Source organism: Pseudomonas asturiensis (assembly GCF_900143095.1).
In the GTDB taxonomy this organism is placed as follows: domain Bacteria; phylum Pseudomonadota; class Gammaproteobacteria; order Pseudomonadales; family Pseudomonadaceae; genus Aquipseudomonas; species Aquipseudomonas asturiensis.
Genome location: NZ_FRDA01000014.1, coordinates 55741 through 113411 on the forward strand (window position 1 = coordinate 55741; position 57671 = coordinate 113411).

Consider the following 57671-nt stretch of genomic DNA (forward strand, 5'->3'; position numbering starts at 1 on the left):
CCGTCATGCCAGCGTGCAGTGAAGGTCACGAAAGCGTGCTCGGGTTTGCCGCCGAACACCTCGGCGCTTTCCACTTCAAGCCCCAGCCACGTGCTTTGTGCACTCCATTGAGCAATGGCTTCCCGGTCCAGCCCGTCCTGCTGCGCAGGCAGCGTGGTCTGCACCAGGTAATCGGTCAGCCCCAGTACATAGGCGCTGTAACGCGAGCGCATCAGTTTTTCTGCGCACGGCGCAGGCTGGCCCGCGTGGTAACGCCCGCAGCAGGCCAGCAACAGGTCGCCGCTGCCACAGGGGCAAATGGCACTACTCATGATTCACCACCAATACTTTCCAAAATTTTCCGGGTTGGCCCAGAACTTCGCGTTCAGCCAGTCAGGCACTTGCTTGTATTCGCGCAGGTCGTAGGTGAACAGCGTCAGAACCTGTTCGTCGCGTGTGAACCGTTCGCTGGCCTGCAAGGCCAGTGAGAAAAAGTCGGTTTCCTGCCAGCCGCAGGCATTCAGGTCGGCCAGTACGGCGATGCGGCTGGCGTTGAGATTGCGGATGCCGCCCAGCAGTTCCAGCCCGCTGCGCTTGGGCATGTGTTCAAGGCAATCGACGACCAATGCCAGGTCAAACCGCTGCGCCGCGAGGTGCGCAGGCAACAGGCCGGGCCCGGCTTGCGCCACTTCGGTCTGCGGATGCGCGTCCTGAAAGGCCTGCAAGGCAGGAAACGCCTGCGCCCCGATCAACAGCAGCCGTGCTGGTGCGTAGCGGTCGAGCAGGGCGGCCAGTGCTTGTTGGGGCGTGCGGGTGGAAAAACCGACAGTCATCGAAAGTCCTCTGAGTGACTGACAAGACTAGCCTGCCAGACGAGTGCTGAAAAGCGCGGTCCCGGTTGCGTGAAAAGCGCCAGGGGTGACAAATGTCCGGTGCCCTTGAGGCTGTTTCGAGCTATATCTACCGATGGTGCATGTTTTTTCACACACCGCTGGCATATTCGGTGGGCAGCACGTCTACTGTGCGGCGACGAAAAGCGTGCGAAGAATTCGCTTTCGTAAAAGGATCATGACCAGGGGGCATGCGATGAAGTGGGTTTGGGGATTGGGAAAGGTGCTGATGCTGGGTTTCTGGCTGGTGGTGCTGGTCAATGCGGTCGTTGAAGCACCGAGCCCGTTCGGCGTGATGATCGATATGGCGGGCAGCCTGTTGCTGCTGACTCATCTGCTTGAGTTGATTCTGTTCAACGCCAGCCTGCGCGGTCGCAAGCACCCTTGGCGTGACAGAGGCAAAATCGTTCTGTTCGGCATCTTTCATGTCCAATCCATCAGCCGTTCGGCTTCGGGGCACTCTCATGCGTAATCTCGTTTTACTGGCTGCTCTGTTCAGTCCGCTGGCCATGGCCCAGGCCATCATCGTTGCGCCACACTCCCTGATGCGCCTCCCCGGCAACAGCAGCGTTCTTCAGGTTGAGCGCCTGGAAGTGGCCGATTACGGGACCCTCCTGATTCCGGCTGGGATCGATGACGTCAAGATCGGCCAGTTGGTGCTCGGTCACGAAGCACGGATCGCCATTGTCCCCGGCGTGCAGACCTTCAAGCTGGTCGTGGATCGCGGCGAGTTCGGCACGGGCAGCCAGATCACGGCACGCGGCGCACCCGGCACGTTCGAAAAGCCTGCCTTGCCAGGCCGAAACCTCACCTTGCGCGTGAATAACCTGAACGCCGAGCAGCTGTCGATCGATGCACGCGGCGGTGCCGGTGGTCCTGGGTATGTCGGTCTTGATGGCGGCACGGGCGAAGAGCCTGGCTGCACCTGGGGTCAGGCCGGGCGTGGTTACAACGGTGACAATGGCGGCAATGGTCATGACGGCGCAGCCGGCGCGCAGGTTCGCCTCGAGTTGCCGTACAGCTTTGCGGCCGAGCGGATCAAGGTCAATGTCGAAGGGGGTGCGCCGGGCAAAGGCGGCGAGGGCGGCAAGGCGGGCAAGGGGGGCGCGTCCAAGGGCTGCATCGTCTATCGCGCCGATGGCGGCAAGTCAGGAAAGCCGGGTGAGCCCGGCCAGCCAGGTGTCGCAGGACCTGCCGGTGCGCTGATTCTGCAACGCTTGTAAACAGCGCGTGACAGACTGCGGGCTTGAACAGCCCGCAGTGCTGTCAGCATCCCGCGCTTATTGCGGCACGCCGTTTTCCCAGTTTTTCCAGTCCTTGATGATCGCCTGTACGAGAGGATTGCCGGTGCGGTACAGGTTTTCCAGCGCGGGCACGAATGCGCCCTGATCGGCGTACTTCAACAGATTGTCCACTTCGCTGTAGCCCGGATAAGGGCGGTCGAAGTCCGAGCCTGCACGGACCACGGCGAGGCGACTGACGTCAACCTTACCCGCCTTGCTCGCCCGCAGCAGCGCCTCGTACGTCGAGTTATCTTCCTGCTGGGTCGTGCAGTACACACCCTTGTTGTCCGTCAGCAGGCGCGTCCAGACTTCCGCTCGCTCGCTCAAACGCGTGCCCGAGAACCAGGTATTGCCTGCCAGCGTGTCGCACTGCGTGACCTGCGGCGGCTGGTTGGCGGGGGCGTAGGGGTATTTCACCCGCCACGCCGCAGATTCCTTGCTCTCGCTGAGCGCGACTTTCTGCGACAGCGCGAAGGCCTTGGCTTGCAGTTTCGGGTTGAGCTCGAAGACTTCGGTCTTGTAGTCCAGTGGCGGCTTTTCGTTCGGGCCTTTGGTATTGATGCCCAGATAGCCGGTCGGCCAGTCCTTGGGCACATCGCGTGAATCGATTTCCCATTGAGTACCGAACTCCACCAGATAGTGAGCCCAGGCCGTGGTGCCGAGCGTGCCGTGATGCGGGTTGATCCCCGCGATGCCGGCGACGATGAAATAGGTCTTGCGCAGGTCGAACTGCGGCGACAACGCCAGCGCCAGGGTGGAGGCCGCCGCATTGGTCTGGCCCATGCCCGTGACCATCAGGCAGGTGTCCTGATCGTTACAGCGGATGGTCGGGTATTCGGCGGCAAGGCCCGGCACCTCGATCTCTTTGGTCAGGTGCAGGCGGTCGATCCAGTTCTGCGCTTCGGGGGCGAACATGGCGATCAGCATGACCTTGGGCGTGACGGGTGCGGCGGAGGCCCAGATGCCGGGGCTGAGCAGTGCAAGCGAGGCGAAGAGGGTGTTACGAGTGAGGCTTTTCATGAGAACTCCTGTCGTCAAAATCATGGTCAGAACTGATAACCGACACCGGCGTAGTAACCCCAGCCGTCCGATCGGGCGCGGAAGTTGCCTTCGCCGAAATTCAGCTCACTGCCGTCCTGCCAGTTGCCGCCGTTGTGGAAATAACGACCGACCAGGGTGAAGCGCAGATGGGTGAAGGCGTACAGCAATACGTTGGTGGCCACCGTCGAGTTGGCGGTACGTGCCGGATCGTCCTTGAGGTCCGAGCCGAAATCGAAGTTGGTAAAGCCGATGTAGGTCAGCGATGCGCCGTTGTCGAATGTGGTGATCGGCACGATGTACTTGAGCTGGGCGCGATAGCCGTCCCACGAGTATTCATTGCTGGCGCCGTAGTTTTCCCACTGGTAGCGGCCATAGAAGTTGGCTGACAGATTGACCCGCGACCGGGTGTCGATGTCGGTGCCGATACCGCTGTACAGCGTGTTGGCGCGATTGGCCGAGTTGCTGCCGTGGTCGTAGATCCAGTCGAAGGCCACGTACCACTCCTTGAACGGCCCCACGGCCAGGCTGCGACCTGCCAGATAATCGATTGAAATGCGCGGCTCATGCTCCATAAACACGGGCGAGCCATGGTCCCAGACGCCCTTGTCGTTGCGGTTGCCGATGTCGAGGATCTTCGGCACGTCGATATAGCCGTACAGCTCGAACGGGCCTTTGCGGCCGAAGTACTCATATTCCAGGTACACGTCATCGACCGGTTGCGGGCCGAAGCTGATGTCCTTGCTGCCTATAAGTGTGAGGTCTTGATTGAACCAGTCCGACAGGTACGTGCCTTTGCCTTCCTTGGGTGAGGCGGGCGGGCTCAGGGTCTCACCCTGTGCGGAGTCTTCGGCGGGTCTGGTCTGCGCCTGCACGGCTGCGCAGGGCAGTAGGGCGGCGGCAAACACAAGAGGGATCAGATATCTGGGCGGGGCGATGAACGGCGTGGAGGACTGCATCGGTATTGAAACTCCTTTTAATGGCACGCACAGCGTGATCCGCAAACGATTGCACATGGCGTGCCAAAGGAATTCAAACTACTGAAAGTAAAGGATATTAATTAAATAAAGTGACCGATCGGGCAGGATTTTGCCCGTCTGCTGTGCGCGGTGACACGCCTGGTGCCCCGTGATGTTTCGTTTCGCACAGCAGACGTGTTCAGTCGATCAGAAGCCTGGGCGTGCGGCGGCGATCACCACCACGGCGAGCCCGATGATCAGGTTGACGCCAACCAGTCGTCGGATTCTACCCAGCGCTGCTGCGCCTTCGGCCCACTGTTCGGCGTCCACCGCACGGCGCAGTTCCGGCAGTTGCAATGAATGGATACGAAGAAACAGAGCGACCATGACCACGTACAGACCCATCATGATCTGGACGTAGCGCGGGGCGGTTTCGAAGCCGGTGAAGCTCAATTGAATCATGCCGATACCCGTGACCGGCAGCACGATCACTGCGGCCCAGACCCAGACGAAGAACCTCGGAAACACCTGGACCCACAGTTTCAAGCGAGACGGCCCTTCAAGTGCTGCAATGATTGCCGGACGCAACACCATCCAGGCGAAGAACATCCCGCCGACCCAGACCAGAGCAGCCAGCAGATGCAACGTATAAACAGGGGAAAATGCGCTCATCAGGTACTCCGTTCTGCGCGGATGGATTTAGCGCGCTATGATAGCGCCCACTCAGAACCACTGAAAATTTATCCAGCCTTTTTTGCCGTGCCCCCGAACCGAAGCCAATGATCAGTACCGAACTCAAATCCCAGATCCAGGGCGCTTACTCGCGTTTCCTCGAAGCCAAGAGCCTCAAGCCACGGTATGGCCAGCGATTGATGATCGCTGAAGTCGCCAAGGTGCTGGGGGACATCGATACCGATGAAGAGGGGCGCCGCTCCGGCGATCCGGCCGTGGTCGCCGTTGAAGCGGGCACCGGTACGGGCAAGACCGTGGCATACGCCATCGCGTCGATTCCGACCGCCAAGGCGGCGGGCAAGCGTCTGGTGATCGCTACGGCAACCGTCGCGCTGCAGGAGCAGATCGTCTACAAGGACCTGCCGGACCTGATGCGCAACAGCGGCCTGAATTTCACCTTTGCCCTGGCCAAGGGACGTGGTCGTTACATGTGCCTGTCCAAGCTCGACATGCTGTTGCAGGAAAGCGATGCCACCAACGCGACCGCGCAGCTGTTCGAGGAAGAGGGCTTCAAGATCGAAGTCGACGAAGCCAGCCAGAAGCTGTTTACCAGCATGCTGCAGAAACTGGCCGGCAACAAATGGGACGGCGACCGCGACAGTTGGCCCCAGGAACTGGCCGATCAGGACTGGGCGCGCCTCACTACCGATCACAGCCAGTGCACCAACCGGCACTGTCCCAACTTCCAGCAATGCGCCTTCTATAAGGCACGTGAAGGCATGGGCAAGGTCGATGTGATCGTCACCAACCACGACATGGTGCTGGCCGACCTCGCACTGGGTGGCGGCGCCGTGCTGCCGGACCCGCGTGACACGCTTTACGTATTCGACGAAGGCCATCACCTGCCGGACAAGGCCATCGGCCATTTCGCGCATTACACCCGTCTGCGCTCCACGGCCGACTGGCTGGAACAGACCGCCAAGAACCTCGCCAAACTGCTCGCCCAGCATCCACTGCCCGGCGATCTGGGCAAGTTGATCGAGCAAGTGCCGGAACTGGCGCGCGAGATCAAGGGGCATCAGCAGTTCATGTTCGGTGCCTGCGAGCAACTGGCCGATTTCCGCGCAGGTGAAGACATGCAGGGCCGCGAACGCCCGCGTCATCGCTTCGTCGGCGGCGTCATTCCCGAGCACATCCGTGAGATGGGCATCGAACTCAAGAAAGGTTTCGCGCGCCTTGACGACCTGTTCACGCGCCTGACCGATCTGCTCAAGGAAGGCATGGACGGCGAGGTCAACATCGGCATCGCCAGTCATCAGGCAGAAGAATGGTATCCACTGTTCGGCAGTCTGCTGGCCCGTGCTCATGGCAATTGGGAGCTGTGGACCGCCTTCACCGCCGAAGACCCGGAAGACAGCCCGCCCATGGCCCGCTGGCTGACATTGGCCGACAGCGGTGCGCTGTTCGACATCGAGGTCAACGCCAGTCCGATCCTGGCTGCCGAGATGCTGCGGCGCAACCTGTGGAACGTCGCCTATGGCGCGCTGGTCACGTCGGCAACCCTGACTGCGCTGGGCAAGTTCGACCGTTATCGCATGCGTGCCGGTCTGCCGAAGGGCGCCGTCACGGCCGTCGTGCCCAGCCCGTTCCATCACGCCGATGCCGGTGTGTTACGTGTGCCGGACCTCAAGGCCGACCCGCGTGACGCGGTCGCTCATACGGCGGCGATCATTCGCGACCTGCCAGGTCTGGTCGAAGGCTCGCGCGGCACGCTGGTGTTGTTCTCCTCGCGCAAACAGATGCAGGACGTGTTCGACGGGCTGGACCGCGACTGGCGCAAACAAGTATTCATTCAGGGCAACCTGTCCAAGCAGGAAACCCTGAACAAGCACAAGGCGCGCGTCGACAGCGGCGAGTCCAGCGTGCTGTTCGGGCTGGCCAGCTTCGCTGAAGGTGTGGATTTGCCCGGGGCTTATTGCGAGCACGTGGTGATCGCCAAGATTCCGTTCGCGGTGCCGGACGATCCGGTCGAGGCGGCGCTGGCCGAGTGGATCGAGGCTCGCGGTGGCAACCCGTTCATGGAAATTGCGGTGCCGGATGCTTCCCTTCGTCTGGTTCAGGCCTGCGGCCGCCTGCTGCGCACCGAGGAAGACCGAGGCACCATCACGCTGCTGGATCGCCGCGTGGTGACCCAGCGTTATGGCAAGGCGATTCTCAACGCGCTGCCGCCGTTTCATCGAGAAATTTCCTGAACGCAGGCTGACAGGCAGGTGGCGACTGTTCCCAAAGCGTCCAATCGCTGGAACAATATGCGCCCATTCAGTTGGCCCTAATCAGGGCCTTCAACGCGATATTCAGGAGTCAGCGGTTTGCAGATCCAGGGTCATTTCGAACTTGAATTCGAAGCAGTGCGTGAAGCCTTTGCGGCATTGTTCGACGATCCTCAGGAGCGCGGCGCTGCGTTGTGCATCCAGGTGGGCGGGCAGACGGTCGTTGACCTGTGGGCGGGCACCGCTGACAAGGACGGTGCCGAAGCCTGGCACACCGATACCATCGCCAATCTGTTCTCCTGCACCAAGACTTTTGCCAGCGTCGCCGTTTTGCAACTGGTCGAAGAGGGCAAGCTGAAACTGGACGATCCCGTGGCCCGACTCTGGCCCGAGTTTGCCGCTGCAGGCAAGGCTGCGATTACCTTGCGTCAGTTGCTGTGCCATCAGGCGGCACTGCCGGCCATCCGTGCGCAACTGCCCGCAGAAGCGCTTTACCAATGGGACACCATGACCGCAGCCCTGGCGGCCGAAGAGCCCTGGTGGATTCCTGGCCAGGGCCATGGCTACGCAGCCATCACGTACGGCTGGTTGATTGGCGAGATCCTGCGCCGCGCCGATGGTCGTGGTCCGGGCGACTCCATCGTTGCGCGGGTTGCACGTCCGTTGGGGCTGGATTTTCATGTCGGGCTGGCGGACGACCAGTTCCATCGCGTGGCACACATTGCACGCGGTAAAGGCAATGTCGGCGACGACGCAGCGCAGCGTGTGCTGCAGGCGACGATGCGCGAACCGACTTCGATCACGGCCAGGGCCTTTACCAACCCGCCGTCGATTCTGACCAGTACCAACAAGCCGGAGTGGCGTCGCATGCAACAACCTGCGGCCAATGGCCACGGTAATGCCCGCAGCCTTGCAGGCTTCTACAACGGTCTGCTGGATGGCAGCCTGCTGGAAGCCGAAATGCTCAATGAACTGACCCGTGAACACAGCGTCGGCCAGGACAAGACCCTGCTGACCTCGACCCGCTTCGGTCTGGGTTGCATGCTTGATCAACCAACCGTGGCCAACGCCACGTTCGGGCTGGGTCCGAAGGCATTCGGTCATCCGGGCGCTGGCGGTTCGGTCGGTTTTGCCGATCCTGACCGCGAGGTGGCGTTTGGCTTTGTGACCAACACGCTGGGGCCTTACATTCTCATGGATCCGCGCGCCCAGAAGCTGGTCAGGGTGCTTGGTGAGTGTTTGCAGTAACTATCGGCTATAAGTGCTTGTTTCATACCGACTGTCAGTTAATGGGCGCAACAGGAACCGTACGACGGTTTCTCTTTACACCTGTAACTTCATGCGTGTTATACGGACGTAACAACGTTCCCTCTGTCTGATCAAAAACTGTTGTGGGTCATCCATGTCGTCCAATAAAAGCCTCGTTCTCGCTCTGTGTATCGCCGTCACCGGCTGTGCTCAAACCCCTCAATCCGATTCTGCTGCGACTGAAGGCCATTGGTGGCAGTTTGGTTCGGGCAGTGCCGTCGACAATGCGTCTGCCAAGGCTCCGGCTTCCAGCCCAGCGCCTGCTGCGCCCGTAGCCAAGGCCGCTGACAAACCAGCGCCTGCTGCTGACGCACAGAGCAGCAGTCCTTGGTACTGGCCATTCAGCTCGGACGACAAGGCCGCGGCAAAACCTGACACAGTCGCCAGCAAGCCAGCGGACAAGCCGGCTGCCCCTGCGCTGGTCGCCAAGTCTGAAACGGACAGCAAGTGGTGGTGGCCATTCGGCAGTTCCGAGGCCAAGAAGGACGAGCCTAAAGCCCTGCCAATGCCTGATCCGAAAGTGACCAAAGCCTGGCTGGACGAATACGAGCCGCGTGTGCGCGCTGCCATCAAGGACACACCGTTTGAACTGGAGCGCCGTGAAGACCTGCTGGCGATAACTGCGCCGGTAGACAGCTCGTTTAACCCTGATCGCCCGGCGATGTTGCTGCCGGTCACGCTGGGTCCGATTACCCGTCTGGCCAAGGCTGTCGAGGGTGACAAGCGCACGGCCGTGCTGATTCTGGGCCACGCCGACACCTCGGGTCCCACCGAAGCCAATCAGAAAATCAGTCAGGAACGCGCACAATCGGTGGCCGCGATCTTCCGCCTCAGCGGCCTTGAGCGTCAGCGTTTGAGCCAGCGTGGCATGGGCGCGGTGATGCCGCGTGCAGCCAATGACAGTGCGCAGGGCCGTGCACTGAACCGTCGCGTCGAAATCCTGATGACGCCTCAGGACACCATGCTTGCACTGATGAGCCGCTATGCGCTGCCGCCGGTCGCCCCGACGCTCGTCGCCGTGCAGGACGTCAAGCCTGCGCCTGCTCCGGCGCCTGCCAAGAAAGCGGCCGCGACCAAGAAAGACACGGCCAAGAAAGCGGCACCGGCCAAGGCCAGCACCGCCAAGAAGGCTGCTCCGGCCAAGTCGACCACAGCAGCGAAGAAGCCTGCCGCGACCAAGACTCCGGCCAAGGATACTGCTGCCAAGAAGCCCGACGCCCAGGCCAGCAACTGATCGCCTGATCGCGCTCCTGGGGCCTGTTCGTTCCCATGCGTGGCGTGGGAACACCTCTTCGTACGCTCTGTGTCGCTGATATGACGCAGAGCGTCACGGCTGCATGCCCAGGCGCGTGGGCACGTTCAGGCTGGGGGTATAAGCTCACCAATCAGCCGTCGAAAAACCAGCCGCGCCAAAAGGAATGACACCATGACCCAGACCCTGGCTGACATGCGCCGTGACTACACCCGCGACGGACTGACCGAAGCGCAGTCACCGGACGAGCCGTTCGCATTGTTTCATCAGTGGTTCGCCGAGGCGGTCAAGACCGAGCAGGCACCGGTCGAGGCCAACGCCATGACCCTGGCGACGGTCGATGAAGAGGGGCGCCCGCACTGCCGAGTGCTGCTGCTCAAGGGCCTGGACACACAAGGTTTCACTTTTTTCACCAATTACGACAGCGCCAAAGGTCAGCAACTGGCCGCTCGTCCATTCGCCGCGATGACGTTTTTCTGGCCGACGCTCGAACGTCAGGTGCGCATCGAGGGGCGTGTGGTGAAGGTCACTGCACAGGAATCTGATGCTTACTATCAGGTTCGTCCGCTGGGCAGTCGGCTCGGTGCATGGGCGTCGCCACAGAGCCGGGTGATCGCCGACCGCGAAGCGCTTGAACAACTGATCAAACAGACCGAACAGCGCTTTCTCGACACCGCGCCCCATTGTCCCGAGCACTGGGGTGGCTATCGTCTGCTGCCTGAGCGAATCGAGTTCTGGCAGGGCCGTTCCAGTCGCCTCCATGACCGTTTGAACTATCGTTGGGTAGACGGCCAATGGACGCGTGAGCGCCTTGCACCCTGATTGAATTATTCGCGGGTCGCACCGTCTTAGCCTTACGTAAGCGGGCAGTCGCTGTATGACGCCTGAATGAATTTAATTTGCGGATCCGGGGCCGTGACAGCACCTGTGTCGGGTAGTCTAATGGCCACTGGTTCCTCTGGAGATACCTTTTATGCGCAAGTCTGCTCTTCTGGCTGCCTCGTTCACTGCCATGGCACTGACGTTGGGCGGCTGCACTTCCAATCTCACCGGTGACTCCTACTCCCGCGATGAGGCCCGGACTGTACAAACCGTTCGCCTGGGCACTGTTGAATCGTTGCGTCCGGTGAAAATCGAAGGCACCAAGACCCCGATTGGCGCAGGCGCCGGTGCGGTGGTGGGTGGTGTAGGCGGCAGCGCAATCGGTGGTGGTCGCGGCAGCGTCGTGGCAGCGGTGATCGGTGCAGTGGCGGGCGGTCTGTTGGGTTCTGCGACCGAGGAAGGTCTGACCCGCACTCAGGGCGTGGAAATTACCGTGCGTGAAGACGACGGCAGCATGCGCGCCTATGTGCAGCAGGTTCAGGAAAACGAGATTTTCCGGGTCGGCGAGCGCGTCCGCATCATGACGGTCAACGGCACGAGCCGCGTGACACACTGATCTGCCTGGCGGATCACTGAAGACCCCGAGCCTGATGCCTCGGGGTTTTTCGTTTCAGGCTGTCCGGTCAGCGTTTCAGCGATGCCCGGCAGGCCGCAACCATCACGCCATAGCCGATGATGGCCGACAGTATCGATCCGGTCAGGATGCCCATGCGATCTTCCCCGGCAAAGGCGCTGACACCGGGTTCGAACGCCAGCGAGCCGACAAACAGACTCATGGTGAAGCCGATGCCGCACAGGATCGAAACCCCCAGCACATGACCCCAGTTCGCGTCCTTTGGCAGCGAAGCCATGCGCGTCTTGACCGCCAGCCACGTCAGCCCGAATACCCCCAGCGTCTTACCCAGCAACAGGCCTGCAGCGATGCCCAGCGGCACCGGATGAGTGAAGCTGTCCATTGTTACGCCCGCCAGCGACACACCGGCGTTGGCGAACGCGAACAGCGGCAGGATGCCGTACGCGATCCAGGGATGCAGGCTGTGCTCCAGGGTCAGCAACGGTGACGTCCTGGCGCGGGTTCGAAGTGGAATGCAGAACGCCAGCACCACACCTGCCAGCGTCGCATGGACGCCGCTTTTCAGGACGCAGACCCACAACACCAGGCCGATCAGCAGATAAGGCGCAAGTTTACTTACGCCCAGACGGTTCAGCACAATCAGCGCGATGATCGATACCGCTGCCAGTATCAGCGAGAGTTGTGACAGCTCGCCGGAGTAGACCAGCGCAATCACGATGATCGCGCCCAGGTCATCAATGATTGCCAGTGTCATCAAAAACAGCTTGAGCGAGACGGGCACCCGCTTGCCGAGCAGCGCCAGCACGCCGAGGGCGAAGGCGATGTCGGTGGCCATTGGAATGGCCCAGCCGCTCAAGGCTTCTGGGTTACCGGTGTTCAGCGCAACGTAGATCAGCGCCGGAACCACCATACCGCCGATGGCGGCTGCACCCGGCAATACAATTTGCGAGGGCTTGGAGAGATGACCCTCGAGAACTTCGCGCTTGACCTCCAGACCAATAAGCAGAAAGAACAGCGCCATGAGGCCGTCGTTGATCCATAACAACAATGGCTTGGCGATTTGCACTGCGCCAATCTGCGTCACAACGGGTGTTTCAAGAAAAGCGTTATAAAGCCAGGAAAGTGGCGAGTTATTAACGAATAGGGCCAAAGCGGCAGCGGCGATCAACAACAGGCCGCCAGCCGCTTCAAGCTGGAAGAAGCGTGTAATGGTATTTCGCATGGGCGCGACCATTCTCCGTCTACGGTAAAAAAGGATCGATACCCTAACGTGTTGATTGGGAAGTTAAAACAAAAGTTATATTCGTTTTTGTTCTAAAAATGACAGGCTGTGTCTTGATTTAAATAGACTAATAATTGTGTAACTGCTTAAGTCGTAAACATATCTTTTTATAGTGTAGGACATTTCCTAAAAAGCATGTTTCTACTATTAATTTGTAACTTCATTAGTGTGTAAGACAGGACGTGTGGCATCGAACTGAAGGTGATCACCCTGAAACTCCACTACCACGGACGTCATTATGGCGTCCGCGGTAGCGGCATCAGGGTGTCAGCCTTCAATCCCCAGCATGTCACGCACCAGCGCTTCGGCAATGCGGATGCCGTCCACGCCTGCAGACAGGATACCGCCGGCATAGCCCGCGCCTTCACCGGCCGGATACAGGCCCTTGGTGTTGAGGCTCTGCATGTTCGGGCCGCGCGTAATGCGCAGGGGGGCAGAGGTGCGGGTTTCGATGCCGGTCAGCACTGCGTCGTGCAACGAAAAGCCTTTGATCTGCTTGTCGAAGGCGGGCAGTGCTTCACGAATGGCTTCGATGGCAAAGGCAGGCAATGCTTCAGCCAGATCGACCAGCTTCACGCCGGGCTTGTAGGAAGGCTCGACGCTGCCCAGCGCCGTGGACGCCTTGCCCGCGATGAAGTCGCCGACCAGTTGCGCAGGCGCTTCATAGGTACTGCCGCCCAGCAGGTAAGCGTGAGACTCCAGACGCTCCTGTAACTCGATGCCGGCCAGCGGGCTGCCCGGAAAGTCCTGCTCCGGCGTGATGCCCACCACGATGCCCGAGTTGGCGTTGCGTTCGTTGCGTGAGTACTGACTCATGCCGTTGGTCACAACGCGGTTCGGTTCGGACGTCGCGGCGACCACCGTACCGCCAGGGCACATGCAGAAGCTGTACACCGAACGGCCGTTGCTGGCGTGGTGGACCAGCTTATAGTCGGCAGCCCCCAGTTTCGGGTGACCGGCGTACTTGCCCAGCCGGGCACGGTCGATCAGCGACTGTGGATGTTCGATACGAAAGCCCACCGAAAACGGCTTGGCTTCCATGAATACACCACGGCCGTGGAGCATGCGGAACGTGTCACGGGCGCTGTGGCCCAAGGCGAGAATCACATGGCGCGACGCGATTTGCTCGCCGCCATCCAGCACGACGCCGTTCAGTTGGCCGTCTTCGATCATCAGGTCAGTGACGCGCTGCTCAAAGCGTACTTCGCCGCCCAGCGCCTCGATCTGATGACGCATGTGCTCAACGACGCCAGTCAGTCGGAAAGTGCCGATATGGGGCTTGCTGACGTAGAGAATTTCCTCCGGCGCGCCTGCCTTCACGAACTCATGCAGGACCTTGCGGCCATGAAAGTGTGGGTCCTTGATCTGGCTGTAAAGCTTGCCGTCAGAGAACGTGCCCGCGCCACCTTCGCCAAACTGGACGTTGGATTCCGGATTCAGGACGTTCTTGCGCCACAGGCCCCAGGTGTCCTTGGTGCGCTGACGCACTTCCTTGCCGCGTTCGAGGATGATCGGCTTGAAGCCCATCTGCGCCAGCAGCAGCCCGGCGAAGATCCCGCAGGGGCCGAAGCCGACGACGATCGGTCGCTCGCTCAGGCCTTCAGGCGCGTGGCCCACCACCTTGTAGCTGATGTCAGGCGCAGGGCCGACGTGGCGATCATTGGCCAGCTTGCGCAGCAATGCGTCTTCGTCACTGACCTGAAAGTCGATGGTGTAGATAAAGCACAGTTCGGAGGACTTCTTGCGCGCGTCGTAGCTGCGCTTGAACAGCGTGAAGTCCAGCAGTTCGCTGCTGTCGATGCCCAGACGCTGCAAGAGGGCAGGGCGCAGGTCTTCGTCCGGGTGGTCGATCGGCAGTTTGAGTTCGGTGATTCGTAACATTGAAGGGTCCAGTTTTCGGGCCGCAGGTTCAGCCCGACAGCACTACAAGAACCGGCGATTATAAGCGCTGAACCCCTTTGACGGCGAGTCGGGGTGTGCAGTCCTGGCGACGATGGGTGCCATCGGTCGCCAAAAACGGATAATGGCTCGGATCAATCGTCCCGCGAGCCACCGTAGTAGCCGCAGCCGCGCTGGGACTGACCATTCAGACGCAGTTCGGCGGTGAGGTGTTGTACCGAGCCGTTGACGCTGTCGACACAGCGCTGAGGCGCCACCCAGAGTTCGATGCGCTGGTTGTTGGCTTCGCTGCTGACACTGAAGCTGCCGTCCGGCAGTTGCTCTTCCAGGTAGGGTACAGCGAGCGGCGGCTGGCCTTCTCGTTCCAGCACCATGCCTTTGCCGCTGACGTTGACGTTCCAGGCGGGTTTGTTGCCATTGACGTGCAAGGTCAGACGTTTGAAATTCAGATCATCGCAGGACTGGCCGGGCCGCTCGACACGGTAAACCTGATGCAGGTCCAGCTGGCCGTCGCTGTTGGCAGCCTTGCTGGCGGCAAACGCACCCCGCAGGTCAGCAAAGACACGGCCCTTGCTGTCGGCAAGGCTCGCGGCTTCCTGCAGGATCCCGGTGTTGTTGCGGTCCTTGACCACATAGCGGCGCTGCTCGTTGCACGGTTTGAACATCAACTGCCCGTTCTCACCGGTCAGGTCGCCCTGCATGCGGATCATGCCGACCGTGGAGACTTTCGGTGTGTCGGTCTTGCTGCCAAGCATCTGGCAGCCGGCGAACAGTGGCAGAAGCGCGAATACGAGGACAGAACGAGCAGCAAACATGGGGCGGGTCTCCAGACAAGTGCCGCCACGTTACGCAGACTGTTGCCGCATCACAAGACCTGATACGTCTGTCCGGTGTGCAAGCCTTCTACGCTCTTGGCGTAGGCCAGTGCTACGTCTGCAGCCGGAACCGGTTTAAAGCCTCTGAAGTAAGTACCGTATCGCTCCATGGATTCGAGCAGCACAGTGGGGCTCACCGAGTTCACCCGCATCCCGTGCGGCAACTCTATAGCCGCTGCCCGCACGAAAGCGTCGATCGCACCGTTGACCAGACTGGCCGAGCTGCCCGACAGGATCGGCTCCTGACTCAGCACGCCCGAGGTCAACGTGAACGACGCACCCTGGTTGGCAAACGCCTTGCCGATCAGCAGCAGGTTGACCTGGCCCATCAGCTTGTCCTGCAGACCCAGTGCGAAATCGGCTTCGCTCATGTCTGCCAAAGGCACGAACTTCACACTGCCCGCTGCGCAGATCAGCGCATCGAAGCTGCCCACACGTTCAAACAGCGCACGAATCGATGCGCTGTCGCTGATATCGACGCGCTCGTCGCCACTGTTGCGGCCTATCCGCACGATCTCGTGCCGGGATCCCAGTTCGCGTTCAATCGCCGAGCCCACGGTTCCGCTTGCTCCAATCAACAGGATTTTCATTGCGTCGCTCCACAAGGATCAAATGAGCGGTCAGTGTAGAAAGTTGTATATCCATCGATAAAGATGCTAATTGGAAACCTTTGGTTCTTGACAGGAAACAATCCGTGAGCGAGATGGAGGATCTGGCAGCCTTTGCAGTCCTGATCGAGGCAGGCAGTTTTACTGCTGCCGCACAGCGTTTGAGCTGCAGCAAAGGGCGATTGTCGAAGCGGATTTCTCAGTTGGAGAAGACCTACGGCGTGCAGTTGCTGCACCGCACCACGCGCACGTTGAGCCTCACCTCGGCGGGAGCTGCGTTGTTGCCTCAGGCCCGGCAGTTGATATCCCACATGGAGCGGGCGCGCAGCATTGTGGCGCTGATGCGTGATGACGTGGTCGGAGAGGTGCGTATCACGACACCCGTCTCTTTGGGTGAAACCTTCTTTGACGGTTTGTTGATGGAGTTTTACGAGGCCTATCCGCAGGTGAAAATCGAGCTTGAGCTGAGCAACAGCTTCAGCGATTTGCGGCGTGAAGGGTTTGATCTGGCGATACGTTCACAGGTCGCAAGCGATGAGCGGCTGGTGGCCCGACCGCTGCTGGCGATGCAGGAACTGACCTGTGCCAGTGCGCAGTATCTGGATGAGCATGGCTGGCCGCAGACGCCTGATGATCTGACGCGGCATCGTTGCCTGATCAATAGCCACTACAGCGGCCGGTATGAGTGGCTTTACCATCAGCATCACGAGTTGAAGCGTGTGCAAATCGATGGGCCGTTTGCCAGCAATCACTACAGTCTGTTGAAAAAGGCGGCACTGGCCGGTGCGGGCATCGCGCGGCTACCGTTCTACATGGTGCACGAAGAACTCGACGACGCACGCCTGCACTGGCTGTTTCGCGAATACCAGACGGCAACGACGCCGATGTTCCTGGTACATCCCTATGAAAGCAAAGTGCCTCGAAGGGTGCAGGTGCTGGCAGATTATCTGGTGCGATGGTTCGAACGCAGCAGCTCTGCGCTGGGGCGGTTGGCGTGATGTTGAGCGGTGGCATGACCTTAGCCACGCAGGAGCGCTCGTCGTCATACACAAGTCCGGAAGACGCGTAAAACAGGACCAAAACAAACGTGGCTGACTGAATGCATAACCTGTGGGAGGCGGCTTGCCGGCGATGGCGTCCGTTCAGTGACGGATAGGTCGCTTCAGAAAAGCACCGCCGGCAAGCCCAAGCCGCCTCCCACAGTTCGTTGGTTGCAGCAAGACGTGTGGATAACGATGAGCGCTATAGCATGGGCGCGACCATCGCACCTCTCGCTAGCCGCCCAGGTAAGCGTCCCGCACTTTCGGATCGACCAACAGTTCCTCACCTGTACCCTGCATCACCACGCGGCCGTTTTCCAGGACATACGCGCGGTCGGCAACTTTCAGGGCCTGGTTGGCATTCTGCTCGACCAGGAATACGGTCACGCCATCACGCCGCAGTTGTTCGACGATCTCGAAAATCTGCTGAATGATGATGGGAGCCAGACCCAGCGACGGTTCGTCCAGCAGTAACAGCTTGGGCTTGCTCATCAGCGCGCGGCCGATGGCGAGCATCTGTTGTTCGCCGCCGGACATGGTGCCACCGCGCTGTGTGAAGCGTTCCTTGAGGCGCGGGAACAGGTGCAGGACTTTGTCCATCTGCTCCTGATAATCACCTTTCTCGGTGAAAAAGCCGCCCATGGCCAGGTTTTCTTCGACCGTCAGGCGGGCAAACACGCGGCGGCCTTCCGGCACCACTGCGATGCTCTTGCGCATGATCACCGACGAGTCCTGACCAACCAGTTCCTCACCCATGTAGCGGATGCTGCCGCTGTGAGCGCGTGGCGAGCCGCACAGGGTCATCAGCAGTGTGGATTTGCCGGCGCCGTTGGCACCGATCAGGGTGACGATCTCGCCCTGACGTACTTCCACGTTGACGCTGTGCAGCGCCTGGATCTTGCCGTAGAACGTGGAAACGTTTTCGAACTGCAGCATTTACGCTTCCCCCAGGTAGGCTTTGATCACTTCAGGATTGTCACGAATCTGTTCCGGCGTACCGTCGGCCAGTGGCGTGCCCTGATTGATCACTACGATGTGGTCGGAAATGCTCATCACCAGTTTCATGTCGTGCTCGATCAGCAGCACCGTGGCGTTATGCTCGTTGCGCAGCACGCCGATGAGCGCTTTCAGATCTTCGGTTTCCTTGGGATTCAGACCGGCTGCCGGTTCGTCCAGCATGAGGATGCGCGGGCGCGTCATCATGCAGCGGGCGATTTCCAGGCGGCGTTGCTGACCGTAGGCCAGTGTACCTGCGGGGCGATTGGCGAATTCCTTCAGGTTGACGGCGTCCAGCCAGTGCTCGGCGTAGTCCATGGCTTCGCGTTCGCTGCGGCGGAAGGCGGGCGTCTTGAACAGGCCGGACAGGAAGTTGGTGTTCAAGTGACGATGCTGGGCAACCAGCAGGTTCTCGACCGCGGTCATTTCCTTGAACAGACGTACGTTCTGGAAGGTACGCACCACACCCTTGCGGGCGATCTGGTGACCGGCCAGGCCTTGAATCGGCTCGCCGTCCAGCAGGATCGTGCCGCCGCTGGGCTTGTAGAAACCGGTCAGGCAGTTGAACACGGTGGTCTTGCCCGCACCGTTGGGGCCGATCATCGAGACGACCTGTTTTTCATGGACGGTGAGGCCCACGCCGTTGACGGCGAGCAGACCGCCGAAGCGCATGCTCAGGTTCGTGGCTTGCAGAAGAGGCTGGCTCATTTGGCCACCTCCGCTTTCAACTTCATGACAGGTCGTTGCATTGGCAGGAAACCTTGAGGACGCCAGATCATCATCAGCACCATCAGGGCACCGAACATCAACATGCGGTAATCGCTGAACTCACGCATCAGTTCAGGCAGCAGGATCATCACGATGGCCGCCAGAATCACGCCCAGTTGCGAGCCCATGCCGCCGAGTACCACGATGGCCAGAATGATCGCCGACTCGATGAAGGTGAAGGACTCAGGCGTCACCAGACCCTGGCGAGCGGCGAAGAAGCTGCCTGCAAAACCTGCGAATGCTGCGCCCAGGGTAAACGCCGACAGCTTGATCACCGTCGGATTGAGGCCCAGTGCGCGGCAGGCGATTTCGTCTTCGCGCAACGCTTCCCAGGCACGGCCGATCGGCATGCGCAGCAGGCGATTGATGACGAACAGCGCTGCCAGCGCCAGCAACAGGGCGATCAGGTAGAGGAAGATCACTTTGCTGATCGGGTTGTAGTCCAGGCCGAAATACTGATGGAACGTCTGCGCACCTTCGGCAGCACGGCGTTCGAAGCTCAGGCCGAACAGGGTCGGTTTCTCGATGTTGCTGATGCCGTTCGGGCCGCCGGTGACGCTGGTCAGGTTGCGCAGGAAGATGCGGATGATTTCACCGAAACCCAGGGTCACGATGGCCAGATAATCTCCGCGTAGCCTCAGAACCGGGAAGCCCAGCAGGAAGCCGAACAGCGCCGCCAGCAGACCGGCCAGCGGCAGGCACTCCCAGAAGCTCAGGCCGAAGTAGTGCGACAGCAGGGCGTAGCCATAGGCACCGACCGCGTAGAAACCCACATAGCCCAGGTCCAGCAGACCCGCCAGACCGACCACGATGTTCAGGCCCAGGCCCAGCATCACGTAGATCAGAATCAGCGTCGCGATATCCACCGCGCCGCGCGAGCCGAAGAACGGCCAGACGAACGCCAGCACGATCAGCGCTGCGAGACCCCAGCGCTGGGTGCTCGGCCGGGTCATGAGGTCGCTGGTTTTCTGCGAAATCAGCGGAGCGCGTTCACCACGGCGCAGGCCGCTGATCTTCTCGGCGAACAGCACGCGCAGAAACAGCAGGACTGAACAGATCGCGATGATGGTCAGGGTCATGGGGCTGGCGTTCTGCACTTGCAGGGTCACGCCGGAAAAGGCCAGTTTCAGGCCAAACACCGGATAGGCAACGGCCCACACCAGTGCAGCGCTGAACAGCGCCTGTTTGAAGGACTTGCTCATACTTTTTCAACCTCCGGACGACCCAGAATGCCGGTCGGGCGGAACAGCAGCACGAGAACCAGCAGGCCGAAGGCCACGACGTCCTTGTACTGATCGCCAAAGATGTCGGCACCGAAGGCTTCGGCGACGCCCAGCACCAGACCGCCCAGCACGGCGCCGGGGATCGACCCGATGCCGCCCAGTACCGCAGCCGTGAATGCCTTGAGGCCTACCAGGAAACCGGCGCTCGGGTTGATCACACCGTATTGCATGCTCAGCAACATGGCGGCAACGGCAGCCAGCGCGGCACCGACTACGAAGGTCAGGGCAATGATGGTATTGGTGTTGATCCCCAGCAGGTTGGCCATCTTCATGTCTTCGGCGCAGGCGCGGCAGGCGCGGCCCATACGCGAGCGGGAGATGAACAGGGTCAGCCCGGTCATGGCCAGCAGCGTGACGACGAACACCACGATTTGCATGTAGGAAATCAGCACTTCCTGTGCGCCGCCTGGACCGAAGGACAGGCTGCCGGGCAGCAGGTTGGGGATGGCAAAGTTGCCGGAACCCTGGGAAAGCTGAACCGAGTTCTGCAGAAAGATCGACATCCCGATCGCAGAAATCAGTGGAATAAGACGGTTGCTGTTGCGCAACGGACGGTAGGCGACGCGTTCGATGCTGTAACCGTAGGCACTGGTGACGATGATGGAGGCGGCGAAGCCTGCGATCATCAACAGCGGCAGGCTGTCGATGCCCATCATTGCAAGGCCGGCAAGCGCCATGAACGCAACGTAGGAACCGATCATGTACACCTCGCCGTGGGCGAAGTTGATCATTCCGATGATGCCGTAAACCATCGTGTAGCCGATGGCAATCAATGCATACGTGCTGCCAATGGTCAGGCCATTGACCAACTGTTGCATGTAGTGGAATAACTCGGGCATTTACCGCGCTCCTAAAAACCTGATCTGCATTTCTCCGGCCTGCGTCGGGTACGCATTCTGTCGATGCGTTGCCGGTGACGCTGCCAGCGAACCGCTGGTAACGGTTTTAAGATTTTCAGGGGGCCTCGTTACCGGATCTCGGCAAGCGGGCCATGATTCGTAAAACAAAGCCCACTGCGGTTGCAGTGGGCTTCGGTTGTCAACGCAAGCTGCTTATTTGGCGGCTTCGGTCTTCGGCTTGCCGAAGTGCCATTCGTAGACCACGAACTGGAAGTTCTTCAGGTCGCCCTTGGCGTCGTAGCTCAATTCGCCCATCGGGGTCTTGAAGGTACCGGCGTGGATGGCGGCTGCCACTTTGTCGGTGTCTTCGGACTTGGCGGCAGCGATGCCGTCAGCAATGACCTGAACGGCGGAGTAGGACGGGTACACGAACGGACCGCTCGGGTCCTGGTTCTTGTCCTTGAATGCCTTGGTCAGCGCCTGGTTGGCAGGGTCCTGGTCGAAGGACTTCGGCAGGGTGACCAGCAGGCCTTCAGAGGCTTCGCCAGCGATTTGCGAGATGGACTCGTTGCCCACGCCTTCAGGACCCATGAACCTGGCGTTCAGGCCTTTTTCCTTGGACTGGCGCAGGATCTGGCCCAGTTCAGGGTGGTAGCCGCCGTAGTAGACGAAGTCGACATTGGCTTGCTTGAGCTTGGCGATCAGCGAAGAGAAGTCCTTGTCGCCGGCGTTGATGCCTTCGAACAGGGCAACCTTGACGCCTTTGTCTTCCAGGGTTTTCTTCACAGCAGAGGCAATACCCTCACCGTACTGCTGTTTGTCATGAATGACCGCAACGATTTTAGGCTTGGCGACGTCGGCGATGTAGTTACCGGCTGCCGGGCCTTGCGCGCTGTCCAGACCGATGGTGCGGAACACCAGCTTGTAGCCACGGCTGGTGATGTCAGGGCTGGTGGCTGCTGGAGTCACCATGATGATGCCTTCGTCTTCATAGACGTCGGAAGCAGGTTGAGCGGAGCTGGAGCACAGGTGGCCGATGACGTATTTCACGCCGTCGTTGACGACCTTGTTGGCGACTGCAACGGCCTGTTTCGGATCGCAGGCATCATCGTATTCGACGGCTTCGAGTTTCTTGCCATCCACGCCGCCTTTGGCGTTGATCTGCTCGATGGCCATCTTGGCGCCGTTGAACTGCATGGTGCCGTACTCGGCTACAGGGCCGGTTTTCGGGCCGGCGATGCCGATCTTGATGGTGTCAGCTGCGAACGAATGGCTGGCAACCCCTGCCATAACCAATGCGGCAAACAGCTTGGAAAGCTTCTTGGTACCCTTAGTCATGATGCTCCACTCTTGCGTTGTAGTTTTTATAATCCTGCTGGCCAAGGCTACAGGACCGGCTTCGACACCGGTCTTTCCCCCGCTCCGCCAACTGTACCGGAACAGTTTAGAGTGCCGGTGAATCGCTTGGAAAGCGTGGGGCGGGGGAGTGGACCGGTGTGTGTCGCTTAATCGAAAGAAAGTTACATAATCCAACCACATAGGGTTTTGAAAAACCCGGCGCAGCGTGGTGGATGTGTGGACTCTCCTGCAATCAATCACTTGCTTCTGGGTTTGTCTGCGGGAAAGGCGGCGGTATCATTGCGCCGATTTTCTTTTTGGTGAAACCCATGACGCAAGAACCTAGCACCCTCTATGCCAAACTGCTTGGTGAGACCGCTTCTATTTCGTGGAAAGAATTGCAACCATTCTTTGCCAAGGGTGCCCTGTTGTGGGTCGAACTGCCGCTGGATTTGATCGAAGTGGCCGAGGCAGTGGCCGAAAATGACGCATCCAAAGTGTCTGCGTGGCTGGCCGACGGACAGGTCGGCAAGGTGTCTGAATCAAAGGCAATGGAGCTTGTGGAGCAGGATCCGGTGCTTTGGGCAGTGGTAGTGGCACCTTGGGTGTTGATTCAAAACAGGGCGGCCGAATAATTGGTGCTCATTTTTGGTGCGTCTGGTGGTGAATAATTGGGTGAGAACGTAACCCGGCTTTCGTTCTCGTATCCAAACGCCACAGGGTCCGGCTTCTTTCAGGCGCATTACGGAACCTCTCAATCGGTCGATCGCGAGCGTTGAGTGCGCTGTGGATTGCGTGCTGCGACAGCATGCTCTGCGCCAGGCAGGTCGTCGAACAGGTCCATTGATACCGGTGTGTCGCGTTCCGTCACTCTGGCTTCCAGCATGAGGGAGGCGGGCCACAGGCTAACAGGGTCGCGTTGATTCATTTGCCTGACCATGGGCAGTATCCGCTCCAGAGGCTGCGGCTTGCTGAACAGGTAGCCCTGCACGTAATCGCTGCCGAACTGGCTCAGGAACTCCAGTTGCGCGGGAGTCTCTACGCCTTCCGTCACGACCTTGAGATGCAGGGTGTGCGCCATGACGATGATTGCCTGGACGATCTCCATGTCCTGAGGTGATTTGGGGATATCGATAATGAAGGATCGGTCGATTTTCAGCGTGTCCAGCGGCAGGCGTTTGAGGTAGGCCAGTGACGAGTAGCCTGTGCCGAAGTCGTCGATGGACAGCGAGACCCCCAGGCTGCGGATGTGCTTGAGCATCAGGATGGTATTGCTGATGTTGCCCATCAGGGCGTTTTCGGTCACCTCAAGCTCCAGTCGACCGGGAGCCACGTTCGCCTCGCTCAAGGCGTGTTCGACTTCTTCGGCCAGCTCGTCGCGGTTCAGGTTCAGCGCGGAGCAATTCACCGTGATGATCAGTTTGTTCAGACCGTCGGCGCGCAAGGCGCCCAGGTCCTGGCACGCTCGACGTAATACCCAGTTGTCCAGTTCGGCAATCAGGCCGTTGGCCTCGGCGATACTGATGAAACGATCCGGCACCAGCAGCCCGTGTTGTGGATGGTTCCAGCGCACCAGGGCTTCGAGCTTTGCCACGTGCCCGGTGCGCAGGTCAACGATGGGCTGGTAGTAGACCTGCAAGCCGGTTTCTTCGCGCAGTGCGTTGCGCAGTTCTTCTTCCAGGTGCAATTCCAGACTGGCCTTGGTCTTCAAGGCCGGGCTGAAGAAGTTGACCCGATTACGGCCGTTGCCTTTTGATTGATAAAGCGCAAGGTCCGCATGTTTAAGCAGTTCGTCGCACGTGGCTCCGTCGCGCGGAAAGACCGCGATTCCAATACTGGTGGTCATGACCATGCGCCTGCCTGCCAGCGCAATGGGTTCCTTCATTTTCTGCATGACGCGGTGCGCCAGATGACGGGCCTCTTCGTAGTTGGGAATGCTCAGCAGAATGCAGAACTCATCGCCTCCGAAGCGCGACACCACATCCTGAACGCGTGTGGCGCTGCGAATACGCTCTGAAATTACCTTCAGCAGCTCATCCCCGGCATCATGGCCCAGGCTGTCATTGATGCGCTTGAAATGGTCGATGTCCAGAAACATGACCGCCAGCATGCCGTTGCCAATGGTGTGCTCCAGCAGCCTCTCGGCGAATATCTGGTTGAAACCACGACGGTTGATCAGGTTGGTGAGCGGGTCGTAATGCGCCACTTGCTGGAGCGAGACACGCGCCTGGTCCAACTGGCTGAGCAGAGCGTTGACGCGCTGCAGATCATGTTCCTTGCCCTGCAGCTTCTTGTCGGCCATCGCTGCGCTGATGCTCCCCGCGATGATCAGCAGGGTAATAGCGGCGATCGTCAGCCCCAATTGCTGACTGTTTGCCGTGTTGGGGATATGCAGTTCGGCCCCTGCTGGAATGACCAGCCGCAAGGCCCGCATGCCCATCAGGTGCATGGTCAAAAGGCCTGCGCCCAACAACAGGCTCACGCCATACCGAAACATTTGGTGGAACATGCCACTGTAGTGGCGCAGGTGTCGGGAGAGCGTCAGCAGGGCCACGCTCGCCAGAATGGCCACCAGAATCGACAGCGTGAAGGTGCGCGGCTCGTAATATTGCGCGGCATCCGAGTGCATCGCAGCCATGCCCATGTAGTGCATGGTGCTGATTCCGATACCCATGACGAGGGCGCTCAACAGGCACCGTTTGACGCTCAATGACTGGACGGTCAACGCCCTCATGGCGATCAGAGCTGTCATCAGCACAATCAGCAATGAGCCCAGCGTGATGCCCAGGTCATAGGTCACGGTCAGCGGCGCCTGAAAGGCCAGCATGCTGATGAAATGCATGGCCCACACACCACCCGCCAGACAAAGCGCACCCAGCGCCTTCCAGACTCGTCGGCTCCTTGTTGCGTCGACGTGAATGACCCGGTCAGCGATGTCCAGTGTGGCAAAACAGGCCGCACAGGCCACGCCATAGGCCAGTGCCACCAGAAACAGATTGTGACTGCAGTCGATCAGCAATTGCCCGTTTGCCGGCATGCCGACAAACATATTCAAACCCAGCCACTCCATAGCGAGCCCTATTTCTTCACTGCCAGGGCGCCGAGGCTTAAGGCCTGGGCGATTCGACCTGAGTATAGAAGCTGTTAGCAGCTTGCCACTATGGCGACTAACAAATTTGGAATGGGCTCAATAACCAATGGTTATAAAAAAGCATCACCGCGCGTGCGGTTTACGAATGTTTACAGACAGTCAGGCACGGGCCTTCTAGATTGATACGACTAATAAGAAGGGACGACTGCCTCATGAGCACGCTTCGTACGGAAACCCCCACTCAGGCCGCCAATGCATGGCGCGTCCTCTTTCTGCTGTTTCTGGCCAACCTGTTCAACTTCTTCGACCGTACCATTCCGGCCATTATCGTCGAGCCCATTCGAATGGAATGGCACCTGAGCGACTTTCAGCTCGGGCTCCTCGGGACCGCCTTTACGTTGGTGTACGCCATCGCGGGCTTGCCGCTGGGGCGCATGGCCGACAACGGGTCGCGCAAAAAACTGATGGGCTGCGGGCTGGCGGTGTGGAGTGGACTTACGGCAGTCAACGGCATGGTCAGTAGCTTCTGGACGTTTCTTCTGGTGCGTATGGGCGTCGGCATCGGCGAAGCCAGCTACGCGCCTGCAGCCAATTCGCTGATCGGTGATCTTTTCCCGGCCCATAAACGGTCCCGCGCCATGGGCATCTTCATGTTGGGGTTGCCGCTGGGCCTGTTGTTGGCGTTCTTCACCATTGGTGCGATGGTCAAGGCCTTCGACAGTTGGCGTGCGCCGTTCTTCATCGCTGCGGTGCCTGGGTTGCTGCTCGCGGTGTTCATCTTTTTTATCAAGGAACCCAAGCGCGGCGCGGCTGAAAGCGTGCGCATGTCGGAAGTCAAAATCGAGAAACCGATTCGCCGTGTGCTGTCGATTCCGACCTTTCGCTGGCTGGTACTGGGCGGCCTTACGTTTAACTTTGCCACCTATGCCTGCAACTCATTCATGGTGCCGATGCTGCAACGCTATTTCTTGCTGCCGTTGCAGGAGGCGGCTGTCGCAACGGGTGTGATTGTCGGTGTGACCGGGTTGGTCGGCCTGACAGTGGGCGGCTGGATCGCCGATAAGCTGCACCAGCGCTCACCGAACGGTCGCCTGTTGTTTGCGGCTTTCAGCATGTTGGTGGCGACGATTGCGACGGGTTATGCGTTGCACGCCGGGCGGATCGAAATCGGTGTGTTCGTGGCAGTGTTCAGCGTGGGCTGGCTGTTCGCCTACAACTTCTATACCTGCGTTTATACCGCGATCCAGGACGTGGTCGAGCCACGTTTGCGGGCCACAGCGATGGCATTGTTCTTTGCCGGGCTGTACCTGCTGGGCGGTGGGGCGGGGCCGGTGGTGGTGGGTCTGCTGTCCGATCACTTTGCCCACGCGGCCATGGCGGTCGCGGGTGTCGACGTGATGAGCGAAAGCTTCAAGGCCATCGGCTTGCACGACGCCATGTACCTGATTCCGGCAGCATTGCTTATGACGCTGGTGTTTCTGTTTCAGGCATCGCGGTGCTTCAGCAAGGACGCCGAACGCATGAAAGCAAGGATGGTGGCCGAGGAACCGGCAGAGGGTGTATCGGAGGGGGCGGTGGTTTGAGTGGGTCGGATCAAGGTCTGTTTGAGCGAGCAAGCTCGCTCCCCGGGATATGATCAGGGAGCAAGCTTGTATCAGCGAAAGCGGGCAGTCATCAGCCCGCCACGAGCACCCGAATCGCTTCCAGACGCAACGCGGCCTTTTCCAGCATGGCCAGACCTTGCTCACGCTGCGTACGCAGAGCGACCAGTTCGCTGTCACGCACCGTCGGGTTGACCGCTTGCAGCGCCGTCAGGCGTGCCAGTTCCTCTTCGGTATCGGCTGCCAGGCGACGCTGCGCTTCGGCGACGCGCTCGGCGTGTTTCGGCGTGATCTTCTCTTCGCCCGCGTTGATGCGAGGCGTGAGCACATCGCGTTGCGCCTGAATGAACTTGTTGGCGCTGGCACGCGGTACGCTTTCGAGTTGGTCGTTCAAGGTGTTGAACGACACGCGGCTCGACAGATCATTGCCGTTGGCATCGAGCAGGCAACGCAGCGCTGCCGGAGGCAGGTAGCGGCCCAGTTGCAACGAACGCGGCGCGACCACTTCGCTGACGTAGATCAGTTCCAGCAGCACAGTGCCAGGCTTGAGCGCCTTGTTCTTGATCAGTGCCACGGCGGTATTGCCCATGGAGCCAGACAGCACCAGGTCCATGCCGCCTTGCACCATCGGGTGTTCCCAGGTGATGAACTGCATGTCTTCGCGAGACAGCGCCTGATTACGGTCGTAGGTGATGGTCACGCCTTCGTCGTCGCCCAGCGGGAAGCTGGCGTCGAGCATCTTCTCGCTCGGCTTGAGGATCAGCGCGTTTTCCGAATGGTCTTCGCTGTCGATGCCGAACGCGTCGAACAGGGTTTCCATGTAGATCGGCAGACTGAACTGGTCATCCTGTTCCAGAATGTCTTCGACCAGCGCCTCGCCTTCACCTGCGCCACCGGAATTGAGTTCCAGCAGGCGGTCGCGACCGGTGTGCAGTTCGCTTTCCAGACGCTCACGTTCGGCGCGCGCCTCGTCGATCAGGCTTTGCCACTCATCGTCGTCACCGCTTTCCAGCAGCGGTAGCAGGCGCGGGCCGAACTGATGCTGCAGGGCGTTACCGGTCGGGCAGGTGTTGAGGAACGCGTTGAGCGCTTCGTGATACCACTGGAACAGCCGGGCCTGCGGGCTGGTTTCCAGGAACGGCACGTGCAGCTCGATGGTGTGTTTCTGGCCGATACGGTCCAGACGACCGATACGCTGCTCCAGCAGGTCCGGGTGGGACGGCAGGTCGAACAGCACCAGATGATGGGAGAACTGGAAGTTGCGGCCTTCGCTGCCGATTTCCGAGCAGATCAACACCTGGGCACCGAATTCCTCGTCCGCGAAGTAGGCGGCAGCGCGGTCGCGCTCAAGGATGTTCATGCCTTCGTGGAAAACCGTGGCCGGGATGCCGGAGCGCACGCGCAGGGCGTCTTCCAGGTCCATCGCGGTTTCGGCGTGGGCGCAGATGACCAGCACCTTCACACGCTTGAGCATCTTGAGGGTATCGATCAGCCAGTCGACGCGCGGATCGAAACGCCACCAGCGTTCTTCCTCGCTGACTTCCGAGTGGGCCTGAAAGCTGACTTCCGGGTACAGGTCGGGGTGTTCGCCGAGTGGCAGTTCCAGGTATTCGGCCGGGCAGGGCAGCGGGTAAGCATGCAGCTTGCGCTCAGGGAAGCCCTGTACGGCGGCGCGGGTGTTGCGAAACAACACACGGCCTGTGCCATGACGATCGAGCAATTCGCGGATCAGGCGAGCCTTGGCTTCATCGTCGCCTGCGTTGACGGCTGCCAGCAGCGTGTCGCCTTCAGCGCCGAGGAAGCCATGAATGGTCTTTTGCGCTTCTGCCGAGAGAACGCCCTTGTCGAGCAGTTCCTGCACCGCCTGAGCCACGGGACGATAGTTGTCGCTTTCGGCCCGGAAGGCCTTGAGGTCGTGGAAACGGTTCGGGTCCAACAGGCGCAGGCGCGCAAAGTGGCTGTCCTGGCCGAGTTGTTCGGGCGTGGCGGTCAGCAGCAGTACGCCGGGCATGACTTCGGCCAGTTGCTCGACCAGCGAGTACTCGGCGCTGGCCTTGTCTTCGTGCCAGACCAGGTGGTGCGCTTCGTCGACCACCATCAGGTCCCAGCCGGCCGCGAACAGGGCGTCCTGAGCCTTTTCATCCGAGACCAGCCACTCCAGCGCAACCAGTGCCAGTTGGGTGTCTTCGAACGGATTGCCGGCATCGCTCTCCATGAAGCGCTCGGCGTCGAACAGCGCAACCTGCAGGTTGAAGCGGCGGCGCATCTCGACCAGCCACTGGTGCTGCAGGTTCTCCGGCACCAGGATCAGTACCCGGCTGGCGCGCCCCGACAGCAGTTGGCGATGGATCACCAGACCGGCTTCGATGGTCTTGCCCAGGCCTACTTCGTCGGCCAGCAATACGCGTGGCGCAATGCGGTCTGCGACTTCGCGAGCGATGTGCAATTGGTGCGCGATAGGTTGCGCACGCACGCCACCCAGGCCCCAGAGGGAGGATTGCAATTGGCGGCTGGTGTGTTCCAGTGTGTTGTAGCGCAGGGAGAACCAGGAAAGCTGATCGATCTGGCCCGCGAACAGGCGGTCGGTTGCCAGACGGAACTGGATAAAGTTGGACAGCTGGGTTTCCGGCAGCGTGACCACTTCGTTCTGGGCGTTGAGGCCGTGATAGACCAGCAGCCCGTCGACATCGTCGACTTCGCGGACGGTCATTTTCCAGTTTTCGAAGTGAGTAATCACATCGCCCGGAGAGAAACGCACGCGGGTGAGCGGTGCATTACGCAGTGCGTACTGGCGCGTGTCGCCAGTGGCCGGGTAGAGCACGGTCAATAAGCGGCCGTCCTGTGCCAGAACGGTGCCTAAACCCAGCTCGGCTTCGCTGTCGCTAATCCAGCGTTGCCCCGGTTGATACTGCTGCGCCATGCTGCCTGTCTCCCGACTTGAAAAAGCCGACTATGTTAACGGAACGCGCCCTGAAGACCAAAGGCGGCGTTGAAAAACACCGCGGATTGACGGCTGATCAGTAAATTTTCCTGCCGCTGGCACTAATTTCATTAAACATAGTCAAAAAAAACCGTAGAAATTATTACAGCCTATTACAAAGCTGTTCAAGTTGACGAGCAGACGGCCGAAAGCCCGGTAAGAGGAGATAAACCATGCTGCAACCTATGCTTCCGCTGAGTGTGGTACCGGTCACGTCGCAGATGGACCCGGCCAAGCGTGTGCCGGACATTCCGCCTGTCGCACCCGTGCAGGAGAGTTCCAACGAGACCTCCATCGACCTGCGCAACGAAGACACCGAGCGAAGCGCCTTGCTGTTGCGTGAAGAGCAGCAGCGTCAGCAGCAACAACATCAAGGTCGCAGTGGGGAAGACGGCGAGGAGTATCAAGGCCTGGTGATTCCGGGTGACTCGCTCAATGCCGACAATACCGTGCCTGTCGTGCCATTGATCGACGATGAGCCGCGCCAGGGCTTGTGGGTCGATATCCAGATTTGAAGTCGAGCATCCCGTCAGAGGATGCCGCCTGGCGTGTTTTTGATGGTCTTGCACCTGCCTTCATGTTCCTGACTGGTCATCGCCGATGCTATTGAGCATTATTGGCGATGATTCCCAGTGTCCGAGAGCTGCAAAACCATGAGCGACGATGGCCAATTGATCGATCTGGGCGCCGAGCGCGCCAAACGCGTTCATGACCTGAACGACAAACGCCTGAACGAAGTGCGCAATGCGTTCGAGCAGGCAATGCCGTTGAGCGGCAAGAAAAAGCCGAAGAAAAAGCCCAAGAAGCGTTGATGCCCGCTTGTCTTTCCCGCCCGTCGAATGACGTCGCGGGCGACTGATTGCGTCGGTACTGATCTGCGTCAATTGCCCTGAGTGCCATTGCGGCTAATCTGATTGCAATGGACGGGGCGTGAAGACGTTCTCGGCCAACCGTCCTTAAATGAGCACGCAAGGCACTTGGGCGACTTCGGTCGCCTTTTTTTTCGTGTGCACCCTCATCAGTTACCTGTTCTGGCTCCCGCGTTCGCCAGGTTATAGGCCTTGGCTTCTTCGGCGGTCTTCACGTCGCGCTGATAGGGTGGGGTCCAGGCCGTGGTGGGGGATTTCTGGGTGAAACTGACGTTGCTGCCGACGTCCCTGAAGTGCGCGTCGCCCTTGTCATCCAGCACGCCCTGATTGCTAGGGTTGTTGGCGGTGTCCACACCCTTCTGGAAGTAGTTGGCCTGAGACAGGATGGTTGCATCGCCGGTCGCGGTGAAACCCAGATGGAAGTCGTCGACCAGGTTGTTGTAGACATCGAAGTTGCCGTGACGCATCAGGCCGGGCGCGCGAACGTCGAGGTTGTTGAACAGGTTATTGGCGATCGTCATGTGCGGGTAGCCTTTGTAGGCCGCCTTGGCTTGCGCCGAATCGTCCGGCTGGCCAAGGATCACGCCGTATTCATTGTTCTGGAATTTCGAGTTGGTCAGGCTGACATTGTCGGCCGTACCTCCGACGTAAAGCAGCTTGTCCAGCCCCGTCGGGTTCTGGTCCTTGGTGCCTGAAAAGGTGTTGTGGTCCAGCCAGTAGCGCTCACCACTGTTGATATACATCTGCATATCGTTGTTTTCACGGTAGCGGCTGTCGTGGCTGAAGTTCAGGTTCTGGAAAATATCGTTACTGGCACCTTTGTCATTGGCCAGATAAATGTTGTGCAGGCCATTGCCTTCTTCCGTGCTGAGCAGGGTTTTGTTGGCACCGAATTTCACCGTCACTTTGCTATCGGCAGACAGGTCGGCACCAAGGCGAATGGTGCGGGCCTTGTCGTCAGCGAGGCTTTTCTGCAGCTCTTCCACGGTATTGACCGTAACGACCTCACCTCCATTGCCGCCGGTGGTGTTGGACGTCTTGGCGAAACCGACCATGCCGGACACGTCTACGCCGTCACCGTTGGGATGAGCTGAGCGGGTGACAGGATTGGCCGCCTTTTCAGGGGCTGTCGGCGTCTGATCAGGCGTTGAATGTTTGATGGCGGGTACGACTGGATCGCTGACCTGTGGCGGCTTTGTCTCATCCTCTTTCGTGCGTGCCTTATGAGTCGGGATGCTCGTGGGATCTGGCGCTGCAGTGGGCGTCGCCGTCGGTTTTTTTTGCATCGTGACCGAGTGGTCTGTCGACGGATCGTCGCGCACCACGAAGGGCTTTTCTGCAGCGGGCGGCGGGACGGAGTGTGACGTCGACGGTGAGGATGTTGTCGGCGTCGATCCAGCAATCGAGGGCTGAGGATTGGCCGGTGCGTTGCCACCGTGCGGTTGCGCACTCGACTGCGGCGCCGAGGGCGGTTGCTGCTGTTGATCACCCCGCAAAAGTGAAATCAGTTCCTTGAGAACGCTGCGGATCGCCTCTACCAGTTTGTTCAGCGTCAATGCGCCGTCCGCGCCTTGCGGGCTGGATGAGCAGGCGTTTGTCTGAGTCAGTTGGGCTCCGGCACGCAAGCTACCGGGCGCAGCATTCATCTCAGCCTTCTGCTGGGGCGAACTGAAATCAATCGCATGGCTCTTCTGGCCTGTGCCAAAGCCGGGCGGCAGGGCAGTGCTTTCGGGTGCCGGATTGACGGCCGACGCAGATAAGCCGGGAGCGGGGTAGTAGTTTCGGTTGATGGTATTCATGCGTGCGGTCCCCGCCTGCGGGAGTAAACGGTTCGTGATCCCAGAGAAATGCTGCTTGCCTCTGAGTGGGCGTTGCACGAAATCAGTTCCACGAGGGGCGCGTGAACCGGTGCCGGGCTCAATGCCTGGCGAAGGAGGGGGCTACAGGGCAAGGCCGGGCATGCGTCGTCACGCATGTCCGGCCATTCGAATCAGCCGAACGTGATTTCCGGCAGTACAGTCAGGTCGACGGTCTGCTGTTTGCGCGGGGCGAGGATTTCCGCTTCGCCGTCCACGACCAGCTCATCGTTCTGGTTGAACACGCGGGTCGCGATGCGCACGCGGAATTTCGGCAGCTTTTCGAGAATTTCCAGGCGCACGGTCAGGGTGTCGCCCAGTTTGACCGGCTTTTGAAAGGTCATCTGCTGGCCAATGTAGATGGTGCCCGGCCCAGGCAACTCACACGCCACGGCGGCGCTGATCAGTGCGCCACTGAACATGCCGTGAGCGATACGCTCCTTGAACATGGTCTTGGCGGCGTATTCAGCGTCCAGGTGGACCGGGTTGTGGTCACCGGACATGGCGGCGAACAGCTGGATATCGCGCTCGTGGACCGTCTTGCTGTAGCTGGCGGTCTGACCGACTTCAAGGGCTTCGTAAGGCGTGTTGGTGACTTGAGTCATGTGGCTGTCCTGAGCAATAAAAGGGTATGGAACACATCGCGTCATTCGGCCCGGCGCGGTCTCGGCTGGTCCAGGGCATACTGCAGCCAGTCGAGCAGGTCACGTGTGACCTCATCGCGGTGGGTGTCGTTGAGCAGTTCGTGACGCGCTTGCGGGTAAACATTAAGTTGTAACACTTGATGACCGGCTCCTGCCAATGCGTCGGCAAGATCTTTCAGACGCTTGCCGGCGCTCACCGGATCACATTCGCCGCCAATAATCAGCAAAGGCAGGCTTGAATCAATCTGCGCAAGGTTCGAACGCTGGCTGACTTTCTGTAGCCCGCCCAGCAGATCCAGCCAGAACTGATTGGTGCAGCGGAAGCCGCACAGCGGGTCATCAACGTACTTGTCCACCTCGTCCGGGTCACCGCTGAGCCAGTCAAAACAGGTGCGGTTGGGCTTGAATGCCTTGTTGAAGGTGCCGAACGACAGCCATTCAATCATCTTGCTGCGCCCCTCGGGTCCCTGGCGCAGGCGCTCGAACCGGGCGATGAGCCTGGCACTGCGATAGAGCGCCGCGGGCTGGAAGTTGGAACCGCTGAGCACAGCGCCCTGCAGGCTTGCGCCGTGATGCATCAGGAACGCCTGGGCGATGTAGCTGCCCATGCTGTGCCCGAACAGGAACAACGCGGTGTCTGGATGCCGCTGACCGATGGACTGGCTCAGCGTGGCCAGATCATCCACCACCTTGTTCCAGCCGTCGCGCCGGGCGAAATGCCCCAACAGGCCTTGCGCTGCAGTCTTGCCATGGCCGCGCTGATCGTGGGCATACAGCCCCATACCTGCTGCGCATAGCGCAGCGCCCAACCGCGCGTACCGGCCACTGTGCTCAGCCATGCCGTGGCACAGCATCACGATGGCCCTGGGCGGTGTATCCGGCAGCCACGCATTGACGAAGAGGCGACAATGGCCGTTGGCGTCGAGCCAGAATGTTTCGTGCTTCATGGCGATTTCCCGATCTGGAGCGGCTGCCTGGAGAATGTATGCTTGAGTGTATAGCTCAAGGCTGATTGCAACCTGACAGGCTGCAAGATTCACAGCAATGATGACGCCAACAGGGATATTTGCCTTCCTGGTTTTAGCTGCTAACGTCGGGCCAGTCCCGAATGTTGAACTGCGGGCCAGGCATAAGCAGGGAAGAGGATAAAAATAATGCAACCTGAATTCTGGAACGACAAACGCCCTGCAGGGGTCACCTCTGAGCTGGATCTGCACGCCTACCGGTCGGTTCTGGAGGTCTTCGAGCGCTGCTGCAGAAAGTTTGCAGACAGACCTGCTTTCAGCAATATGGGCGTCACGCTGACCTACGCAGATCTGGAGCGTCATTCGGCGGCCTTCGCCAGTTATCTGCAGCAACACACCGATCTGGTGCCCGGCGACCGTATCGCCGTGCAGATGCCCAACCTGTTGCAATACCCGATTGCCGTGTTCGGCGCCATGCGCGCCGGCCTGATCGTGGTCAACACCAATCCGCTGTACACCGCACGCGAGATGCGCCACCAGTTCAAGGATTCCGGCGCCAAAGCGTTGGTATACCTGAACCTGTTCGGCAAGCTGGTGCAGGAAGTGCTACCCGACACCGAGCTTCGTTACCTGATTGAAGTAAAAATGGGCGACATGCAGTCGCCCGCCAAAGGGTGGTTGATCAATACCATCGTCGCCAGGGTCAAGAAAATGGTCCCGGCCTATGACCTGCCTCAGGCCATAGGCTTCAAAAGCGTACTGCGCCAAGGCCAGGGCCGGCCGGTCAAACCGGTCACGGTCGGGCTCGACGACGTCGCAGTGTTGCAATACACCGGCGGCACTACCGGGCTTGCCAAGGGCGCGATGCTGACCCACGGCAATCTGGTCGCCAACATGCAGCAGGTCTATGCCTGCATGCGTCAGCAGTGCCCTGATCGCGGGGTGATGTTCGAGGAAGGCAAAGAGGTGATGATCGCGCCGCTGCCGCTCTATCACATCTACGCATTCACCGCGAACTGCATGTGCATGATGATCAGCGGCAACCATAACATTCTGATTACCAATCCTCGGGACATCGGCGGCTTCATCAAGGAGCTCGGCAAGTGGAAGTTCACCGCCATGATCGGGCTCAACACCCTGTTCGTGGCCCTGATGAACCACCCGGACTTCAAGAATCTGGACTTCTCGTCCTTCAAGAGCACCAACTCGGGCGGCACTGCGCTGGTCAAGGCGACGGCCGAGCGCTGGGCGCAGATCACCGGCTGCACGATCGTCGAAGGTTATGGACTGACCGAGACGTCGCCGGTCGCCAGTGCAAACCCCTACGGTGCGCTGGCGCGGCTGGGCACTGTCGGCATTCCGGTGCCGGGCACCGGCATGAAGGTCATTGATGATGAGGGCACGGAACTGGCGTTCGGAGAACGTGGCGAGTTGTGTATCAAGGGGCCGCAGGTCATGAAAGGCTACTGGAATCGCCCCGAAGCCACAGCCGAATCGCTGGACGCCGAGGGCTGGTTCAAGACCGGAGACATTGCCGTGATCGGCGCCGATGGCTTCGTCAGCATCGTGGACCGCAAGAAAGACCTGATCATCGTGTCCGGCTTCAACGTTTACCCCAACGAGATCGAAGACGTGGTCATGGCCCATCCCAAGGTCGCCAGTTGCGCTTGCATCGGCGTGCCGGACGAGCGCTCCGGCGAGGCGGTCAAACTGTTTGTGGTGGCGCGCGAGGCGGGTGTCAGCGTCGATGAGCTCAAGGCCTACTGCAAAGCGAATTTCACTGCGTACAAAGTGCCCAAACACATTGTGCTGCGCGATTCCTTGCCCATGACCCCGGTCGGCAAGATCCTGCGCAGAGAGCTTCGCGATATCGCTTGAACGCAGAAAATCTATCTCTTCGCATGTCTGGCCCCGCTCGCAGTGACTCGCAAGCGGGGCCAGACTTTTTTGGCTACTCTCAGTACGCTTGCCGTAAACGCTCTGGCTCAAGGGTTTCAGAGGTTTCGATATGGGCAGTTGTAGAACGGCAGGTTGTGACTGATTGGTGTTTCTCAGTCATTTTTGTGACCGTAGCGACCTTCTTTGCCTCTAGTCGGCCTTAGGCAAAGCTGCTACTCTCGGCGCGCTTTTTGACCTGTCATGAAGCGAATGAGCGTCTACTGCATAATTCCAAAACACAAAAAAATCATCGCCTAAAGCGGTGTGAAGAATTCGCTATCGCTACGGAGCTGGCCGCATGATTGAAAACTTCTGGAAGGATAAATACCCGTCTGGTATCCCCACCGATATCAACCCTGATGAGTATCCAAACGTCCAGGCGGTTCTGAAGCAGTCCTGCCAGCGTTTCGCCGATAAACCCGCGTTCAGCAATCTGGGCAAGACGATCACGTACGGCGAGCTGTACGAATTGTCCGGCGCCTTCGCCGCCTGGATTCAGCAGCATACCGACCTCAAGCCTGGCGATCGCATTGCCGTGCAACTGCCCAACGTGCTGCAGTACCCGGTTGCCGTCTTCGGTGCCATCCGCGCCGGGCTGATCGTGGTCAACACCAATCCGCTCTACACCTCGCGTGAAATGGAACACCAGTTCAATGACTCCGGTGCCAAGGCGCTGGTGTGTCTGGCGAACATGGCGCATCTGGCCGAGAAGGTCGTGCCCAAGACCGGCATCAGGCACGTGATCGTCACTGAAGTGGGCGACATGCTGCCACCACTCAAGCGTCTGCTGGTCAACAGCGTCATCAAATACGTCAAGAAGATGGTTCCGGCTTATCACCTGCCGCAGGCCATCAGGTTCAACGATATTCTCGGCAAGGGGCGTGGTCAGCCCGTGACCGATGTCTCGCCGGCGAGCTCCGACGTGGCGGTGCTGCAATACACCGGCGGCACCACTGGCGTTGCCAAGGGGGCGATGCTCACCCATCGCAACCTGATCGCAAACATGCTTCAGTGCAAGGCGCTGATGGCCTCCAACCTCAATGAAGGTTGCGAGATCCTTATTACGCCATTGCCGCTGTATCACATTTACGCCTTCACCTTTCACTGCATGGCGATGATGCTGATCGGTAACCACAACGTGCTGATCAGCAACCCGCGTGACCTGCCGGCGATGGTGAAAGAACTGTCGAAATGGAAGTTCAGCGGGTTCGTCGGGCTCAATACCCTGTTCGTTGCCCTGTGCAACAGCGAGAGTTTCCGCAGCCTTGATTTCTCGGCGCTTAAAGTCACGCTGTCTGGCGGCATGGCGCTGCAGCAGGCTGCGGCCGAGCGCTGGAAGCAGGTCACCAATTGCCCGATCTGTGAAGGTTACGGCATGACCGAAACCAGTCCGGTGGCGACCGTCAACCCGATCCAGAAGATCCAGATGGGCACCATCGGCATCCCGGTGCCGTCGACCGTTTGCAAGGTCATTGATGACGCAGGCAACGAGCTGCCGTTCGGTGAAGTCGGCGAGTTGTGCATCAAGGGGCCGCAGGTCATGAAAGGCTACTGGCAGCGCCAGGAAGCCACTGACGAGCTGCTCGATGCGGACGGCTGGCTCAAGACCGGTGACATCGCAATCATTCAGCCTGACGGTTATCTGCGCATCGTTGATCGCAAGAAAGACATGATTCTGATCTCCGGTTTCAACGTCTACCCCAACGAGCTGGAAGACGTGCTCGTGTCGCTGCCCGGCGTTCTGCAGTGCGCGGCCATTGGCATTCCGGACGAAAAATCGGGTGAAGCCATCAAGGTGTTTGTGGTCGCCAAACCTGGCGTAACACTCACCAAGGATCAGGTCATGGAGCACATGCGCGCCAACCTGACCGGCTACAAGGTGCCGCGCAGCGTCGAATTCCGCGATTCGCTGCCGACCACTAACGTCGGCAAGATTTTGCGCCGCGAACTGCGTGACGAAGAGTTGAAGAAGCTGGGCATCAAGAAGTAACCGCAAGGCCTGCATGACAGACAGCGCCGTGTCCCATGACACGGCGTTGTTGTTTGTGGCGCACGCTTGCGCCTCCCGCTAAAAATTGTGTTCAGTTGCCATGCAGTGTTTGATCGCGCTGCGAGCGCGATTCGATTGACCTTCATCAAGCTCCGTCCGATCCACCCCCAACAGTCGTTCTCTTTACCGCAATCTGCGACAATCGCGCCCCTGCCTCCATCAAGAAAAGACTTTGCGCACCTGATGACCGACGAATCGCCTTCCATCGACCAACTCCTGAAAAACCTTGATCAAGCGATGATCGGCGAACGCCATCGTCTGCGTCGCCAGTTGCACGAGCTGCGCAAGAAGCCTGACGAGGCGAAGCTGGCGCAGTGGGTGACGCGGGTTCAGGCGTCCTGTGCGCAGGTGACGGCGCGGCGCGAGAGCGTGCCGACGATTCGCTATGACGACAACCTGCCTATCGCCGCCAAGCGTGACGAAATCAAGGAGGCGTTGCTCAAGCATCAGGTGCTCATCATCGCGGGCGAAACAGGGTCGGGTAAAACCACCCAGTTGCCGAAGATCTGCCTGGAAATTGGCCGTGGCCAACATGGCCTGATCGGCCACACGCAACCGCGTCGAATCGCGGCACGCAGTGTGGCGAGCCGGGTGGCGGACGAACTCGCCACGCCACTGGGTGCTTTGGTCGGTTATCAGGTGCGCTTCGAAGACCAGAGCGACAGCAACACACTGATCAAGCTGATGACGGACGGGATCCTGCTGGCTGAAACCCAGCACGACCGTTTCCTTGAGCGCTACGACACGATCATCGTCGATGAAGCCCATGAACGCAGCCTTAACATCGACTTCCTGCTGGGTTACCTGAAAACCCTGCTGCCGCGTCGTCCGGATCTGAAAGTCATCATTACCTCCGCGACCATCGACTTGCAGCGCTTTTCCGAGCATTTCAATGACGCACCGATCATCGAAGTATCGGGCCGCACCTTCCCGGTCGACACCTGGTATCGGCCGCTGACCAGCGAGCAGGACGAAGAGGGCAACAGCGTTGAAGAAGACCTGACCGTCGATCAGGCCATTCTGGCCACGCTGGATGAATTGGCTGCCTTCGAGCGCAGCGAGCGCAAAGGCCCGGGCGACGTACTGGTGTTCCTGCCCGGCGAGCGCGAGATTCGTGACGCCGCTGAAATGCTGCGCAAGGCGCAGCTTAAACACACTGAAATTCTGCCGTTGTACGCACGCCTGTCGCCTGCCGAGCAGCAACGGATTTTCCAGTCCCATCCAGGACGTCGTGTGGTACTGGCGACCAACGTGGCCGAAACTTCGCTGACCGTGCCGGGCATTCGCTACGTGATCGATACCGGTACGGCGCGTATCAGCCGTTACAGCTACCGCGCCAAGGTCCAGCGTCTGCCCATCGAGGCGGTTTCCCAGGCCAGCGCCAATCAGCGCAAAGGCCGTTGCGGGCGCGTCGAGCCGGGCCTGTGTGTGCGGCTGTACAGCGAAGAAGATTTCAACGCTCGACCTGAATTCACTGATCCCGAAATACTGCGCACCAACCTGGCGGCAGTCATTCTGCAGATGCTGCACCTGCGTCTGGGCGAGATCACTGACTTCCCGTTTATCGAGCCGCCGGATGGCAAGGCCATCAGTGACGGTTTCAACCTGTTGCAGGAGCTGTCGGCAGTCAATCGCGAGAATCAGCTGACGCCGCTGGGCCGCCAGCTGGCGCGCTTGCCGGTGGACCCGCGCATGGGGCGCATGCTGCTGGAAGCTGCCAGACAGGGCAGCCTGCAGGAAGTGCTGATCGTGGCCAGTGCGATGTCGGTGCAGGACGTGCGCGAGCGCCCGCCCGAGCGTCAGCAGGCCGCCGATCAGGCCCACGCGCAGTGGAAGGATGCCGATTCGGACTTCGCCGGACTGGTCAACCTGTGGCGCGGTTTTGAGGAGCAGCGCCAGGCGCTGACCGCCAGTCCGCTGCGCAACTGGTGTCGCCGCAACTTCCTCAATTACCTGCGCCTGCGCGAATGGCGTGATTCCCATCGACAACTGAGCCTGATCTGCCGTGACCTGCAACTGACAGTCAACAAGGAGCCTGCGGATTATCCAAAATTCCACAAGGCGATTCTGTCCGGCCTGCTGAGCCAGATCGGCCAGAAAGCCGACGAGGGCGACTACCTGGGGGCGCGGCAGCGGCGCTTCTGGATCCATCCGTCATCCGGGCTGGGCAAGAAGCGTCCGCAATGGCTGATGACCGCCGAGCTGGTCGAGACCACCAAGCTCTACGCGCGCATGGTCGCCAAGATCGATGCCGACTGGATCGAGCCGCTGGCCGGACACTTGATCAAGAAGAACCATTTCGAGCCGCACTGGGAGAAGAAGCGCGGGCAGGTCGTGGCGTTTGAACAGATCACCCTGTTCGGCCTGATCGTGGTCGGTCGTCGTCCGGTGCATTTCGGCCCGATCGATCCGGTGGTGTCGCGCGAACTGTTCATCCGCGAGGGGCTGGTACGCGGCGATATCCTGTCTCGCGCCAAGTGCCTGAGCGCCAACACGCGTCTGCTGGAACAGCTCGACGAACTCGAGGCCAAGGCACGCCGTCGCGACATTCTGGCTGACGAAGACACGCTTTACAGTTTTTACGAAGCACGCATTCCGGCCGAGATTCACCAGACTGCGACGTTCGACAGCTGGTACAAGACCGAGAGCCAGAAGAACCCGCAATTGCTGATCATGCGCGAAGAAGACGTGCTGGCGCGCGAGGCCAGCGAAGTCACTGCCGCGCAGTACCCGGACACCTTGCGTCTGGGCGAGTTGAGCCTTTCGCTGACCTACCACTTCGAACCCAATCACCCCCGTGACGGCGTGACATTGCGCGTGCCTGCGCCCCTGTTGCTTTCGCTGCCCGCCGAGCGCCTGGAATGGCTGGTGCCGGGGCTGCTGGAAACCAAGTGCATCGCGCTGGTCCGCAGCCTGCCCAAGGCCGTGCGCAAGAATTTCGTGCCGGTGCCGGATTTCATCAAGGCTGCGCTGCAGCGCATCACCTTTGGCGAAGGTTCGCTGACTGAAGCGCTGGGCCGTGAACTGCTGCGCATGACCGGCGCAAGGGTGACTGACGAGGCATGGGAAGAGGCGACCCATCAGCTTGAAAGCCACCTGAAGATGAACCTGGAAATCGTCGACGGCAGCGGCAAGTTCCTTGGCGAAGGCCGCGATCTGGATGAGCTGACCGCGCGATTTGCCGAAGCCAGTCAGGCCGCACTTGCCGTCCCGCAGACCGCAAAAAGCCAGCAGCCGGTCGAGGCCAAGGTCTTCGCCCCGGTGGCGCAAAAGACCCAGCAGAACATCGCCGGCCTGTCGATGACGGTGTACCCGGCGCTGGTCGAAGAGGGTGGCACGGTCAAGGAAGGCCGCTTCTCGACGCAGGCCGAGGCCGAGTATCAGCATCGCCGTGCTCTGCAACGTCTGTTGTTGCAACAGTTGGCCGAGCCCGCGAAGTTTCTGCGCAGCAAGCTGCCGGGGCAGACCGAACTGGCGCTGCTGCATCGCGAGCTGGGTCGTGTCGATGCGCTGATTGAAGACATTCTGTTGGCCAGCCTCGACAGCTGCATACTGGAAGGCGAAGCCGAACTGCCGCGTGATGGCGCAGGGCTGTTGTCACTGGCCGAACGCAAACGCGCCGACTGGACCGGTCACGCCGAGCGCCTGGCGAAGCTGACCCTGGAAATCCTCACGCTGTGGCACGGTTTGCAGAAGCGCTTCAAGGGCAAGATCGATCTGGCCCAAGCCGTCGCCCTCAATGACATCAAGGCGCAGCTCGGCAATCTGGTCTATCCGGGCTTCGTGCGGGAAACACCGGCGCAGTGGCTCAAAGAGCTGCCGCGTTACCTGAAAGCCATCGAGATGCGCCTGGAAAAACTGCCGGGTCAGGTCCAGAAGGATCGGGTCTGGAGCATCGAGCTGGCAGGCCTGTGGGCGCAGTTTCAGGCGCGAGCCGACAAACACCGCCAGGAAGGCAAGCGTGACCCGGAGCTGGCAGTCTATCGTTGGTGGATGGAAGAGTACCGGGTGTCGCTTTTCGCTCAGCAGCTGGGCACGAAAATGCCGGTGTCCGACAAGCGGTTGAGCAAGCAGTGGAGTCTGGTGGAGGGCTGAGGTCGGGCCTGAGGTCTTGTTGCAAGACCGTCCGTGCGGTTCTCGCGGACAACGGCGAGACGGATCTCTGGGCCAAGGCTCCTTGGCCCGATAGCGCTAAAACCGGGCGCTGTGGCACACTTCGCGTCTGTTTTAGTCTGCCTGGACGCGGCTTGAGCTGCGCCCGCTCTGATTCACGCATGCATGATTTATATACGCATTGGTACGCCGGTCCCTGAAACGTCGTGGGTCGCTGCGTACCGTGCCTTGGCAGGCCAATACCTGCGACCTTCAATAAGAGAGGAACGACCGTGCACAACGTCGTCATCAGTGGCACAGGCCTGTACACGCCGGCCGACAGCATTTCCAATGAAGAGCTGGTGCAGTCTTTCAATGCCTACGTCTCCCGGTTCAACCAGGACAACGCAGCAGCCATCGAACGCGGCGAAGTCGAGGCGCTGACTGAGTCCAGCGCAGCGTTCATCGAGAAGGCGTCGGGCATCAAGAGCCGCTTTGTGATGGACAAGCAGGGTATCCTCGACCCACAGCGCATGAAGCCGAACCTGCCGGAGCGCAGCAACGAGCAGTGGTCGATCCTCTGCGAGATGGGCGTCGCGGCCGCCAGGCAGGCGCTGGAACGTGCGGGCAAGACAGCCGCCGACATCGATGGCGTCATTGTCGCCTGTTCCAATCTGCAACGTGCCTACCCGGCGATCTCCATCGAGATCCAGCAAGCGCTGGGCATTGCAGGCTATGGCTTTGACATGAACGTGGCCTGTTCGTCGGCCACCTTCGGCATTCAGAACGCCTGCAACAGCGTACAACTGGGTCAGGCCCGCGCCATTCTGGTCGTCAGCCCGGAGATTTGTACCGCACACCTGAACTTTCGTGATCGCGACAGCCACTTCATCTTTGGTGACGGCGCTACCGCGGTGGTGGTGGAGCGTGCCGATCTGGCCACCTCGCCTTACCAGTTCGATATCGTCAGCACTCGTCTGTTGACCACGTTCTCCAACAACATCCGCAACAACTTCGGCTTCCTCAACCGCACCTCTGACGAGGGCGAGGGCGCGCCGGACAAGCTGTTCGTGCAGGAAGGCCGCAAGGTGTTCCGCGAGGTCTGCCCGATGGTGGCGGAGCTGGTCGGCGCGCACCTGGACGACAACGGTCTGAACGTCAGCGATGTGCAGCGCTTCTGGCTGCATCAGGCCAACCTGAGCATGAACCACCTGATCGTCAAGAAATTACTGGGTCGCGATGCGACGGTTGAAGAAGCGCCGGTGATCCTCGACACCTACGCCAACACCAGTTCGGCGGGGTCGGTCATTGCGTTCCACACCTATCAGGACGACTTGCCAAAAGGTGCGTTGGGCGTGCTGAGTTCGTTCGGTGCGGGCTATTCGATTGGCAGCGTGATCCTGCGCAAACGTTAATCAGACAGGCGGCCGGCAGCTTGCCCAAGAGATGTCGGCCTGCCGGTTGAATGTCCTGATGCAGTACGGTCGTCGATTCACCAGCGTTTACATTCCCCCTCGATGAGTGATACTCGTCGCACGTTTACCCACCGAGGAAACCTGCATGCCGGTCCATGTCGTCGATAGCCTGAGCACCGTCGCGCCCGCCCAGTGGGACGCGCTGGTGCCGGGTAATCAGCCGTTTCTGCGCCACGCCTTCCTAACCTCACTGGAAGACAGCGGCAGCCTGGGTCCGCGTTCCGGTTGGCGTGCCGAACACATCCTGCACTATGAAAACGAACAGCTGGTTGCCGCGCTTCCCGCCTATCGGAAATGGCATTCCTACGGAGAGTACGTGTTCGACCACGCCTGGGCCGATGCTTGCCGCCGCGCAGGTATCGCGTATTACCCCAAGCTGTTGGTGGCCGTACCGTTCAGTCCGGTCGGCGGTTCGCGCATTCTGTCTGTCACGCCGCAAGGCGCCTCGGAGCTGTTGGGCGAACTGCCGGCCTACCTGCAGAGTGAGGGCCTGTCGAGCGCTCACGTGAACTTTACCGATCCTGCTGCCGATGCGGTGCTTGAGGGCCAGCCTGGCTGGCTGTCGCGCATCGGGTGTCAGTTTCACTGGCACAACCGCGGCTATCGGGACTTTCAGGACTTTCTGGACGCGTTGAGCTCACGCAAGCGCAAACAGATGCGCAAGGAGCGCGAGCAGGTTGCCGGGCAGGGCATCGTCTTCGAATGGCTCGAAGGACGGCAGATGAGCGAAGTGCTGTGGGACTTCGTCTACGCCTGCTACTCCAATACCTATGAAATTCGTGGGCAGGCGCCTTACCTGACCCGCGAATTCTTCAGCCTGCTGGCCGAGCGCATGCCCGAGTCAATCAGGGTAGTAATGGCGTTGCAGGGCTCACGCCCGGTGGCGATGGCCTTCAGTCTGATCGGTGATGACAGCTTTTACGGCCGTTACTGGGGATGTCTGGCCGAATTCGATCGTCTGCACTTTGAGACCTGCTTTTATCAGGGCATGGACTATGCGATTGCCAACGGCCTGCAACGTTTCGACGCAGGTGCCCAAGGCGAGCACAAGCTGATCCGCGGCTTCGAGCCGCAGATCACCCGGTCATGGCATTACCTGATGCATCCCGGCTTGAAAGACGCCGTGAGCGAATTTCTTGAGCAAGAGCGGGTTGGCGTGATGGCGTATTCCGAGGAAGCACGCACGGCGCTGCCTTATCGGCAGGCTTGAGTCCGGCTGAACGCATAAGGCGGCTTGCCGGCGATGGCGTCAGTTCAGTCAGCGATGTGTCGCTTCAGAAAAAGCATCGCCGGCAAGCCGCCTCCCACAGTCTGTTGGTTGCCGCGAGACTTGTGTATAGCGATGAGCACACGTCTGGAAGACGCGCAAAACGGGGCGGAAACGAAAGTGTCTGACTGAATGCCGCCTCCCACAGTCAGTTGGTTGCCGCAAGACTTGGGTATAGCGATGAGCACAGGTCTGGGAGACGCGCAAAACGGGGCCACAAGGAAAGTGCCTGACTGAATGCAGTCCCCGTGGTAGGCGGCTTGCCGGCGATGGCGTCGGTTCAGTCAGCGATGTGTCGCTTGAGAAAAAGCATCGCCGGCAAGCCGCCTTCCACAGTCTGTTGATTGCCGCGAGACTTGGGTATAGCGATGAGCACACGTCTGGAGGACGCGTGAAACGAGGCGACGAGGAGAGTCTCTGACTGAATGCAGTCCCCGTGGGAGGCGGCTTGCCGGCGATGGCGTCAGTTCAGTCAGCGATGTGTCGCTTCAGAAAAAGCATCGCCGGCAAGCCGCCTCCCACAGTCCGTTGGCTGCAGCACGGCTTGCGTATAACCCTCAATCCACGCCCACAAATCCGCCCGTCTGGTGCTGCCACAAGCGTGCGTATAGCCCGCCATGGGCCAGCAGTTCGGCGTGGGTGCCGGTTTCGGCGATCTGGCCTTTTTCCAGCACCACCAGCCGGTCCATGCGTGCGATGGTCGAGAGGCGGTGGGCGATGGCGATGACGGTTTTGCCTTGCATCAGGGTTTCGAGGCTTTCCTGAATCGCGGCTTCGACTTCCGAGTCCAGCGCCGAGGTCGCTTCGTCCATGATCAGGATCGGCGCGTCCTTGAGCAATACGCGGGTGATCGCGATGCGCTGGCGCTGGCCACCGGACAGCTTGACCCCTCGCTCGCCGACGTGCGCATCGAAGCCTGTGCGGCCTTCGGAGTCCGACAGCAGCGGGATGAACTCGTCGGCGCGGGCCTTGCGAATCGCTTCCCACAATTGTGCGTCCGTCGCGCCTGGGTTGCCGTACAGCAGGTTGTCGCGAATCGAGCGGTGCAGCAGCGACGTGTCCTGGGTGATCATGCCGATCTGCGCGCGCAGGCTTTCCTGGGTAACGTCGGAAATGTCCTGTTCGTCGATCAAAATTCTGCCGCCCTGTACGTCGTACATGCGCAACAACAGGTTGACCAGCGTTGACTTGCCCGCACCTGAAGGACCAATCAAGCCAATTTTCTCACCCGGTTTTATATCCAGGTTCAGGTTGTGAATGATCCCGTTGCCATTGCCGTAGTGAAAATCGACGCCGTCGAATTTCACGCCGCCATTGGCAATTTTTAGCGGCTGCGCGTTCGGTTTGTCGTTGACCGAGACCGGTTGCGAGATGCTTTGCAGACCATCCTGTACGGTGCCGATGTTTTCGAAGATGCCGTTCACCACCCACATGATCCAGCCGGACATGTTGACGATACGGATCACCAGGCCTGTGGCCAGCGCGATGGCGCCCACCGAAATCAGCGACTGCGTCCACAACCACAGTGCGAGGCCTGTAGTGGTGACGATCAGAATGCCGTTCATCGTGGTGATGGTGGTGTCCATCGAGGTTACGACGCGTCCGGCCAGCTGGCTTTTCTCGGTGTGGTCACGCATGGCTTCGCGCGCGTACTGTTGCTCGAAGTTGGTGTGGGCGAACAGTTTGAGCGTGGTGATATTGGTGTAACCGTCGACGATCCGGCCCATGAGCCTGGAGCGTGCGTCGGAGGAGTCCACCGAGCGCTGTTTGACCCTCGGCACGAAGTACATCAAGGCCAGGACAAAGACCAGAATCCAGGTGCCCAGCGGGATCATCAATCGCCAGTCGGCTTCGGCGAACAGCACCATGGCGCTGATCGCATAGATCAGTACATGCCAGAGTGCATCCACCGACTGCACTGCCGAATCACGCAGCGAGTTGCCGGTCTGCATGATGCGCTGGGCGATGCGTCCGGCGAAGTCGTTCTGGAAGAAGTTCACGCTCTGCTTGAGCACATAGCTGTGGTTCTGCCAGCGAATCAGGTTGGTCATGCCCGGGCTGATGGTCTGGTGCACCAGCAGGTCATGCAGGCCGACGAAGATCGGACGCAGCAGCAGGGTCACCACCACCATCCAGATCAGTTCCGGGCCGTGGAGGCTGAAGAATTCCTTGGGCGCAGTGGTCTGGGCCAGGTCGATAATTCGGCTGAGGTAACTGAACAGTGCGACTTCGATCAGCGCGCCGATCAAGCCCACCACCAACAGCGCAGTGAACGTCGGCCATACCTGACGCAGGTAGTAGGTGTAGAACGCGAAAACAGTATTGGGCGGGGCAGCGGTAGGGGCGTCTTTGAAGATATCGATCAGTTTTTCAAAACGACGATAAAGCATTGGCTATCACACCCACTTGGCGTGGGTTCTCCCTTCATAAGTAAAGGCTCTCCCGTCCGTACCGCGTGAAGCCTGAGCTTCACGCAGCGCAGCTTCCTGTCAGTTGACGCGCTTGGCGGACTTGATCAGGATCGGGTCGTTTGGCACGTTCTGCATGCCTTTCTGGTTGCCGGTCTTTACGTTGACGATCTGGTCGACCACGTCCATGCCCTTGACTACCTTGCCGAACACTGCGTAACCGTAGTCGCGGACGCCGTTATCGAGCATGGCATTGTCATTGGTATTGATGAAGAACTGGCTGGTGGCCGAATTCACGTCTGATGTACGTGCCATGGCGATGGTGCCACGCACGTTATGCAGTCCGTTCTGGGCTTCGTTCTTGATCGGGTTGTTGGCCTTCTTCTGGGCCATTTGCGGAGTAAAACCCCCACCCTGAATCATGAACCCCGGAATCACACGGTGAAAAATGGTGTTGGTGTAGAAGCCGCTGTCGACATAGCTCAGGAAGTTCTGGGTGCTGATCGGTGCCTTGGCGTCCGCCAGTTCGATTTCAATCTCACCGAAGCTGGTGTTGAGCACGACGTGAGTCGGCTTGTCCGGGGCGGCCATCAGTTGGGCGGCGAACAGCACGGAGCAGGCGGCGAGGGCGATTTTTTTCAGCATGAGCAACAGGTCCTTCAATAGAGATATCGACTGTGGCCGGCAAGGTAACCACGTTTGGCTTTTTTTGCCCAGCGTGATCAAGAGGTGTATGCGGTTGCGTTTTTCAGACCCCGGTGCTGGCGATGAATTCCAGCAACGTGCGATTGAACTGTTCGGGCTGGTCCAGAGGCGTCGCATGCCGTGAGTCCTCGATGACCACCAGTCGGGCATTGGCGATGCGCTTTACATACGCTTGCTTGAGCGAAACCTTGGTGTAATCGTGATCGGCGGCAATGATCAGGGTCGGGCAGGTGATGCGCGCCAGTTTGTGCTCCACACCCCAGCCAACGATGGCGTCGAAGCTGGCCAGATAGGCTCGCTTGTCGTTGCGGCCCCAGCGCTCGGCCATCTTGCGCCGCAACTCGGCCTGCTCCGGTTTGGGAAACAGCAGCTTGCCCAGTGCTTTGCCCATGGCCTCCATGCTGACCAGGCGGGCCAGTGTCCAGCGCCTGGCCCATTGCCAGAGATCACCCGGGGTTCTGACCTTGACCTGCGGTGCGCTGTTGACGATGCACAGGCTCTTGAGCAGATGCGGATGATCGACCGCCAGTTGAAAGCCGATCATCCCGCCCATCGACAGACCCACCACATGCACAGGCCCCAGGCGCAGGTGCTCGATCAGCGCTTCGACGTCTGCACTCATGCCCTGAATGCTGTAGCGCTCGTGAGGCTTGTCCGAACGGCCATGGCCGCGCATGTCCATGGCGATGACGCGGTAGTGCCGGGCCAGCGCCGGGATCTGGTATTCCCAGTCCTGACAGCTCGAGCCCAGACCGTGCAGCAGCAGGACGGGGTCGCCCTGACCGTACTCTTCGTAGTGCAGCGAACAGTCGTCATGCTCGAAGAACGCCATGTGCCTACTCCATGTCAGGCTTGTTGAGGGGCTGCAAAGGCCGCTGTCAGCGGCGCGGTGTCGAAGGTGCGGATCAGGTCGATCAGGATCTGCGTCGCCGGGCCCAGCGGTTTGTCTTTACTGGAGTAAAGATAGAACGAAGGATTGCGACTGCCACCCCGGTCCAGCGGCAACACCTTGAGCACGCCCTCCTTGAGCTCGCGCTCAATCAGGTGCCGAGGCAACCAGGCGAAGCCCAGGCCGCTGCTGACAAAGGTCGCCGCCGTGGCGAGGCTGCTGACGGTCCAGCGCTGTTCTGCGCCCAGCCAGCCAACGTCACGAGGTTGCTGGCGGCCTGAGTCACGAATCACCACCTGCAGCTGGCTTTCCAGGTCCTGAAAGGTCAGTTCACGATTGGCTTGATGCAAGGAGTGTTCGGGGTGGGCGACGGCCACGAACTCGACGGCGCTCATCTCGGCGCCCAGATAGCCCGGAATACTCAGCCCGCTGATGGCCAGGTCCGCTACGCCTTCAAGCAATACTTCCTCGACACCTGACAGCACTTCCTCGCGCAAACGCACCCGGCAGCCGCGGCTCTGGGGAATGAACGCCGTCAGCGCTCGCACCAGACGTGCCGACGGGTAGGCCGCATCAATGACCAGTCGCACCTCGGCCTCCCACCCCTGCTCCATGTGGTGGGCGAGGTCTTCAAGCTGGCTGGCCTGCTTGACGAGCTGGCGCGAGCGACGCAGCAGAACACCGCCTGCTTCGGTCAACACTGCCTTGCGGCCATCGATACGCAGCAGCGGAACGCCGAGTTGATCCTGCATACGGGCTACGGTGTAGCTGACCGATGACTGTGAGCGGTGCAAGGCCTCGGCGGCCTGGGCAAAACCACCGTGATCGACCACGGCCTGCAAGGTGCGCCATTGGTCGAGCGTCACGCGGGGCGCTTTCATGCTGTAATTCCTCTTCTCTTTGCTGTCCGTTGTTCTACTCTGACAATCCCGTTCCGGAGACTGCCCAATGAAACGAGTGTGCTGTGTGTTGCTGGCCTTGTTGCCGTTGACGGCCGTTGCCTACCCCATTGAAGTGGAAAAGCAGTATCAGGGCGTCAAGATCGATTACGTGACTCACGACGTCGATCAAGACATAGGTTCCATCGCCGTGAGCAACTTCGGAGACGTGGACGCCAAGTGTGCGGTCGTGTTCGCCAACGGTCCCGAAGCGCCCCGCACCCGACGTGTCCAGGTTGGTGCAGGCAAGAGCGTGAACGTGACGGCCAGGTTTACACGCAGCATCATCAAGCTGCGTATCAAGCTGGATTGCCAGCCTGCATGAGTTCAGGGAGAGTAGAGCGCCGTCCTGCATAAAACAAATTCTTAGATGGATTGAAGCAGGTTTTTGCGCTTTTTCATCGATAAGGTCACGTTTAGCCTGTGCTCCATAGAACATACCCACCTCGTTCAATGGAGCTTCGTCATGTCCCGCGTACTCGTCATCGAAAGCAGTGCCCGCCAGGAGGATTCAGTCTCGCGTCAGCTGACGCAGCAGTTTCTCAGCCAGTGGCAAGCCGCACACCCCAATGATGAGGTCACTGTGCGCGATCTGGCGATCAATCCCGTGCCGCATCTGGATGCCACCTTGTTGGGCGGCTGGATGAAACCCGCTGAACAGCGCAGCGAAACCGAACAGGCGGCGCTGGAACGCTCCAATACCCTGACCGATGAAGTGATTGCCGCTGATGTGCTGGTGCTCGCCGCGCCGATGTACAACTTCGCGATCCCCAGCACCCTCAAGGCCTGGTTCGACCATGTGCTGCGCGCTGGCGTGACCTTCAAGTACACCGAAACCGGTCCGCAAGGTCTGCTGACGGGCAAGCGTGCTTTCGTGCTCACCGCTCGCGGCGGCATCTACACCGGTAGCAGCCTGGACCATCAGGAACCCTACGTGCGTCAGGTGCTCGGTTTTATTGGTATCCACGACGTCACTTTCATTCATGCCGAGGGCCTGAACATGGGTGGCGATTTTGTGGAAAAAGGCATGAATCAGGCGCTGGCGAAACTGGCCCAGGTGGCCTGACCCTTTTTCGTGAGCCTACTCCCGGCTATCCAGCACAATACGACTTGCTCAATAGAAGCGGCTTTTGTTGGGGGCGGGCTTGCTCGCGAAAGCCATGGTTCGGACGCTAGTGTGTCAGCGGATGCGCGTGCCTCTTCGCGGACAAGTCCGCTCCCACGAGGCGAACGTCGTGGGAGCGGACTTGTCCGCGAAGGTGTAGGCAGATTCATTGCCCTGGATCAGGCCCCTGAACAAGCGGGCCGTTGCTCCGGTCAGGCGATGATGTCCGACGCTTGCAGGCCCTGCACCCCTGTCAGCTGGATTTCGAAGTCTGCGTCGATATCGTCGTCGATGTTGCCGTAGAGCACGCCATCGGCGAAGCGAAGCTCGCCGGTATTGTTGGCGCTGAACGCAGCGTTGCCGATAAATACAAACGCATCCCTTGCATCGGTCGACGGACGAGCGTCAATGGCGGAGAACTCCAGCGTGTCGCCCTCGACGGTCTTGAAGCCCTTGATGATGTCACGCAGGTCGCCCAGCCCCATCTCGGTGGGTGCGGTGAACACATACCGGTCGGCACCCGTGCCCCCGATCAGCGTGTCGGCGCCTGAACCCCCTGTCAGCACATCGTCACCTGCGCCACCGGACAAGGTGTCGTTGCCATCACCGCCTTGCAGGACATTGGCGTTCTTGTTGCCGGTCAGCGCGTCGGCAAACCGGCTTCCGGTCAGGTTTTCCGTGAACTTGAGGGTGTCCAGCCCCGAGCCGCCAGTGGCTTGCTGTGCACTGGTGTTCAACGCCACTGTGACCCCTGCGCTGGCAAACTGATAGGACACCGTGTCGTTGCCATCGCGACCATCGAGCACGTTGTCGCCAGCGCTGGCATACAGCACGTTATCCAGCGCGTTGCCGATGGCGTTGGCCGCGCCACTGCCGGTCATCACAAGGTTTTCCAGGTGTGCGCCCAGGGTGTAGCTCGACAAGGCGCTGTACACCGTGTCCGTACCACCGGTGCGCGCATCGGCATTGGTCTCGACCACGCGATCGGCTGCGTCGTCCACGTAATAACTGTCTGATCCGTCGCCGCCAGTGAGCAAGTCAACGCCAGCCCCGCCGTCCAGTACGTTATTGGAGGCATTGCCGGTGATCACGTTCTTCAGCGCATTGCCGGTGCCGTTGATGGCCGAAACGCCGGTGAGCATCAGGTTCTCTGTGTTCGCTCCCAGCGTCCAGGTGACCGATGCCAGTACGGTGTCGATTTGCGATGGCGAGTCGTTGCTCTCGGTCACGGTGTCCAGGGCGTTGTCGACCACGTAGATATCGTTGCCGTCGCCGCCCGTCATGTCGTCCGCACCCTGATCGCCATCGAGCCGGTCATTGCCGGTGCCGCCGACCAGCGTGTCGTCATCGGCGGTGCCAAAAATGTTGCCACCCTCGTTCTGGCCACCGTCGACGATATCGGCCGGGTCGTTGTTATCGCTGGCATCGCCTCTGAAACCCTTGTCATCGGCGATGAAGTCGGCCAGGCGTTGGCCCACGATCTCTGCGGATTCTTCATGCAGGTGCCAGACGTCGTCGGGGTAGACCAGCGGATTGACTTCATAACGCAAGGGCAGGTCGGTGTAGTCCACGGCCAGCTTGACGTCGGTGCGCTCGGTGGCGATGGCTTCCTGCACGCTTCGCACATACCCGGCACCTTCAACGATGGCGTCGATCTTTTCATCGGTGTAGCCCCGCGCCTTGGCAGCGTCGCTCTGATAGTGGCCGGTCTCCATCAGGTACACCGTGAAGTCGCCGATCTGCGCGTGCAGGTAATCGAATACTTTCAGGGTTGAGGCCTTGTAGAGATCGGCGGCCGCCTGTTTGTCGGTGGCGCGGGCGATCTCCTGCGCAGCTTCCTCGCCCTGACCCCAGATAATACCGGTGGTCACCTTGTCGATGGCGGTCAACGACGCCAGTTGCGTCTTGAGCAACTCGGTGGCGCGCAGCAAGGCCTGACCGGGCTGGTCGGTGTCGGTCAGCCACCAGGACACTCGCTGTTCTTCCAGGCTGCCGGTCGAATAGCCCACCACCGTGCTGCCCCCTACAGCCAGGTCAATGCCATCGCCGTTGGCATCGGTGAACTGGCTGCGCACGTCGTAATCGGTGTACTTCGTCAGGTCCTTGACCATCTCCGAGGTGCCGGACTGGTTGTCGTCTTCGGTCATGCGCAGCAGCCGGGCGTTGGATTGGCCCAGCGTCGGCAGGTAGAGAATCTCCTGCGGCGCACGCTGGCCAAATACAAAGTCTGCGTCCGTCAGGGTGTCGAGCAGATTACCGCTCAGGGCGATTTCGAAGCGGTTGCCGTCGGCGTCAGGTGTGGCGGACTTGATGTAGGTCTTGTCACCTGTTTCGTTGAGCGTCATGTACAGCGTGTGGTTTTCGCCGTTGCCCAGGCCCAGAAAGCCCAGTGCGGAGACGTCGATCCGGTCCTGGCCGGGTGTGAAGTCATAGATCGTATCAGTGGCAGTCAGGCCGCCCGCGTCATAGTCTCGGTAGCTGTCGGCGAGGGTGCTGTAGATGAACGTGTCGTCGCCATCACCGCCATACAGCGCATCGCGACCCAGCCCACCGTTAATGGCGTCGGCACCTGTATCGCCGCGTACCGTGTCGTCACCGCCCAGGCCCAGGATCGTGTCATCTCCTTCGGTGCCGTACAGCGACTCGGCGGTGTCGGTGCCGGTCAGGATCCCCGGGGTGACGTTGCCCACGTTTATGGCGAAGCTGTCGGTCACGGATGCGCCCGTCGCGTCGCTGGCGGTCAGCAATACCGAGTAGAGGCCCGATGCCGTGCCGCCCGGTGTGCCGCTGAAGGTCAGCGTCTTGCTGTCGAACTTCAGCCAGTCGGGCAGGGCGCTGTTGTCGGCCAGGGTTGCGCTGTAAGTCAGCGTGTCGCTGTCCGGGTCGCTGAAGCTGCCCGGCTGAACGGTGTAGGAAAACGCTTTGAGTTCGCTGACGCTTTGGTCCATCAACGGTGTATTCAGCGTGGGGGCCTGATTGGCCGAGGAAACGGTAGAAAAGATGAAGTTGGAGGCGCTCAATTTATCGAGCAGATTGCCTTGCAGGGCGATCTCGAAGCGATTGCCGGTGCTATCGACGGCCTCGGTCTTGATATAGGTCTTGGTGCCGTCGCCATTCAAAGACAGGTAGAGAGTCTGCCCGCTGCCATCGCCCAGCCCGCGCACGCCGATGCCGGACAGGTCAATGCGGTCTTCGGCCACGTTGAAGTCAGTGAGGGTATCGCTCTGTTTGGGACCGCTGGCGTTGTAATTGCGGTAACTGTCCAGTCGCGAGGTGTAGACGAACACATCAGCCCCGGCACCGCCGGTCAGTGTGTCGGCATCGGCCCCGCCCGTGATCGTGTCGGCGCCTGCACCGCCGTCAATACGGTCCGCGCCCGCATTGCCGTTGATCACATCGTTGCTGCCGGTGCCGGTCAACGTATCGCCACCTGACGTCCCCTCGATCACATGCTGGAAGATGAAGTGGCTGGCGTTCAGCGTGTCCTTCAGGTTGCCGCTCAGGCCGAGTTCGAATCGGTTGCCACTGGCGTCGGCGTCGAGTGACTTGATGTAGGTGCGGTCCGTGGAGGCGTTGTAGCTGATGTTCAGTGTTCCGTTCTTGCCGCTGCCCAGGCCGCTGAAGCCCAGGTTCGCCAGGTCGATACGGTCCTGGCTGATGTCGAAATCGGTCAACAGGTCGACCGAACTGCTGCTGGCGGTGCGGTAGCTGTCGGTCGGTGCATCGAAGCGGAACGTGTCCGCGCCTGCGCCACCGCTGAGTTTGTCGGCCCCGGCACCGCCGACGAGGATGTCATCGCCCGCGCCACCGTTGAGGGTGTCCTTGCCGTCCAGGCCGAAGATCAGTTCGTTTGCCGCGCCGCCATTGAGGGTGTCGTTGGCCGCGGTGCCTTGTACGGTGACGAGCGGGAAGTCATCGCCTGCGAAGCTGCCATCGCCATAGATGAGGGTCAGGCCTTTGCTGGTGTGGCTGATGGTATTGCCCACCACGCTGTTGCGGTCGGTGCCGTCTTCGTTGCGCTCGGCAACGCCATAAGTGGACTGATCGCTGCCGGTGATCAGGTTGCCACGGATCAGGTTGTCGCTGCCGTTGAAGTACTTGCCGGATACGCCCGATCTGTCGTCGTAGGACTGGATGATGATCTCCGGCACCGCCGCGCCGAGGGCATTGTTGGTCAAGGTGTTGTCAACGATGTCCACCCCGGAACTGCCATAGATGCGCACGCCTGCGCTGGCGTTGTCGTGGATGTTCACGCCGCTCACTGAGACCTGGCTGGACAGCTTGATCAGTACACCTTCGGCTCCGTTGTCGTAGACCGCGCCGCCAGTGATGGTGATGTTGGCGGGCGACGCAATGTTCTCGCTGCCACGCTGCACGACGATGCCGGTGCTGCCGTTGCCGTACGACACGTTGTTGCTCAGGGTGAAGTCGTGGGTGCTGGTCACCACGTTGAAACCGTGACGGTCGTTGTTAAAGGCCACGTTGTTTTCGAACACGCTGTCGCTCAGGTAGTCGGCGACGAAACCGTCCAGGCCGTTACCGTGGGACACGCTGTTCTTGATCACCATGTTCACGGTCTGCTCGTGCGGATCGAAACCGTATCCCGAGCAATCCTTGATCTCGACACGGTCGAGCGTGACGTTGGAATCCTTGCCGGTCGATCCCGGAATGTAGCCGTTGAACCAGCCATCCACCTTGCCGGTGGTGGCGTCACGATTGCCATCCAGGGTCAGATTGTTCATGCCAAAGTCGTGGGTCTCCTCGCCATAAGCCGAACGCACGATGCCGGTAACCTTGGTATCGGAGCCATCGGCCAGCTTGATGGTGGTCTCGCCCATGCCCGCGCCAGATAAGGTGACGTTGCTTTTCAACATCAGGCAACCGTCGGAAGGTTCTTCGCCACCCGAGACGATATACGTCCCGGCGGCCATTACCACCTCGCCGCCTCCGGCTGCCGCTGCCGCATCGATAGCGGCCTGAAGTGCTGCTGTATCGTCCGTGATGCCGTCGCCCAAAGCTCCATAGTCTTTTGCATTGAATATCATGGTGTTACTCCGGGCGACGAAGATTTTAGGTAATGAAGTCAACATTGCAGCGCCCGAAGATGAGACCCTTAATATGAGGAAAGTTGCGCGATATCAGGTGTATTTTCGGCGAAATAGACGCCATCAGCGTCAATAGAGTGACTGTCGTATTTATGACGGGCGATGTGTGGGGCGCCGACAGGTTGGCGTCAAAAACCGGGTGCGGCTGCTATTGTCCAACCCGTCGAATCCAACTTCAGGAGCATCCATGTTCGAACAAGGCCGCTGGCTCAATGAACCCGGGCGATGGGAGGTCTGCAATAACCGCCTCAGCATCACGACAGACGCTGCGACCGATTTCTGGCAGCAGACCCATTACGGCTTCTGCCGCGACACCGGTCATTTTCTCGGCGTGCCCGTCAACGGCGCTTTCACGGCTCAAGTCCATGTGCAGGGTAATTTCAAAACGCTGTACGACCAGGCGGGGCTGATGGTCCGTGTCGACGAGCGCAACTGGATGAAAACCGGCGTCGAAGTCAGCGACGGCGCGCTTATGCTGGGCAGCGTGCTGACCCGTGATCAGTCGGACTGGGCCACCGGATCGTTCGACGAGTCTGCGTCGGGGCTTTGGCTGCGTGTGACAGTGGCCGGGGGCGTGATGCGGATTCAGCACTCAGTGGACGGCCTGCGCTGGCCTCTGTTGCGCCTGGCACCCTTCCCCATGGGAGAGTGTCAGGTTGGGCCGATGTGTTGCAGCCCGGAACGGGGCGGGCTGGAGGTGGTGTTTTCCAGGTTTGAAGTGGGGCCTGCATTGGGCAAGGAGCTGCATGACCTGACGTAAGTGAAGGTCAATCAGTCCCCGTGCCCAAGCGACCGATACCACTCGGCGTAAGGCGTGTTGTCCACCTTGTGCCTGTTCAGGTCAGGCGCGCCATCGGTCCACCAGACCGGACCGCGCTCGCCGAGCGCCACTTTGGCCGCATCGACAGCTGCCCTGGCCTGTTTGATCAGCGGCGGTTTACCTGAGGCTTTCGAGGTCTTTACTGCCCGTCGTGCTGTCATGAGCTCATTGACCAGCCGTTGGCGTTCGTCCTCGTCGAGCGCAGGATTGGAGCAGCGCCACAGCTGTCCTTTGACCACGAAGTAGCGCCCGTCAGGCGTTGTTGGGTTCATGGGGTGAATGTGTGTTTGTCGACATCGATGTGCGTCAGCCCCAGCAACCCGGCCTTGGCCAGCACCTCGTCCGGCGTCGCGTCGGCGTTGGGCATCATCAGGCTGTTTTCCGCATCGCCGAAATGCAGTTCGAGCAGGTGGATGGCGGCTTCGTGAGTGTGCAGTTCGGGTTGGTCGAGTTCCAGGGTGTGGGTGCGCGGCTCGTCCTTGAACAGGTAATCAAGCAGGTAAACTGGCATGGCTGGGCCTCGGGTCAAGAAACGACGATTGATTATCCTGACTGGCGGGCCTGTCTGTAGTTCAGTTGAATGGCTGGGCCGGTTTGTCTGAATCAGCGATATGCCTCGGCCTCAGACTGTCGTTACACTTCCCGTAGAACCTTGCATCATCAGAGACTTGCTCATCCCCCCGATGTGGCCGACGGACCGAGAGACATTGAATGCCTTACGAACTGGATAACCGACTGGTGATTGGCGTGGCTTCCAGCGCCGTTTTTGATCTGCGTGAATCGGACGCAGTGTTCAAGCGTCAGGGCGAGGAGGAGTACCGTACGTTCCAGGAGCAGA

The 57671-nt window shown here is 60.0% G+C and carries 47 protein-coding genes (2 of these 47 only partly in view); 21 read left to right on the forward strand and 26 right to left on the reverse strand.

The features are described from left to right. Positions 1-311: the 5' portion of a YchJ family protein gene (locus BUB69_RS21225; protein WP_073170177.1), read on the reverse strand. Its footprint begins 163 nt before the window's first position; the window shows 311 of its 474 coding nt (coding positions 1-311); it begins with the start codon at positions 309-311; the stop codon falls past the left edge of the window. Positions 312-314: 3 nt separating this feature from the next. Next, positions 315-812, reverse strand: a complete 498-nt coding sequence (locus BUB69_RS21230; protein WP_073170179.1) for a DUF6231 family protein — start codon at positions 810-812, stop codon at positions 315-317. Positions 813-1065: 253 nt separating this feature from the next. Here BUB69_RS21230 and BUB69_RS21235 point away from each other — a divergent pair, with 253 nt between their 5' ends. Both BUB69_RS21235 and BUB69_RS21240 read left to right on the forward strand, forming a co-directional pair. Beyond that, the gene (locus BUB69_RS21235; RefSeq protein WP_073170181.1) at positions 1066-1341 is read left to right on the forward strand and encodes a DUF1145 domain-containing protein; all 276 of its coding nucleotides are present in this window, start codon (positions 1066-1068) and stop codon (positions 1339-1341) included. Next, positions 1334-2092, forward strand: a complete 759-nt coding sequence (locus tag BUB69_RS21240; protein ID WP_073170183.1) for a collagen-like triple helix repeat-containing protein — start codon at positions 1334-1336, stop codon at positions 2090-2092. Before BUB69_RS21235 ends, BUB69_RS21240 begins: the two co-directional genes overlap by 8 nt. 57 nt (positions 2093-2149) lie before the next feature. Here the strand turns inward: BUB69_RS21240 and BUB69_RS21245 are convergent, their stop codons facing one another. From BUB69_RS21245 to BUB69_RS21255, 3 genes are all read right to left on the reverse strand, one after another. Further along, a complete protein-coding gene (locus BUB69_RS21245; protein WP_073170185.1) occupies positions 2150-3172 on the reverse strand; it encodes a purine-nucleoside phosphorylase in 1023 nt (340 codons plus the stop codon). 26 nt (positions 3173-3198) lie between these two features. Further along, entirely contained in the window at positions 3199-4149 is a 951-nt protein-coding gene (locus tag BUB69_RS21250) for a nucleoside-specific channel-forming protein Tsx (protein WP_073170187.1), read from the reverse strand. A gap of 207 nt (positions 4150-4356) precedes the next feature. Beyond that, positions 4357-4821 (reverse strand): CopD family protein, encoded by a 465-nt coding sequence (locus tag BUB69_RS21255; protein ID WP_073170189.1) that lies wholly within the window; start codon positions 4819-4821, stop codon positions 4357-4359. 107 nt (positions 4822-4928) lie between these two features. On the opposite strand from BUB69_RS21255, the gene dinG reads away from it, so the two are divergent. The 5 genes from dinG (at position 4929) to BUB69_RS21280 (ending at position 11089) form a co-directional block, all read left to right on the forward strand. After that, the gene (gene dinG, locus BUB69_RS21260) at positions 4929-7073 is read left to right on the forward strand and encodes an ATP-dependent DNA helicase DinG (RefSeq protein WP_024696068.1); all 2145 of its coding nucleotides are present in this window, start codon (positions 4929-4931) and stop codon (positions 7071-7073) included. 117 nt (positions 7074-7190) lie between these two features. Next, positions 7191-8339: a serine hydrolase domain-containing protein gene (locus BUB69_RS21265; protein ID WP_073170191.1), complete on the forward strand. Its 1149-nt coding sequence runs from the start codon at positions 7191-7193 to the stop codon at positions 8337-8339. 154 nt (positions 8340-8493) lie between these two features. Next, positions 8494-9633 (forward strand): OmpA family protein, encoded by a 1140-nt coding sequence (locus tag BUB69_RS21270; protein ID WP_073170193.1) that lies wholly within the window; start codon positions 8494-8496, stop codon positions 9631-9633. A gap of 192 nt (positions 9634-9825) precedes the next feature. Further along, positions 9826-10473 (forward strand): pyridoxamine 5'-phosphate oxidase, encoded by a 648-nt coding sequence (gene pdxH / locus BUB69_RS21275; protein ID WP_073170195.1) that lies wholly within the window; start codon positions 9826-9828, stop codon positions 10471-10473. Positions 10474-10624: 151 nt separating this feature from the next. Then, positions 10625-11089, forward strand: coding sequence for an outer membrane lipoprotein (locus BUB69_RS21280; RefSeq protein WP_024684738.1), 465 nt, complete (start codon positions 10625-10627; stop codon positions 11087-11089). 67 nt (positions 11090-11156) lie between these two features. Here BUB69_RS21280 and nhaA read toward each other — a convergent pair whose 3' ends face one another. From nhaA to BUB69_RS21300, 4 genes are all read right to left on the reverse strand, one after another. Beyond that, positions 11157-12341, reverse strand: coding sequence for a Na+/H+ antiporter NhaA (nhaA, locus tag BUB69_RS21285; protein WP_073170196.1), 1185 nt, complete (start codon positions 12339-12341; stop codon positions 11157-11159). Between the two features lie 315 nt (positions 12342-12656). After that, positions 12657-14270: an NAD(P)/FAD-dependent oxidoreductase gene (locus BUB69_RS21290; RefSeq protein ID WP_073170199.1), complete on the reverse strand. Its 1614-nt coding sequence runs from the start codon at positions 14268-14270 to the stop codon at positions 12657-12659. Between the two features lie 152 nt (positions 14271-14422). Next, complete coding sequence (locus tag BUB69_RS21295) at positions 14423-15103, reverse strand: COG3650 family protein (protein ID WP_073170201.1); 681 nt, start codon at positions 15101-15103, stop codon at positions 14423-14425. Between the two features lie 50 nt (positions 15104-15153). Continuing rightward, positions 15154-15753, reverse strand: a complete 600-nt coding sequence (locus BUB69_RS21300) for a short chain dehydrogenase (RefSeq protein WP_073170203.1) — start codon at positions 15751-15753, stop codon at positions 15154-15156. A gap of 104 nt (positions 15754-15857) precedes the next feature. Between BUB69_RS21300 and BUB69_RS21305 the strand changes: the two genes are divergently transcribed. Further along, positions 15858-16769, forward strand: a complete 912-nt coding sequence (locus BUB69_RS21305; RefSeq protein ID WP_073170205.1) for a LysR family transcriptional regulator — start codon at positions 15858-15860, stop codon at positions 16767-16769. Positions 16770-17045: 276 nt separating this feature from the next. On the opposite strand, the gene BUB69_RS21310 is transcribed toward BUB69_RS21305, so the two are convergent. The 5 genes from BUB69_RS21310 to BUB69_RS21330 form a co-directional block, all read right to left on the reverse strand. After that, on the reverse strand, positions 17046-17747 hold the full coding sequence (locus BUB69_RS21310; RefSeq protein ID WP_024688527.1) for an ABC transporter ATP-binding protein: 702 nt from the start codon (positions 17745-17747) through the stop codon (positions 17046-17048). Continuing rightward, the gene (gene livG, locus BUB69_RS21315; RefSeq protein ID WP_024695491.1) at positions 17748-18515 is read right to left on the reverse strand and encodes a high-affinity branched-chain amino acid ABC transporter ATP-binding protein LivG; all 768 of its coding nucleotides are present in this window, start codon (positions 18513-18515) and stop codon (positions 17748-17750) included. Continuing rightward, on the reverse strand, positions 18512-19777 hold the full coding sequence (locus BUB69_RS21320) for a high-affinity branched-chain amino acid ABC transporter permease LivM (RefSeq protein ID WP_073170207.1): 1266 nt from the start codon (positions 19775-19777) through the stop codon (positions 18512-18514). Before BUB69_RS21320 ends, livG begins: the two co-directional genes overlap by 4 nt. Continuing rightward, positions 19774-20697, reverse strand: a complete 924-nt coding sequence (gene livH / locus BUB69_RS21325) for a high-affinity branched-chain amino acid ABC transporter permease LivH (protein WP_024688524.1) — start codon at positions 20695-20697, stop codon at positions 19774-19776. Before livH ends, BUB69_RS21320 begins: the two co-directional genes overlap by 4 nt. A 213-nt stretch (positions 20698-20910) precedes the next feature. Further along, positions 20911-22035 (reverse strand): branched-chain amino acid ABC transporter substrate-binding protein, encoded by a 1125-nt coding sequence (locus tag BUB69_RS21330; RefSeq protein WP_073170209.1) that lies wholly within the window; start codon positions 22033-22035, stop codon positions 20911-20913. 329 nt (positions 22036-22364) lie between these two features. Here BUB69_RS21330 and BUB69_RS21335 point away from each other — a divergent pair, with 329 nt between their 5' ends. Next, positions 22365-22670, forward strand: coding sequence for a DUF2288 domain-containing protein (locus BUB69_RS21335; protein WP_073170211.1), 306 nt, complete (start codon positions 22365-22367; stop codon positions 22668-22670). 119 nt (positions 22671-22789) lie between these two features. Here the strand turns inward: BUB69_RS21335 and BUB69_RS21340 are convergent, their stop codons facing one another. Then, the gene (locus tag BUB69_RS21340) at positions 22790-25105 is read right to left on the reverse strand and encodes a putative bifunctional diguanylate cyclase/phosphodiesterase (RefSeq protein WP_073170213.1); all 2316 of its coding nucleotides are present in this window, start codon (positions 25103-25105) and stop codon (positions 22790-22792) included. A 233-nt stretch (positions 25106-25338) separates the two neighbouring features. On the opposite strand from BUB69_RS21340, the gene BUB69_RS21345 reads away from it, so the two are divergent. Continuing rightward, complete coding sequence (locus tag BUB69_RS21345) at positions 25339-26709, forward strand: spinster family MFS transporter (protein WP_073170214.1); 1371 nt, start codon at positions 25339-25341, stop codon at positions 26707-26709. A 91-nt stretch (positions 26710-26800) separates the two neighbouring features. Here BUB69_RS21345 and rapA read toward each other — a convergent pair whose 3' ends face one another. Further along, positions 26801-29647, reverse strand: a complete 2847-nt coding sequence (gene rapA, locus BUB69_RS21350) for an RNA polymerase-associated protein RapA (RefSeq protein ID WP_073170216.1) — start codon at positions 29645-29647, stop codon at positions 26801-26803. A gap of 233 nt (positions 29648-29880) precedes the next feature. On the opposite strand from rapA, the gene BUB69_RS21355 reads away from it, so the two are divergent. Both BUB69_RS21355 and BUB69_RS21360 read left to right on the forward strand, forming a co-directional pair. Then, a complete protein-coding gene (locus BUB69_RS21355; protein ID WP_073170218.1) occupies positions 29881-30222 on the forward strand; it encodes an aspartate-semialdehyde dehydrogenase in 342 nt (113 codons plus the stop codon). Positions 30223-30360: 138 nt separating this feature from the next. Further along, entirely contained in the window at positions 30361-30519 is a 159-nt protein-coding gene (locus tag BUB69_RS21360; protein ID WP_073170319.1) for a hypothetical protein, read from the forward strand. Between the two features lie 206 nt (positions 30520-30725). Here BUB69_RS21360 and BUB69_RS21365 read toward each other — a convergent pair whose 3' ends face one another. The 3 genes from BUB69_RS21365 to BUB69_RS21375 all read right to left on the reverse strand — a co-directional run bounded on the left by BUB69_RS21365 (position 30726) and on the right by BUB69_RS21375 (position 34023). Next, positions 30726-32375: a pectate lyase family protein gene (locus BUB69_RS21365; RefSeq protein WP_073170220.1), complete on the reverse strand. Its 1650-nt coding sequence runs from the start codon at positions 32373-32375 to the stop codon at positions 30726-30728. Positions 32376-32566: 191 nt separating this feature from the next. Continuing rightward, a complete protein-coding gene (locus BUB69_RS21370; protein WP_024688516.1) occupies positions 32567-33037 on the reverse strand; it encodes a MaoC family dehydratase in 471 nt (156 codons plus the stop codon). Between the two features lie 41 nt (positions 33038-33078). Further along, the gene (locus BUB69_RS21375; RefSeq protein WP_073170222.1) at positions 33079-34023 is read right to left on the reverse strand and encodes an alpha/beta hydrolase; all 945 of its coding nucleotides are present in this window, start codon (positions 34021-34023) and stop codon (positions 33079-33081) included. A gap of 207 nt (positions 34024-34230) precedes the next feature. Between BUB69_RS21375 and fadD2 the strand changes: the two genes are divergently transcribed. The 5 genes from fadD2 (at position 34231) to BUB69_RS21400 (ending at position 44806) form a co-directional block, all read left to right on the forward strand. Then, positions 34231-35919, forward strand: coding sequence for a long-chain-fatty-acid--CoA ligase FadD2 (gene fadD2, locus BUB69_RS21380; protein ID WP_073170224.1), 1689 nt, complete (start codon positions 34231-34233; stop codon positions 35917-35919). 358 nt (positions 35920-36277) lie between these two features. Then, positions 36278-37969, forward strand: a complete 1692-nt coding sequence (fadD1, locus tag BUB69_RS21385) for a long-chain-fatty-acid--CoA ligase FadD1 (protein ID WP_073170226.1) — start codon at positions 36278-36280, stop codon at positions 37967-37969. A 243-nt stretch (positions 37970-38212) separates the two neighbouring features. After that, complete coding sequence (gene hrpA / locus BUB69_RS21390; protein ID WP_073170228.1) at positions 38213-42124, forward strand: ATP-dependent RNA helicase HrpA; 3912 nt, start codon at positions 38213-38215, stop codon at positions 42122-42124. A gap of 290 nt (positions 42125-42414) precedes the next feature. Next, positions 42415-43536: a beta-ketoacyl-ACP synthase III gene (locus BUB69_RS21395; protein ID WP_073170229.1), complete on the forward strand. Its 1122-nt coding sequence runs from the start codon at positions 42415-42417 to the stop codon at positions 43534-43536. A 145-nt stretch (positions 43537-43681) separates the two neighbouring features. Continuing rightward, positions 43682-44806, forward strand: a complete 1125-nt coding sequence (locus BUB69_RS21400; RefSeq protein ID WP_073170231.1) for a GNAT family N-acetyltransferase — start codon at positions 43682-43684, stop codon at positions 44804-44806. 614 nt (positions 44807-45420) lie between these two features. On the opposite strand, the gene BUB69_RS21405 is transcribed toward BUB69_RS21400, so the two are convergent. From BUB69_RS21405 to BUB69_RS21420, 4 genes are all read right to left on the reverse strand, one after another. Then, positions 45421-47253 (reverse strand): ABC transporter ATP-binding protein, encoded by a 1833-nt coding sequence (locus BUB69_RS21405; RefSeq protein ID WP_073170233.1) that lies wholly within the window; start codon positions 47251-47253, stop codon positions 45421-45423. A gap of 99 nt (positions 47254-47352) precedes the next feature. Then, entirely contained in the window at positions 47353-47916 is a 564-nt protein-coding gene (locus BUB69_RS21410; protein ID WP_073170235.1) for a peptidylprolyl isomerase, read from the reverse strand. 103 nt (positions 47917-48019) lie between these two features. After that, a complete protein-coding gene (locus BUB69_RS21415; RefSeq protein ID WP_073170237.1) occupies positions 48020-48808 on the reverse strand; it encodes an alpha/beta fold hydrolase in 789 nt (262 codons plus the stop codon). A gap of 14 nt (positions 48809-48822) precedes the next feature. Further along, positions 48823-49746, reverse strand: coding sequence for a LysR family transcriptional regulator (locus BUB69_RS21420; RefSeq protein WP_024687610.1), 924 nt, complete (start codon positions 49744-49746; stop codon positions 48823-48825). 67 nt (positions 49747-49813) lie between these two features. Here BUB69_RS21420 and BUB69_RS21425 point away from each other — a divergent pair, with 67 nt between their 5' ends. Further along, positions 49814-50128: a 3-phosphoglycerate kinase gene (locus BUB69_RS21425; RefSeq protein ID WP_073170239.1), complete on the forward strand. Its 315-nt coding sequence runs from the start codon at positions 49814-49816 to the stop codon at positions 50126-50128. A 141-nt stretch (positions 50129-50269) separates the two neighbouring features. Further along, positions 50270-50869, forward strand: coding sequence for an FMN-dependent NADH-azoreductase (locus BUB69_RS21430; protein WP_073170241.1), 600 nt, complete (start codon positions 50270-50272; stop codon positions 50867-50869). Between the two features lie 251 nt (positions 50870-51120). Here BUB69_RS21430 and BUB69_RS29205 read toward each other — a convergent pair whose 3' ends face one another. Continuing rightward, positions 51121-55953 carry a M10 family metallopeptidase C-terminal domain-containing protein gene (locus tag BUB69_RS29205; RefSeq protein WP_073170242.1) on the reverse strand — a complete coding sequence of 1611 codons (4833 nt, stop codon included), beginning with the start codon at positions 55951-55953 and terminating at the stop codon, positions 51121-51123. Positions 55954-56200: 247 nt separating this feature from the next. On the opposite strand from BUB69_RS29205, the gene BUB69_RS21440 reads away from it, so the two are divergent. After that, positions 56201-56773: a DUF1349 domain-containing protein gene (locus BUB69_RS21440; protein WP_073170244.1), complete on the forward strand. Its 573-nt coding sequence runs from the start codon at positions 56201-56203 to the stop codon at positions 56771-56773. Between the two features lie 11 nt (positions 56774-56784). Here BUB69_RS21440 and BUB69_RS21445 read toward each other — a convergent pair whose 3' ends face one another. Next, positions 56785-57105 carry a hypothetical protein gene (locus BUB69_RS21445; protein ID WP_073170246.1) on the reverse strand — a complete coding sequence of 107 codons (321 nt, stop codon included), beginning with the start codon at positions 57103-57105 and terminating at the stop codon, positions 56785-56787. Further along, on the reverse strand, positions 57102-57344 hold the full coding sequence (locus BUB69_RS21450; RefSeq protein WP_073170248.1) for a hypothetical protein: 243 nt from the start codon (positions 57342-57344) through the stop codon (positions 57102-57104). Before BUB69_RS21450 ends, BUB69_RS21445 begins: the two co-directional genes overlap by 4 nt. 200 nt (positions 57345-57544) lie before the next feature. Here BUB69_RS21450 and BUB69_RS21455 point away from each other — a divergent pair, with 200 nt between their 5' ends. Next, positions 57545-57671 carry the beginning of a 5'-nucleotidase gene (locus tag BUB69_RS21455; RefSeq protein ID WP_073170250.1) on the forward strand. 848 nt of this gene lie beyond the right edge of the window, so the window shows 127 of its 975 coding nt (coding positions 1-127); the start codon lies at positions 57545-57547; the stop codon falls past the right edge of the window.

Excerpts from the sequence above, each read along its gene's own strand:
- BUB69_RS21245 (WP_073170185.1), bottom strand. The coding sequence starts at position 3,172 with ATGAAAAGCCTCACTCGTAACACCCTCTTCGCCTCGCTTGCACTGCTC.
- livG (WP_024695491.1), bottom strand. The coding sequence starts at position 18,515 with ATGAGCCAGCCTCTTCTGCAAGCCACGAACCTGAGCATGCGCTTCGGC.
- BUB69_RS21360 (WP_073170319.1), top strand. The coding sequence starts at position 30,361 with ATGAGCGACGATGGCCAATTGATCGATCTGGGCGCCGAGCGCGCCAAA.
- BUB69_RS21355 (WP_073170218.1), top strand. The coding sequence starts at position 29,881 with ATGCTGCAACCTATGCTTCCGCTGAGTGTGGTACCGGTCACGTCGCAG.
- BUB69_RS21445 (WP_073170246.1), bottom strand. The coding sequence starts at position 57,105 with ATGAACCCAACAACGCCTGACGGGCGCTACTTCGTGGTCAAAGGACAG.
- fadD1 (WP_073170226.1), top strand. The coding sequence starts at position 36,278 with ATGATTGAAAACTTCTGGAAGGATAAATACCCGTCTGGTATCCCCACC.
- BUB69_RS21345 (WP_073170214.1), top strand. The coding sequence starts at position 25,339 with ATGAGCACGCTTCGTACGGAAACCCCCACTCAGGCCGCCAATGCATGG.
- BUB69_RS21235 (WP_073170181.1), top strand. The coding sequence starts at position 1,066 with ATGAAGTGGGTTTGGGGATTGGGAAAGGTGCTGATGCTGGGTTTCTGG.
- BUB69_RS21365 (WP_073170220.1), bottom strand. The coding sequence starts at position 32,375 with ATGAATACCATCAACCGAAACTACTACCCCGCTCCCGGCTTATCTGCG.
- livH (WP_024688524.1), bottom strand. The coding sequence starts at position 20,697 with ATGCCCGAGTTATTCCACTACATGCAACAGTTGGTCAATGGCCTGACC.
- BUB69_RS21330 (WP_073170209.1), bottom strand. The coding sequence starts at position 22,035 with ATGACTAAGGGTACCAAGAAGCTTTCCAAGCTGTTTGCCGCATTGGTT.
- BUB69_RS21405 (WP_073170233.1), bottom strand. The coding sequence starts at position 47,253 with ATGCTTTATCGTCGTTTTGAAAAACTGATCGATATCTTCAAAGACGCC.
- BUB69_RS21290 (WP_073170199.1), bottom strand. The coding sequence starts at position 14,270 with ATGTTACGAATCACCGAACTCAAACTGCCGATCGACCACCCGGACGAA.
- BUB69_RS21230 (WP_073170179.1), bottom strand. The coding sequence starts at position 812 with ATGACTGTCGGTTTTTCCACCCGCACGCCCCAACAAGCACTGGCCGCC.
- BUB69_RS21375 (WP_073170222.1), bottom strand. The coding sequence starts at position 34,023 with ATGAAGCACGAAACATTCTGGCTCGACGCCAACGGCCATTGTCGCCTC.
- nhaA (WP_073170196.1), bottom strand. The coding sequence starts at position 12,341 with ATGGTCGCGCCCATGCGAAATACCATTACACGCTTCTTCCAGCTTGAA.
- BUB69_RS21240 (WP_073170183.1), top strand. The coding sequence starts at position 1,334 with ATGCGTAATCTCGTTTTACTGGCTGCTCTGTTCAGTCCGCTGGCCATG.
- BUB69_RS21425 (WP_073170239.1), top strand. The coding sequence starts at position 49,814 with ATGAAACGAGTGTGCTGTGTGTTGCTGGCCTTGTTGCCGTTGACGGCC.
- rapA (WP_073170216.1), bottom strand. The coding sequence starts at position 29,647 with ATGGCGCAGCAGTATCAACCGGGGCAACGCTGGATTAGCGACAGCGAA.
- BUB69_RS21430 (WP_073170241.1), top strand. The coding sequence starts at position 50,270 with ATGTCCCGCGTACTCGTCATCGAAAGCAGTGCCCGCCAGGAGGATTCA.
- BUB69_RS21270 (WP_073170193.1), top strand. The coding sequence starts at position 8,494 with ATGTCGTCCAATAAAAGCCTCGTTCTCGCTCTGTGTATCGCCGTCACC.
- BUB69_RS21440 (WP_073170244.1), top strand. The coding sequence starts at position 56,201 with ATGTTCGAACAAGGCCGCTGGCTCAATGAACCCGGGCGATGGGAGGTC.
- BUB69_RS21335 (WP_073170211.1), top strand. The coding sequence starts at position 22,365 with ATGACGCAAGAACCTAGCACCCTCTATGCCAAACTGCTTGGTGAGACC.
- BUB69_RS21300 (WP_073170203.1), bottom strand. The coding sequence starts at position 15,753 with ATGAAAATCCTGTTGATTGGAGCAAGCGGAACCGTGGGCTCGGCGATT.
- BUB69_RS21370 (WP_024688516.1), bottom strand. The coding sequence starts at position 33,037 with ATGACTCAAGTCACCAACACGCCTTACGAAGCCCTTGAAGTCGGTCAG.
- BUB69_RS29205 (WP_073170242.1), bottom strand. The coding sequence starts at position 55,953 with ATGATATTCAATGCAAAAGACTATGGAGCTTTGGGCGACGGCATCACG.
- BUB69_RS21255 (WP_073170189.1), bottom strand. The coding sequence starts at position 4,821 with ATGAGCGCATTTTCCCCTGTTTATACGTTGCATCTGCTGGCTGCTCTG.
- BUB69_RS21420 (WP_024687610.1), bottom strand. The coding sequence starts at position 49,746 with ATGAAAGCGCCCCGCGTGACGCTCGACCAATGGCGCACCTTGCAGGCC.
- pdxH (WP_073170195.1), top strand. The coding sequence starts at position 9,826 with ATGACCCAGACCCTGGCTGACATGCGCCGTGACTACACCCGCGACGGA.
- hrpA (WP_073170228.1), top strand. The coding sequence starts at position 38,213 with ATGACCGACGAATCGCCTTCCATCGACCAACTCCTGAAAAACCTTGAT.
- BUB69_RS21415 (WP_073170237.1), bottom strand. The coding sequence starts at position 48,808 with ATGGCGTTCTTCGAGCATGACGACTGTTCGCTGCACTACGAAGAGTAC.
- dinG (WP_024696068.1), top strand. The coding sequence starts at position 4,929 with ATGATCAGTACCGAACTCAAATCCCAGATCCAGGGCGCTTACTCGCGT.
- fadD2 (WP_073170224.1), top strand. The coding sequence starts at position 34,231 with ATGCAACCTGAATTCTGGAACGACAAACGCCCTGCAGGGGTCACCTCT.
- BUB69_RS21320 (WP_073170207.1), bottom strand. The coding sequence starts at position 19,777 with ATGAGCAAGTCCTTCAAACAGGCGCTGTTCAGCGCTGCACTGGTGTGG.
- BUB69_RS21340 (WP_073170213.1), bottom strand. The coding sequence starts at position 25,105 with ATGGAGTGGCTGGGTTTGAATATGTTTGTCGGCATGCCGGCAAACGGG.
- BUB69_RS21280 (WP_024684738.1), top strand. The coding sequence starts at position 10,625 with ATGCGCAAGTCTGCTCTTCTGGCTGCCTCGTTCACTGCCATGGCACTG.
- BUB69_RS21410 (WP_073170235.1), bottom strand. The coding sequence starts at position 47,916 with ATGCTGAAAAAAATCGCCCTCGCCGCCTGCTCCGTGCTGTTCGCCGCC.
- BUB69_RS21310 (WP_024688527.1), bottom strand. The coding sequence starts at position 17,747 with ATGCTGCAGTTCGAAAACGTTTCCACGTTCTACGGCAAGATCCAGGCG.
- BUB69_RS21400 (WP_073170231.1), top strand. The coding sequence starts at position 43,682 with ATGCCGGTCCATGTCGTCGATAGCCTGAGCACCGTCGCGCCCGCCCAG.
- BUB69_RS21450 (WP_073170248.1), bottom strand. The coding sequence starts at position 57,344 with ATGCCAGTTTACCTGCTTGATTACCTGTTCAAGGACGAGCCGCGCACC.
- BUB69_RS21295 (WP_073170201.1), bottom strand. The coding sequence starts at position 15,103 with ATGTTTGCTGCTCGTTCTGTCCTCGTATTCGCGCTTCTGCCACTGTTC.
- BUB69_RS21250 (WP_073170187.1), bottom strand. The coding sequence starts at position 4,149 with ATGCAGTCCTCCACGCCGTTCATCGCCCCGCCCAGATATCTGATCCCT.